The following is a 55,294-nucleotide window of genomic DNA, read 5'->3' as shown; positions in this document are numbered from 1 at the left end:
CCGAGCGTGACGGCTCGACACGATGAACTTGTCGGTCCGCTTGTTCGAACGGGTTTTCTTGCCCTTGGTCGGAACGCCCCATGGGGACACCGGGTGACGACCGCCGGAGGTGCGACCCTCACCACCACCGTGCGGGTGGTCGATCGGGTTCATGGAGACGCCGCGGTTGTGCGGACGCTTGCCAAGCCAGCGATTGCGACCGGCCTTACCGATCGAGGTGTTCATGTGGTCCGGGTTCGACACCGCACCGACGCTGGCGAAGCACAGGCCATGGACCATGCGCTGCTCGCCGGAGTTCAGGCGGACCGTCACATAGCCCTGGTCACGACCCACGATCTGAGCGTAGGTGCCGGCCGAACGGGCCAAAGCGCCGCCCTTGCCGATCTTGAGCTCGACATTGTGGATGATCGTTCCCACCGGCATGTTGCCGATCGGCATCGCGTTGCCCGGCTTAATGTCGACCTGCTCGCCGGCCGACACCTGATCGCCGACAGCCAGACGCTGCGGAGCCAGGATGTAGGACTGCTCGCCGTCGGCGTAACCGATGAGTGCGATAAAGGCGGTGCGGTTCGGATCGTACTCGATCCGCTCCACGGTCGCCACATCGCCCAGACGGGCGCGACGCTTGAAGTCGACCAGGCGCAGGGTGCGCTTGTGCCCGCCGCCACGGAAGCGGACGGTCACGCGACCCAGGTTGTTGCGGCCGCCGGAGGAGCTCTTGCCCTCCGTCAGCTTCTTGACCGGCTTGCCCTTGTAGAGCTCGCTGCGGTCGACGATCACCAGCTGGCGCAGGCCGGGGGTGATTGGTTTGAATGTTTTCAAAGCCATCGGATCACTCTCTCAACCGATCAGAGGCCCGTCGTGACGTCGATGGTCTGGCCCTCAGCGAGGGTTACAACCGCCTTCTTCACGTCCGACCGCTGGCCGCGGGTGCCGCGGAACATCTTCACTTTGCCCTTGGTGACGAGCGTGTTGACGCTCTTCACCTTGACATCGAACAGCTTCTCAACCGCTTCTTTGATCTGCGGCTTCGTCGCATCCAGTCGAACCTTGAAGACGACCTTGTTCTGTTCGGACAGGGCCGTGGCCTTCTCGGTGATGACCGGGCTCACGATCACATCGTAATGGCGCGGATCCAGGCTCATTTGAAGCGCGCCTCCAGCGCATCGACAGCCGACTTCGTGAGAACGAGCTTCTCGCGACGCAGGATGTCATAGACGTTGATGCCCTGCACCGGCAGGACGTCGATGTTCGGGATGTTGCGAGCAGCCCGCTGGAAGTTCGTCTCGATCTCGGCGCCGCCGATGATCAGGGCGTTGCCGAGGCCGAGCTTGCCGAAGCGCTCGATAAGAGCCTTCGTCTTCGGCTCGGAGAGCTTCACGTCGTCGATCACGACGAGCGAAGAATCCTTGGCCTTGGACGAGAGCGCATGCTTCAGAGCGAGAGCACGAACCTTCTTGGGCAGGTCGTGAGCATGGCTGCGGACCTGCGGACCGAAGGCACGACCGCCGCCCCGGAACTGGGGAGCGCTCGCGGCGCCGTGACGGGCGCTGCCGGTGCCCTTCTGCTTGTAGACCTTCTTCGTTGTCCGGTCGATATCCGAACGATTCTTGACGGCGTGCGTGCCGGCCTGGCGCTTCGCAAGCTGCCAGCGGACGCAACGGGCAAGCAGATCGGCGCGCGGCTCGAGACCGAAGATGGCCTCGTTTAGATCGACCGAACCGGCCGTTGCGCCTTCAAGCGTGGTGATATCGAGTTTCATCACGCATTCTCCTCTTGGGCCTGCTCAGCCTGGGCGGCCGGCGCAGCGTCGTTGCCGGTGCGGAACGAACCGGGCATCGGCACTTCCTTCGGCAGCTTGCGCTTCACCGCGTCGCGGACGAAGATCCAGCCGCCGGCGACGCCGGGAACGGCGCCTTCGACGAGGATCAGACCGCGCTCGACGTCGGTCGACACGACGCGCAGGTTCTGCGTCGTCACGCGCTCGACACCCAGGTGACCCGGCATCTTCTTGTTCTTGAACGTCTTGCCCGGATCCTGGCGGCCGCCGGTCGAACCGATCGAGCGGTGGGAAACCGACACGCCGTGCGTGGCGCGCAGTCCGCCGAAGTTCCAGCGCTTCATGCCGCCGGCGAAGCCCTTACCGGTCGTGATGCCCGTGACATCCACGAACTGACCGGCAATGAAGTGATCAGCGGTGATCTCGGCGCCGACCGGGATGAAGGCATCCTCGGAGACGCGGAACTCCGCGAGCTTGCGCTTCGGCTCGACCTGAGCAATGGCGAAACTGCCCCGCTCGGCCTTTGAAACGTTCTTCACCTTGGCCTTGCCGACGCCGACCTGCAGCGCGGTGTAGCCGTTCTTCTCTTTGGTCCGGTGGGCCACAACCTGACAGCTGTCGACCTTCAAAACCGTGACCGGGACATGTTCACCGGCATCCGTGAAGATGCGGGTCATCCCGACTTTCTGTGCAATGACGCCTGAGCGCATGTGCGTATCCTCTCGGCGTGTCTACCGAAAGCTCCAAGCCCGACGGCTTAGAGCTTGATTTCCACGTCCACACCAGCAGCGAGATCGAGCTTCATCAGAGCGTCAACCGTCTGCGGGGTGGGGTCCACGATATCGAGAACACGCTTGTGAGTGCGCATCTCGAACTGCTCGCGCGACTTCTTGTCGATGTGCGGCGAGCGAAGCACCGTAAAGCGCTCGATGCGCGTCGGCAGCGGGATGGGCCCGCGAACCTGAGCGCCGGTCCGCTTCGCGGTCGACACGATTTCCCGTGTCGAAGCGTCGAGGATCCTGTGATCGAACGCCTTAAGGCGAATACGAATGTTTTGACCGTTCATGGCTTATCCATTCAACGATGGAAGCGGCCGAGCCGAAACGCGGCCGCTATCCAAAGATCCTCAGAATTAATCGATGACGGCGGCGACGACGCCGGCGCCGACGGTGCGGCCGCCTTCACGGATGGCGAAGCGCAGCTTCTCCTCCATGGCGATCGGCGCAATCAGCGTCACTTCCATCGTGATGTTGTCGCCCGGCATCACCATCTCGGTGCCCTCGGGCAGCGTCACCACGCCCGTCACGTCCGTCGTGCGGAAGTAGAACTGCGGACGGTAGTTGCCGAAGAACGGCGTATGACGACCGCCCTCTTCCTTCGTCAGGATGTACGCCTCGGCCTTGAACTTCGTGTGCGGCTTGATCGAGCCCGGCTTGCACAGCACCTGGCCGCGCTCCACGTCCTCGCGCTTCGTGCCGCGCAGCAGCACGCCCACGTTGTCGCCCGCCTGGCCCTGGTCGAGCAGCTTGCGGAACATCTCCACGCCCGTCACCGTCGTCTTCTGCGTGTCGCGAAGACCCACGATCTCCACTTCCTCGCCGACCTTCACGATGCCGCGCTCGACGCGGCCCGTCACCACCGTGCCGCGGCCCGAGATCGAGAACACGTCCTCGATCGGCATCAGGAACGGCTGGTCAACCGGACGCTCCGGCTGCGGGATGTAGCGGTCGACCTCGGCCATCAGCTCGAGCACGCGCTCACGGCCGATCTCCGGCGAACGGTCCTCCAGAGCGCACAGGGCCGAGCCCTTCACGATCGGGATGTCGTCGCCCGGGAAGTCGTACTTCGACAGAAGCTCGCGCACCTCGAGCTCGACCAGGTCGAGCAGCTCGGCGTCGTCGACCATGTCGACCTTGTTCATGAACACCACCAGCGCCGGAACGCCGACCTGGCGCGCCAGAAGGATGTGCTCGCGCGTCTGCGGCATCGGCCCGTCGGCGGAGGACACCACCAGGATCGCGCCGTCCATCTGCGCCGCACCCGTGATCATGTTCTTCACGTAGTCGGCGTGACCGGGGCAGTCCACGTGGGCATAGTGCCGGTTCTTGGTCTCGTACTCGACATGCGCCGTCGAGATCGTGATCCCGCGCGCCTTCTCCTCCGGAGCCTTGTCGATCTGGTCGTACGCCGTAAACGTCGCCCCGCCCGACTCCGCCAGAACCTTCGTGATCGCCGCCGTCAGAGACGTCTTGCCATGGTCAACATGGCCAATCGTCCCAATGTTGCAGTGCGGCTTATTCCGCTCAAACTTTTCCTTCGCCATCGTGGCACCCGTTCCTTTGATCGTTCAATTTTCGCTTAGTGGGCTCAGGCGTATTTCGCCTGAACCTCGGCAGCCACGTTCGACGGCACCTGCTCGTAGTGGTCGAACTGCATCGTGTAGTTGGCCCGGCCCTGGCTCATGGAGCGCAGGGTGTTCACGTAGCCGAACATGTTGGCGAGCGGGACCATCGCATTGATGACCACGGCATTGCCGCGCATGTCCTGACCCTGGATCTGACCGCGACGGGAGTTCAGGTCGCCGATGACCGAACCCGTGTAGTCCTCGGGGGTCACGACCTCGACCTTCATCACCGGCTCGAGCAGAACCGATCCGCCCTTCTGGAGGGCCTCACGGAGAGCGGCGCGAGAAGCGATTTCGAAGGCCAGGGCCGACGAGTCGACTTCGTGGAAGGCACCGTCGATGAGCTCGACCTTGAGGTCGACCACCGGGAAGCCGGCAATGACGCCAGCGCCCACCACCGACTGAAGGCCCTTTTCGACGCCGGGGATGTATTCCTTCGGAACCGCACCGCCGACGATCTTCGAGTCGAAGGAGAAGCCGGCGCCCTGCTCGTTCGGCTGGACGACGATCTTCACGCGAGCGAACTGGCCGGTACCGCCGGTCTGCTTCTTGTGGGTGTAGTCGATCTCGGCCTTCTTCGTGATCGTCTCGCGATAGGCAACCTGCGGAGCGCCGATATTCGCATCGACCTTGTAGGTGCGACGGAGAATGTCGACCTTGATGTCGAGGTGAAGCTCGCCCATGCCCTTCAGGATCGTCTGGCCCGACTCCTGGTCGGTCGAGACGCGGAAGGACGGATCCTCGGCAGCCAGCTTCGAGAGAGCCAGACCAAGCTTTTCCTGGTCGGCCTTCGACTTCGGCTCGATCGCGATCTCGATGACGGGCTCGGGGAACTCCATCTTCTCGAGGATCACAGCCTTGATCGGATCGCAGAGCGTGTCGCCGGTGCGGACGTCCTTGAGGCCGGCCAGAGCGACGATGTCGCCGGCATGGGCTTCCTTGATGTCCTCGCGGTTGTTCGCATGCATGAGAAGCATGCGGCCGACGCGCTCCTTCTTGTCGCGGGTCGAGTTCAGGATCGAGGAACCGGCCTCGACCTTGCCCGAATAGACGCGGCAGAAGGTGATCGTGCCAACGAAGGGGTCGTCCATGATCTTGAAGGCGAGCATGGAGAACGCATCGTCGTCGGTCGGCTTGCGAACGGTCGGCTCCTCGGTCTTGAAGTCGATGCCTTCCACAGCGCCGCGGTCAACCGGGGACGGCAGGAAGTCGACGACGGCGTCGAGGAGCGGCTGAACGCCCTTGTTCTTGAACGCCGAGCCGCAGAGAACCGGGTGGAACGCGCGACGCTGCACGGCGGTACGAACGAGCCGGCGCAGGGTAGCATCGTCCGGCTCAGTGCCGTCCAGGTAAGCCACCATGGCATCGTCGTCCATCTCGACCGCAGCTTCGATCAGCTTGCCGCGATACTCGACAGCCTGATCCTTCAGCTCGGCCGGGATCTCTTCTTCGCTGTAGGAAGCGCCGAGAGCCTCGCCATTCCAGACGATCGCCTTCATCTTGATGAGGTCGATCACGCCCTGGAAGTTGCTCTCAGAGCCGATCGGCAGCTGAAGGCAGACGGGCTTGCCGGCCACGCGGTCGATGATGTCGGCCACGCACTTGAAGAAGTCGGCGCCGGTCTTGTCCATCTTGTTGACGAACACGATACGCGGAACGTCGTACTTGTCGGCCTGGCGCCAGACGGTCTCGGTCTGGGGCTCGACACCCTGGTTGCCGTCGAGAACGCAGACGGCGCCGTCGAGCACGCGCAGCGAACGCTCGACTTCGATGGTGAAGTCGACGTGGCCGGGGGTGTCGATGATGTTCAGGCGCTTGTCGTTCCAGAAGCAGGTGGTCGCAGCGGACGTGATCGTGATGCCACGCTCCTGCTCCTGCTCCATCCAGTCCATGGTGGCGGCACCCTCGTGCACTTCACCGATCTTGTGGGACTTTCCGGTGTAGTAAAGGATGCGCTCGGTCGTGGTGGTCTTGCCGGCATCAATGTGGGCCATGATGCCGAAATTCCGGTAGTCCTCAATCGCGTGCGTGCGGGGCATCGCTCAGCTCCTCAGGCCTTTACCAGCGGTAATGCGAGAACGCACGGTTGGCTTCCGCCATACGGTGGGTGTCTTCGCGCTTCTTGACGGCATTGCCGCGGTTGTTCGATGCATCGAGCAGCTCGGCGGAGAGGCGCTCGACCATGGTCTTGTCGTTGCGGCCGCGGGCGGCCTGGATGATCCAGCGGATCGCGAGAGCCTGACGGCGCTCCGTACGAACCTCGACCGGGACCTGATACGTGGCACCGCCGACGCGGCGGGAACGCACCTCGATCGCCGGAGCGACGTTGTCGAGGGCCTGCTTGAAGACCTCAAGCGGGTTCGCCTTGGCGCGGCTCTCGATGCTGTCGAATGCACCGTAGACGATGCTCTCGGCAGCAGACTTCTTACCGTCGTACATGATGGAGTTCATGAACTTCGTAACGACGATATCCCCGAACTTCGGATCCGGGATGATCTCACGCTTTTCGGCGCTATGGCGGCGGGACATGAGCTAGCTCCGACCTCAATGACTGTTGACGGCTTACTTCGGCCGCTTCGCGCCGTACTTCGAACGACGCTGCTTACGATTCTTCACGCCCTGGGTGTCGAGGACACCGCGGAGGATGTGATAACGGACACCCGGAAGATCCTTCACGCGGCCGCCGCGGATCATGACCACGGAGTGCTCCTGAAGGTTGTGGCCTTCGCCCGGGATGTACCCGATGACTTCGAACCCGTTCGTCAGACGAACCTTTGCGACCTTACGCAGAGCCGAGTTCGGCTTCTTCGGGGTCGTCGTATAAACGCGCGTGCACACGCCACGCTTCTGCGGGCAGGCCTCAAGCGCGGGAACCTTATTCCGGCTCTTTTGCGCCGTCCGCGGCTTGCGGATCAGCTGAGAGATCGTTGGCATCCTGTGCCCTCTTTCACCAGCCACCGACCCGGTGGCCTTTGAGTGTGTCTTCAACGGTTGAACGCTGCCTTCGCTTCTGCGGACCTTTTCAGGTTGCACAAAACGAAGCCACGCCATTGACTTGGGTAAGCCCCTGGCGCGGTGCGATTGCAGAGGACCACGATGATTTGACCGCGGTCGTGCCCTAAATCTGACATTCGTCAGTCAAGGTTGAGTTCGGCAGCGTTTAGGTGGCATGGGTCGAAGCTAGGCGCTTCAACTCGCGGAAACCTACGGCCAGCCGGAAAGTTCGGTCTCTCTAGCCTCCGAGTCGCCGAAAGTCAACACTTTTCGGTAACGATCCCGTAAGGCGCCGCCAGCCGGTCAAAAGCTGTGCCGATCCCCGCCCCAGATGGGTTCCCTAGAGCCGAAAGCAAAGTTATGGAATAACGATCCACTCAAGGCCGCCGACGTGACCGCAGCGATCCATTTCGAGACCGAAGCTTATCAAGTGGCCCATGGTAAGCCTATGGGTCGCCATTTTGCCGGTTACGGCTTCCTTTCGGCATTCGCCCGCCATGCTTCCGGACAAACCGTTACAGGATATGTGAAGAATCCGAAATTGGGCGACGAATTCTGTCGGTTCATCAAGGACTTCCGCCCCGACAGCTCGCCCGATTACATCGTTGCGGCCAAGGCGGGAGCATTGAAAGGGGTCGGATGTCTCTTCACACCGAGTCCCATCAACGCGGCGCAGGCCTGGCAGCGCGAGCTTCACGGTTCCCGAGCCTGGAGCCTGTGCGGCGTGAACCACACCCTCTCCTCCGCCCGGGCGATGGACGGTCTTACCGGCCTGCTGACGGCTCCGGTTCAGCCCTGGGATGCCATCATCTGCACCTCCAACGCGTCCCTGGAGGTGATCGAGACCCTGTTCTCGCGGCAGGAGGAATACCTGACTCGACAGCTCGGGGCGAGCCGCTTCGTCAGGCCGCAGCTGCCCGTGTTCCTCTGGGCGTCGATTGTGGCTCCCAGGCCGGTCATTCAGGGCATCGGGACGCGGCACGCGCCGCGCTCGGGGTCGGCGCTAGCGACTTCGTGGTTCTGTTTCTCGGCCGGCTGTCCTTTCATGCCAAGGCCAATCCGGCCCCGATGTACCTCGCGCTCGAACGCCTCGCCGCCCACCACCGGGTGGTTCTGGTCGAGTGCGGCTGGGCCGCCAACGACCAGATCGTCCAGGCCTTCGCCGACGCCCGCGCCAAGCTTTGCCCTTCCGTGCGGTCCATCATCCTGGACGGACGCGAACCCGACTTGCGAACCAGGGCCTGGGCTTCGGCCGACGTGTTCTGCTCCCTGTCTGACAATATTCAGGAGACCTTCGGCCTGACCCCTATCGAAGCTATGGCTGCAGGCCTGCCGGTGGTGGTGACCGACTGGGACGGTTACAAGGATACGGTCCGAGACGGCATCGACGGCTTTGCCGTCCCGACCATGACCCCGCCTCCCGGAGCTGGGCAGCGCCTTGCGATCCGCCACGCGCTGGAGCTCGACAGTTACGATTCCTATATCGGCCAGGCTTCGACGGCCGTCGTCGTCGATATCGACGCGACGACCACTGCATTTGAGCGCCTGGCCTCCGATCCCGACCTGCGCCGACGCATGGGGACGAACGGCGCTGCCCGGGCGAAGGCACTGTTCGACTGGAAGGTCATCGTGAAGGCTTACGAGGAGCTGTGGGACGAGCTCGCGCGCATGAGAGCGGCCGGAGACACGTCCCCGCCCTCCCCTCGGGACAAAGCCGCCCTCTGGCCTGCCCGTCCCGACCCGTTCGAACTCTTTGCCGGTTTTCCGACGGCCAGGTTTTCAGGCCACCATAAGATCGTGCCGGTGGCCGGTGTGCATGAAGACGAGGTCTCGCAGCGGCTCGCGCTGAAGATCGCATTGGTGAATGCGACCCCTGACCTCTCGTCGGCCCTGCTCCTCGATGTGTGGAAGCAGGTCGGCCCTCAGGGCGCCGCAGCCAGGGACATTCTCGCCGCGAAGCAGGGCATGCCGGCTGCCATTCTCATCCAAAGTCTGCTTCTGCTGGCCAAGCTCGGCCTCGTCAAAATCGTCGACCCGGCATGAAAAAGGCCGCCCGGAGGCGGCCTTTTCGTTCTTGTAAAGCCTGGCAGGTTACTCGGCTGCAGGCGGCAGCTCGCTGACCTGAGCCTGGGACTCGGAGCGCTTCTGCTGCAGGATCAGTTCGTCGCGATGGGTCGCCACGGCCTTGATCTGAGACGTCAGGGCACCGGTGCCGGCGGGGATCAGGCTGCCGACGATCACGTTCTCCTTCAGGCCCTCTAGCGTATCGACCTTGCCGTTGACCGCCGCCTCCGTGAGGACGCGGGTGGTCTCCTGGAACGACGCTGCCGAGATGAAGGAGCGGGTCTGCAGCGAGGCCTTGGTGATACCGAGCAGAACCGGCACGCCGTCGGCGGGCTTCTTCTTCTCGGACACCAGACGCTCGTTGATCTCCTCGAGCTCGAGGCGGTCCACCTGCTCGCCGGCGAGCAGCTCGGAATCGCCGCCGTCGGTGATCTCGACCTTCTGCAGCATCTGGCGAACGATCACCTCGATGTGCTTGTCGTTGATGAGCACGCCCTGGAGGCGGTAGACCTCCTGGATCTCGTTCACGAGGTAAGCTGCGAGCTCCTCGACGCCCTTGATCGCCAGGATGTCGTGCGGTGCCGGGTTGCCGTCGACGATGAAGTCGCCGACCTCGACCACGTCACCGTCCTGCAGGTGGATGTGCTTGCCCTTCGGGATCAGGTACTCCACCGGCTCCGAACCATCGTGCGGGTTCAGCGTCAGACGACGCTTGCTCTTGTAGTCACGGCCGAACTGGATCGTGCCGGACTTCTCCGCGATGATGGCCGCATCCTTCGGACGACGGGCCTCGAACAGCTCCGCCACGCGCGGCAGACCGCCCGTGATGTCGCGGGTCTTGGCGCTCTCGGTCGAGACACGGGCGAGGATATCGCCGGCCTTGACCTTCGAGCCTGGATCCGACGCGAGAATCGCATCCACGGGCAGAAGGTAGCGGGCGTCGCCGCCGCGGGCGACCTTGGCCACCTTGCCGCCGGAGCCCTGGATGACCACCGCCGGACGCAGGTCCGCCGTACGGGGAGAACCGCGCCAGTCGATGACCACGCGCTTGGCGATGCCGGTCGACTCGTCCATCGACTCGATCATCGATCCGCCGTCGACGAGATCCTCGTAGCCCACCGTACCGTCGATCTCCGTGAGGATCGGACGGGAGTAAGGGTCCCACTCGGCAATGCGCTGACCGCGCTTGATCGTGTCGCCCTCGTCCACCTTCAGGCGGGAGCCGTATTGCAGGCGGTGAACCGCCCGCTCGGCGCCGTCCGCACCGGTGATCACAACAGCCACGTTGCGGCCCATGACGACGAGATCCCCGTCCGAGTTGCGCGCGATGTTCTTGTTGCGGAAGCCGATCTTGCCTTCGAAGCTCGACTCGATGAAGGACGAATCCGCGATCTGAGCCGCACCGCCGATGTGGAAGGTACGCATGGTGAGCTGCGTGCCCGGCTCGCCGATGGACTGCGCAGCGATGACGCCGACAGCCTCGCCGTGGTTGACCGGGGTTCCCCGGGCCAGGTCGCGGCCGTAGCAGGTGGCGCAGACGCCGTTCTTCGACTCGCAGACGAGCACGGAGCGGATCTTCACCTCCTGGATGCCGGCAGCGCCGATCGCCTCGAGGTGCTGCTCTTCGATCATCGTGCCCTGCGGAACGATGACGGTGCCGTCCTGGGCAACCAGATCCTCAGCCGTCGAGCGGCCGAGGATGCGCGAAGCCAGCGACGCGACCACTTGGCCGGCGTCGATGATGGCGCGCATCTTGATGCCCCTCTCGGTGCCGCAATCCGGCTCACGGATGACCGCGTCCTGCGCCACGTCGACGAGGCGGCGGGTCAGGTAGCCTGAGTTCGCCGTCTTGAGCGCGGTGTCGGCCAGGCCCTTACGGGCGCCGTGGGTCGAGTTGAAGTACTCGAGAACGTCGAGGCCTTCCTTGAAGTTCGAGATGATCGGCGTCTCGATGATCTCGCCGGACGGCTTGGCCATGAGGCCGCGCATCGCCGCGAGCTGCTTCATCTGCGCCGGCGAACCACGAGCGCCCGAGTGGGACATCATGTAGATCGAGTTGACCGGCTTGTCGCGGCCGTTCTCGTCCTTCTGCACCGTGGAGATGCGGTTCATCATCTCGGCCGCGAGGCGGTCCGAGCACTTCGCCCAGGCGTCGACAACCTTGTTGTACTTCTCGCCCTGGGTGATGAGGCCGTCCTGGTACTGCTGCTCGTAGTCCTTCGCGAGGGAACGGGTCTCCTCGACGATCTCCCACTTGTTCTCCGGGATCACCATGTCGTCCTTGCCGAACGAGATGCCGGCCTTGAACGCGTTGTAGAACCCGAGGCCCATGATGCGATCGCAGAAGATCACCGACTCCTTCTGACCGCAATGCCGATAGACGGCATCGATCATGTTGGAGATCTCCTTCTTCGTCATGAGCTTGTTCACGACGTCGAAGGGAAGCATCGGGTGCTTCGGCAGCAGGCGCGAGAGCATGACGCGGCCGGCCGTGGTGTCGACGATCTTCGACACCGGCTTGCCGTCCTCGTCCAGGCCTTCCCAGCGGTAGCGGATCTTGGTGTGGAGCGTGATGACCTTCTCGTTCAGGGCATGCTCGATCTCGCCCATGTCGGCGAAGGCCTTGCCCTGGCCGGGCTGACCGTCGGAGACGATGGAGAGATAGTAAAGGCCGAGAACGATGTCCTGCGACGGCACGATGATCGGCTGCCCGTTGGCCGGGTGCAGGATGTTGTTGGTCGACATCATCAGCACGCGGGCTTCGAGCTGCGCCTCGAGCGAGAGCGGCACGTGGACGGCCATCTGGTCGCCGTCGAAGTCCGCGTTGAACGCGGCGCAGACGAGCGGGTGCAGCTGGATCGCCTTGCCCTCGATGAGGGTGGGCTCGAAGGCCTGGATGCCGAGACGGTGCAGGGTCGGAGCGCGGTTCAGGAGAACCGGATGCTCGCGGATGACCTCGTCCAGGATATCCCAGACTTCCGGCTTCTCCTTCTCGACGAGCTTCTTCGCCTGCTTGACGGTGGCGGACAGGCCGCGTGCGTCGAGCTTGGCGTAGATGAACGGCTTGAACAGCTCGAGCGCCATCTTCTTCGGCAGGCCGCACTGGTGCAGCTTGAGCTCCGGACCGACCACGATGACCGAACGGCCCGAGTAGTCGACGCGCTTGCCGAGCAGGTTCTGGCGGAAGCGGCCCTGCTTGCCCTTCAGCATGTCGGCGAGCGACTTCAGCGGACGCTTGTTGGCGCCGGTGATGACGCGGCCGCGGCGGCCGTTGTCGAACAGGGCGTCGACCGCCTCCTGCAGCATGCGCTTCTCGTTGCGGACGATGATGTCCGGAGCGCGCAGCTCCATGAGCCGCTTCAGGCGGTTGTTGCGGTTGATGACGCGGCGATAGAGGTCGTTCAGGTCCGAGGTCGCGAAGCGGCCGCCGTCGAGCGGCACGAGCGGACGCAGGTCCGGCGGGATCACCGGAACGACGGTCATGATCATCCACTCGGGCTTGTTGCCCGACTGGACGAAGGCCTCGATGATCTTGAGGCGCTTCATGAGCTTCTTGGGCTTCAGCTCGGACGTGGTGACCGCGATCTCCTCGCGGATGTCCTGCGCGGTCTTCTCGAGGTCGAGCTCCTGCAGGATCCGGCGGATCGCTTCCGCGCCGATCATGGCCGTAAAGGAATCTTCACCGTACTCGTCCTGAGCGCGGATATATTCCTCCTCGGTGAGGAGCTGACGGTCCTTGAGCGGCGTCAGGCCCGCATCGACGACGATGTAGGACTCGAAATAGAGGATGCGCTCCAGATCCTTCAGGGTCATGTCGAGCAGCAGACCGATGCGGCTCGGCAGGGACTTCAGGAACCAGATGTGAGCGACGGGGGCGGCGAGCTCGATGTGACCCATGCGATCGCGACGGACGCGGGCCAGCGTCACCTCGACGCCGCACTTCTCGCAGATGACGCCCTTGTACTTCATGCGCTTATACTTGCCGCACAGGCACTCGTAGTCCTTGATGGGACCGAAGATGCGCGCGCAGAACAAGCCGTCGCGCTCGGGCTTGAACGTACGGTAGTTGATGGTCTCCGGCTTCTTGATCTCGCCGTAGGACCAGGACAGAATCTTCTCAGGGCTCGCGATCGAGATCTTGATCTGATCGAAGCTCTGCGGCTGGGCCGTCTGGTTGAAGAGATTCATGACCTCTTGATTCATCGCCGTCTCCTGGGCTGAAGGGCGCGTAGATAAGCACCCTCACCGGCAATTGCATTGTGGCCGCGGCATCATCGCCGCGGCCGAACGTCAAACTCGAACCGCCGAGCGCTTATTCCGCGGCTTCGGAGGGTGGCAGCTGCCCTTGCTCGTTGGCAGCCTTCTTGGAGTTGGTCAGCTCCACGTTCAGGCCGAGCGAGCGCATTTCCTTCACGAGAACGTTGAAGCTCTCCGGAATGCCCGACTCGAAGGTGTCGTCGCCGCGAACGATGGCCTCGTAGACCTTCGTACGGCCGGCCACGTCGTCCGACTTGACGGTGAGCATTTCCTGCAGGGTGTAGGCGGCGCCGTAAGCCTCCAGAGCCCACACCTCCATCTCGCCGAAGCGCTGGCCGCCGAACTGGGCCTTGCCGCCCAGCGGCTGCTGGGTGACGAGGCTGTAGGGGCCGATGGAGCGGGCGTGGATCTTGTCGTCCACGAGGTGGTGGAGCTTCAGCATGTAGATGTAGCCCACGGTCACCTTGCGGTCGAACGCCTCGCCGGTCTTGCCGTCGTAGAGCGTCACCTGACCCGACGGGTTCAGCCCGGCCTTCTCCAGCATGGCCTCGATGTCCGACTCCTTCGCGCCGTCGAAGACGGGCGTGGCGAACGGAACGCCGCGACGCAGCTTGTTGCCGAGATCGACCAGCTCCTCGTCCGAAGCCTGCTCGATCTCAGGCAGCTTGCCGTAGATCGACACGAGCTGCTCGCGCAGCGCATTGGACTTGCCCGACTTCATGTAGGCATCGACCGCCTGCGCGACCTGCTTGCCGAGACCGGCAGCGGCCCAGCCCAGATGCGTCTCGAGGATCTGACCGACATTCATGCGGCTCGGCACGCCGAGCGGGTTGAGCACGATATCGGCATGGGTGCCGTCCTCAAGGAAAGGCATGTCCTCGATCGGCACGATGCGCGACACGACACCCTTGTTGCCGTGACGGCCAGCCATCTTGTCGCCCGGCTGGATCTTACGCTTCACGGCCACGAAGACCTTGACCATCTTCATGACGCCGGGAGGAAGCTCGTCGCCACGCTGCAGCTTCTCGACCTTGTCGAGGAAGCGCTGTTCGAGGCGCTTCTTCGACTCGTCGTACTGCTTCTGCATGGCCTCGATCTCGGTCATCAGAGCATCGTCTTCGACCGCGAACTGCCACCACTGCGACCGCGGATACTCGTTGAGGAGCTCGCGGGTGATCTTCGCGTCCTTCTTGTAGCCCTTCGGGCCCGCAACGCCGCTCTTGCCGGTGAGGATCTCAGCCAGGCGCGCATAGGTGTTGCGGTCGAGGATCGCCTGCTCGTCGTCGCGATCCTTCGCGAGACGCTCGATTTCCTCGCGCTCGATGGCCTGGGCGCGCTCGTCCTTGTCGACGCCGTGACGGTTGAAGACACGGACTTCGACGATCGTGCCGGTCACGCCCGGGGGCACGCGCAGCGAGGTGTCGCGGACGTCGGAGGCCTTCTCGCCGAAGATGGCGCGCAGAAGCTTCTCTTCCGGCGTCATCGGGCTTTCGCCCTTCGGCGTGATCTTGCCGACGAGGATGTCGCCCGCATGGACCTCGGCGCCGATATACACGATGCCGGCCTCGTCGAGGTTCTTAAGCGCCTCTTCCGACACGTTCGGAATGTCGCGCGTAATTTCCTCAGGACCCAGCTTCGTGTCGCGGGCCATCACCTCGAACTCTTCGATATGGATCGAGGTGAAGACGTCTTCCTTCACGATCCGCTCGGAGAGCAGGATCGAGTCTTCGAAGTTGTAGCCGTTCCACGGCATGAACGCGACGAGCACGTTCCGGCCGAGCGCCAGCTCGCCGTATTCGGTCGACGGACCGTCGGCGATGATGTCGCCCTTGCGCACGATGTCGCCGGCGCGAACCAGCGGCTTCTGCGTGATGCAGGTCGACTGGTTGGAGCGCTGGAACTTCTGCAGCCGGTAGATGTCGACGCCGGGACGGGTCGGATCCGTGTTCTCCGTCGCGCGGATAACGATACGGGTCGCGTCCACCTGGTCGACCACGCCGGTGCGGCGGGCAGCAATCGCGGCGCCCGAGTCACGGGCGACGACCGCTTCCATGCCGGTGCCGACGAACGGAGCGTCCGCCTGAACCAGAGGCACGGCCTGACGCTGCATGTTCGAGCCCATGAGAGCGCGGTTCGCGTCGTCGTTCTCGAGGAACGGGATGAGCGCGGCGGCGACCGACACGAGCTGCTTCGGCGACACTTCCATCAGGTCGACGCGATCGGGAGCCGCGACGATGTTTTCACCGGCGCGACGGCAGATCACGAGCTCTTCCGTCAGGGTGCCCTTCGTATCCAGCGGCGAGTTGGCCTGGGCGATGTTGTACTTCGCCTCTTCCATGGCGGAGAGATAGATCACCTCGTCCGTCACGCGGCTGTCGCGCACGCGGCGGAACGGCGTCTCGATGAAGCCGTACTTGTTGACGCGCGCGAAGGTGGCCAGCGAGTTGATCAGACCGATGTTTGGGCCTTCCGGCGTCTCGATCGGGCAGATGCGGCCGTAATGGGTCGGGTGCACGTCGCGCACCTCGAAGCCGGCGCGCTCGCGGGTCAGACCGCCCGGGCCAAGCGCCGAGAGACGACGCTTGTGCGTGACCTCGGAGAGCGGGTTGGTCTGGTCCATGAACTGCGACAGCTGCGACGAGCCGAAGAACTCGCGCACCGCGGCAGCCGCGGGCTTCGCGTTGATCAGGTCCTGCGGCATGACGGTGTCGATATCGACCGACGACATGCGCTCCTTGATCGCACGCTCCATGCGGAGCAGGCCGAGGCGGTACTGGTTTTCCATGAGCTCGCCGACCGAGCGCACGCGGCGGTTGCCGAGGTGGTCGATGTCGTCGATCTCGCCCTTGCCGTCGCGCAGGTCCACGAGCGCCTTCGTCACCGCGAGGATGTCCTCGCGGCGAAGCGTGCGCACGGTGTCCTCGGCGTCGAGGTCGAGGCGCATGTTCATCTTCACGCGGCCGACGGCCGAGAGGTCGTAGCGCTCGGCGTCGAAGAACAGCGAGTTGAACATCGCTTCCGCCGTCTCGAGGATCGGCGGCTCGCCCGGACGCATGACGCGGTAGATGTCGAACAGGGCGTCCTCACGGGAGGAGGCCTTGTCGACGGCGAGCGTGTTGCGGATGTACGGGCCGACCGTGACGTGGTCGATGTCGAGCACCGGAATCTCGGTGAAGCCGGCATCTTCCAGGCCCTTCAGCAGCTTCTCGGTGATCTCGTCGCCCGCCTCGGCATAGATCTCGCCGGTGGAGGGGTTCACGAGATCTTCCGCGATGTACTGGCCGTAGAGGTCCTCGTCCGTCGCGCGAAGGTTCTTGAGGCCCTTCTCGGCCAGCTGGCGGGCGGTGCGGGCGGTCAGTTTCTTGCCAGCCTCGAGCACAACCTCGCCGCTCTTGGCGTCGATCAGGTCCGCGGAAGCCTTGAAGCCCTTCATGCGCTCGGCATCGAACGGCACGGACCAGGCATCGCCGTCCCGCTTGTAGGCGATGTGGTTGTAGAACGTATCGAGGATCTCCTCGCCGTCGAGGCCCAGAGCGTAGAGCAGAGACGTGACCGGGAGCTTACGCTTGCGGTCGATACGTGCGTAGACGATGTCCTTGGCGTCGAACTCGATGTCGAGCCAGGAACCGCGATACGGGATGATGCGGGCAGCGAACAGCAGCTTGCCCGAGGAATGCGTCTTGCCCTTGTCGTGGTCGAAGAACACGCCCGGCGAGCGGTGCATCTGCGAGACGATCACGCGCTCGGTGCCGTTCACGATGAAGGTGCCGTTGTCGGTCATGAGCGGCATGTCGCCCATGTAGACGTCCTGCTCCTTGATGTCCTTCACGGAGCGGGCGCCGGTATCCGGGTCCACATCGAACACGATCAGGCGCAGCGTGACCTTGAGCGGCGCAGCAAAGGTCATGCCCCGCTGGCGGCACTCGTCGACGTCGTATTTCGGAGGCTCGAACGTGTACTTCACGAATTCGAGCAGGGCAGTATTCGAAAAGTCCGAAATCGGGAAAACCGATTTGAAGACGGCTTGCAAGCCCTCTTCCGGCCGGCCACCCTTTGGCTCTTCGACCATCAGGAACTGGTCGTAGGATGCCTTCTGAACCTCGATGAGGTTCGGCATCTCCGCCACTTCCTTGATTTTTCCGAAGAACTTGCGAATGCGCTTCCGGCCGATCAGTGTGTTGGCCATCTGGACCTCGTTCCTCATACACAGCTAATCGAGAACCCCGAAGGTCAGGCTTCTCGATTAGCCGCCCGGCGGCTCAAACCGCCCGCTAACCGCAAGAATTCAGGTCCGTTTCCAGACCTTCTGAAGCGTCGCCAAGAAGCTGGACCTCTCTTTGACGACACAACGGCCCCAGGCAAAAACGCCTGGGACCGTGTGTTTTTGAGCCCCGATTCCTCGGGGGCAATCCTGCAGCCCTTAGGGCCGCAAAATTACTTAAGCTCGACCTTGGCGCCGACCTTCTCGAGGGTCGCCTTGATCTTCTCGGCTTCGTCCTTGGAAACGCCTTCCTTGACAGGCTTCGGCGCGCCCTCGACGAGGTCCTTAGCTTCCTTCAGGCCCAGGCCGGTGATGGCACGGACTTCCTTGATGACCTCGATCTTCTTGTCGCCGGCGCCAGCCAGGACGACCGTGAACTCGGTCTGCTCTTCAACAGCGGCGGCAGCGCCGCCAGCACCGGGAGCGGCAGCGACGGCAACAGCCGCGGCAGCGGAAACGCCCCACTTCTCTTCGAGCATCTTCGAGAGCTCGGCGGCCTCGAGAACGGTCAGCGACGAAAGATCGTCAACGAGCTTGGCAAGATCAGCCATTTCTTAGTTCCTTAAGTTCAGTTCGAACGGTTTGATGGTTGAGGTTACGGCCTCACGCCGCTTCGCCTGTCTTGGCATAGGCCCCGAATACGCGGGCGAGCTTCGCTGCCGGCGCAGTGCTGAGCTGAGCGATCTTGGTAGCCGGGGCCTGGATGAGGCCGACCAGCTTGCCGCGCAGTTCGTCGAGGGACGGCAGAGTGGCAAGCGCCTTCACTCCGTCCACGTTCAGGGCGGTCGTGCCCATTGCCCCGCCGAGGATCACGAGCTTGTCGTTACCCTTGGCGAAATCGACAGCGACCTTGGGAGCCGCGACCGGATCGCTCGAATAAGCGATCAGGGTCGGACCTTTCATAAGGCCCGAGATGGACGCGACGTCCTTGCCTTCGAGAGCGATTTTGGCGAGGCTGTTTTTTGCGACCTTCACGGTGGCACCGGCCTGCTTCATCTGCGCGCGCAGCTTCTGCATGTCGGCGACCGTGAGGCCAGCATAGTGGGCGACGACGACAACGCTCGTGGTGTTAAACACGTCGTTGAGAGTCGAGACGAGCTCGCGCTTTGCTGCTCTTTCCACTGGGCTCTCTCCGGTTGGCGGAAGTATCCGCCGGTTGCATTTGCCGCTCAAGGCCCGGACTTGCATCCGAGGCATCCTGAACGACGCTCTCGCAAGCCCTGTCCCCCAAATGACGCCTGGCGGCGCACCGGGTGAGATGGTTCGAACCGATCCTTTTCACCTGCGTTGAACAGGTGTTAAACTCGGCTTCCCCGTCTATGCAGGCCCTTTCGAATTAAACTGGCAAGCCAGCACCTGCAGTCTCGGACAGGACATAGCCGGAACGCGCCAAAGGTTGCCCTTTGGCTCGCCGGCTTGTCACCGCCCCGTCTCCGGGACGGATTTGCAGCCAGAAGCCCGCGCAAAAGCGGAGCCTCGGCATATGTTGGAAACTCAACGCGTTCTATTAAGCCTTTCTGAAGCATTTGCCAAGAGGCATTTGCCGGTCCAGGCCTGCTTATTTGCGCTACATTGTTTCGATTAGACCGTCACAGGCGGAGGCCCGCCGGAGCAGAAAGGCCCTCTCGCGCTCATTGCGGTTGAGCGCTGCGGCATGCTCGAACTGAATCTTGGCTTCAGCGGAGCGGCCCGCTCGGAAAAGGAAATCCCCTCTCGCTGCCGGCAGAGGGGCGTAGTTCCTTAGATCTGCATCCCGGTCGATTTCGTCAAGGAGCGCGAGGCCGGCCTCTGGTCCGAAGGCCATGCTGTGGGCCACGGCCCGGTTGAGATCGACCACCGGTGAGGGCATGACCACCCGAAGCGCATCGTAGAGCCCCGCGATCCTTCGCCAATCGGTCTCCTCCGGCCGGTTAGCCCGCGCGTGACAGGCGGCGAGCGCGGCCTGCAGGGCATAGGGACCGTACGCCCCGCCCAGGGCCGTGGCGCGCTCCAGGGCGGAAAGGCCCCGATGGATCAGCAGCCGGTCCCACCGGGCCCGGTTCTGCTCGGTCAGGGGAATCGGCATCCCATCCGGATCGAGGCGGCCCGCCAGGCGCGACGCCTGAAGTTCCATCAGGGCGAGGAGACCGAAGACCTCCGGCTCGTCGGGAGCCAGACCCGCAAGGATGCGCCCCAGGCGCTGGGCCTCGGCGCACAGGGCCGGACGGGTCAGATCCCCGCCGGCAGTCGCCGAGTAACCCTCGTTGAAGATCAGATAGACGACCTCCAGCACCGAGGAGAGGCGGTCCCGCCGGTCCAATCCCCGTGGCACCTCGAAGGACAGGCCGGCCTTGCCGAGCACCCGCTTCGCCCGGACGATGCGCTGGGCGACGGTCGCCTCGCTGACGAGGTAGGCCCGGGCGATCTCGTCCGTCGTCAGCCCGCCGATCAGGCGCAGGGTCAGAGCCACCCGTGCATCGGGAGACAGGACCGGGTGACAGGCGGCGAAGATCAGGCCCAGCAACTCGTCGCCGACATCGTCGTCCATGGCCGCCTCGATCGCCGCGATGCCGGCCTCGTCCTCTTTCGAAAGGTCGCGGCCGATCTCGGCGTGCTTGCGCGCGCGCATCCTGTCGCGCCTCAGTCGGTCGATGGCCCGGCGCTTGGCCGCAGCGTTCAGCCAGGCGCCGGGATTGGCCGGAACCCCGGTTCTCGGCCAATCCGACAGGGCCGTGACGAAGGCATCCTGCGCCAGCTCCTCGGCCAGGCCCACGTCGCGCACCATCCGCGCCAGGCGGGCGATGAGCCCTGCCCGCTCGATCCGGAAGATCGCCTCGATCGCTCGGAGAGGCTCGGTTGCCGTCACAGTCTCGCTCAAGAGGGCGTCGGACGCCCGGGCACGCGAAAGGCGAGGCTCATTGGCCCGAGGTCCTCTCGCGACGCTGCTTTTCCCGCTCGGCGATTTCCGGTGTCACGACATCGCCGAAATCCGCCATCTCGTAAAACGGGCGGATCTCGATCTCGCTCGGGCCGAACATCGGGTTGGGACAGCGCTTCACCCACTCGACCGCCTCGTCCATGTCCTTGACCTCCCAGAGCCAGAAGCCGGCAACGAGTTCGCGGGTCTCGGCGAAGGGCCCGTCTATGACGGTGCGGCTTGGGCCGTCGAAGGCGACCCGCTTGCCCTGCGACGACGGCTTGAGTCCGTCCGCAGTCAGGAGAATGCCGGCCTTGATCAGTTCGTCGTTAAACCGGCCCATGGCCTCGAAAAGCTCGGTCGTGGGCATGACGCCCGCTTCGCTGTCCTCGGTCGCCTTCACCAACACCATCACGCGCATCGTCTCATCTCCTTGTGATCCAGGGAGGCCGCATGGGCTCTCCTGTTCCTACGACGAACGGACATCGGCCGGATCGACATCCCGTCGAAACTTTTTTTGCACCAGGACGGTCAGAAATGGGACTCGGAAAAGAAAAAGCCCGGCACGAAGGCCGGGCTTTCTCGATTGTCTGGAAACGGGCTTCGTTAGCCGCCGATCACCGAGGAGGGATCGACCTTCACACCCGGGCCCATCGTCGAGGAGATCGCGACGCGCTGGATGTAGGTGCCCTTGGCGCCGGTGGGCTTCGCCTTGGCGACCGCATCGGCGAACGCCTTGATGTTCTCCACCAGCTTGCCCTCGTCGAAGGAGGCCTTGCCGATGCCGGCATGGACGATGCCGGCCTTCTCGACGCGGAACTCGACTGCGCCGCCCTTGGCAGCCTCGACCGCGCCCTTCACGTCCATGGTGACCGTTCCGACCTTCGGGTTCGGCATCAGGCCGCGCGGGCCGAGTACCTTACCGAGACGGCCGACGAGCGGCATCAGGTCCGGGGTGGCGATGCAGCGGTCGAAGTCGATCGTGCCGCCGTTGACGGCCTCGAAGAGCTCCTCGGCGCCGACGATGTCGGCACCGGCAGCCTTGGCCTCGTCGGCCTTGGCGCCGCGGGCGAATACGGCAACGCGCACCGTACGGCCGGAGCCGTTCGGCAGGTTGCAGACGCCGCGGACCATCTGGTCGGCGTGGCGGGGATCGACGCCGAGGTTCATGGAGACCTCGATGGTCTCGTCGAACTTCGCCTTGGCGCGTTCCTTGATCAGCTTCACCGCGTCCTGGATCGGGTAGAGCTTGGTGACTTCTATGCCCTCGCGGGCGGCGCGGACGCGCTTACCTTCTTTAACAGCCATCATGCCCTCCTTACGCCACTTCCATGCCCATCGAGCGCGCGGAGCCCTCGATCATGGCCATGGCGGATTCAACGGTGTCGCAGTTGAGATCGACCATCTTCTTCTCGGCGATCTCGCGGATCTGGTCGCGGGTCACGCGGCCGACATTGCCGCCCTTGCCGGGGGTCTGCGAACCCTTGTCGATCTTCGCGGCCTTCTTGAGCCAGTACGAGACCGGGGGCTGCTTCATCTCGAAGGTGAAGGAACGATCCTGATACGCGGTGATGATCACCGGGATCGGGGTGCCCTTCTCCATCTGCGCGGTCTTCGCGTTGAAGGCCTTGCAGAATTCCATGATATTCAGGCCGCGCTGACCGAGCGCCGGACCGATCGGCGGCGACGGGTTGGCTGCGCCTGCGGGCACTTGAAGCTTAACGTAGCCCGAGATTTTCTTTGCCATAGGACTGCTCCCAATGGACCACCCGCCCGGCGCCAACCGAGCGGCATGGCAGTTGCAGATCGCGGTGCGGCCTGAAGCTCCCGGTTGGCGACCGGGCAGACCTCCCGCGGATGAAAGCTCCCCTGTCGGGGAACCTGGGAAGTGTCACCATACAGGTGCCACTTCCCGAGACGATCAGACCTTCTCGACCTGAGCGTATTCGAGTTCGACCGGCGTGGCGCGGCCGAAGATGGACACCGCCACCTTGAGGCGGGCCCGGGCGTGGTCGACTTCCTCGACGACGCCGTTGAACGATGCGAAGGGCCCGTCGGAGACGCGGACCTGCTCGCCGACCTCGAAGCTGACGGAGGGCTTCGGATGGTCGACACCCTCGGCCACCTGCCCCTTGATCCGCTCGGCCTCGCGATCCGGGATCGGAACCGGCTTGGACTTGTCGGCGCCCAGGAAGCCCGTCACCTTCGGCGTATTCTTGATGAGGTGGTAAACCTCGTCGGTCAGGTCGCACTTCACCAGGACGTAGCCCGGGAAGAACTTGCGCTCGGTGTCGACCTTGCGGCCGCGGCGCACCTCGACGACCTTCTCGGTCGGCACCATGACCTCGTCGAACTTGTCCTCAAGGCCGCGCTGTGCCGCCTGATCCTTGATCGACTGGGCGACCTTGTTCTCGAAGTTCGAATAGGCGTGGACGATATACCAACGCTTCGTCATTGCATCCGCCCCTTAACCGCCAAGCCCGAGAAGGACCGAGCGGACGCCCCAGCCGATCACCTGGTCTACGACCAGGAAGAAGAGGCTCGCCACCACGACCATCACGAACACCATAGCGGTCGTGATCATGGTCTCTTTGCGCGTCGGCCATGTCACCTTCGCGGCTTCCGAGCGGACCTGCTGTATGAAATCGAACGGGTTCGTCTTCGCCATTTTCCTGCGCCCGCGCCACCGCAAGAGCGGCTGCGAACGTCCTCTAGGGCACGCTTGAGCCCAAATTGAAGGGGCGCGAGGCTGCTTTTTCAAGCCTCGCGCCACCTAATAAACCATCTGCGGGGCGCTCTCTAACGCAAAACGCCCGCTTTGTCGACCGCTGGCAGGAGTGGAGGGACTCGAACCCCCAACCCCCGGTTTTGGAGACCGGTGCTCTAGCCGATTGAGCTACACTCCTCCGGCGGTCAACAGGTGGCGGCGGACCGCCACCTGGATCGATCAGTCGATGACGGCGGCGACGACGCCGGCGCCGACGGTGCGGCCGCCTTCACGGATGGCGAAGCGCAGCTTCTCCTCCATGGCGATCGGCGCAATCAGCGTCACTTCCATCGTGATGTTGTCGCCCGGCATCACCATCTCGGTGCCCTCGGGCAGCGTCACCACGCCCGTCACGTCCGTCGTGCGGAAGTAGAACTGCGGACGGTAGTTGCCGAAGAACGGCGTATGACGACCGCCCTCTTCCTTCGTCAGGATGTACGCCTCGGCCTTGAACTTCGTGTGCGGCTTGATCGAGCCCGGCTTGCACAGCACCTGGCCGCGCTCCACGTCCTCGCGCTTCGTGCCGCGCAGCAGCACGCCCACGTTGTCGCCCGCCTGGCCCTGGTCGAGCAGCTTGCGGAACATCTCCACGCCCGTCACCGTCGTCTTCTGCGTGTCGCGAAGACCCACGATCTCCACTTCCTCGCCGACCTTCACGATGCCGCGCTCGACGCGGCCCGTCACCACCGTGCCGCGGCCCGAGATCGAGAACACGTCCTCGATCGGCATCAGGAACGGCTGGTCAACCGGACGCTCCGGCTGCGGGATGTAGCGGTCGACCTCGGCCATCAGCTCGAGCACGCGCTCACGGCCGATCTCCGGCGAACGGTCCTCCAGAGCGCACAGGGCCGAGCCCTTCACGATCGGGATGTCGTCGCCCGGGAAGTCGTACTTCGACAGAAGCTCGCGCACCTCGAGCTCGACCAGGTCGAGCAGCTCGGCGTCGTCGACCATGTCGACCTTGTTCATGAACACCACCAGCGCCGGAACGCCGACCTGGCGCGCCAGAAGGATGTGCTCGCGCGTCTGCGGCATCGGCCCGTCGGCGGAGGACACCACCAGGATCGCGCCGTCCATCTGCGCCGCACCCGTGATCATGTTCTTCACGTAGTCGGCGTGACCGGGGCAGTCCACGTGGGCATAGTGCCGGTTCTTGGTCTCGTACTCGACATGCGCCGTCGAGATCGTGATCCCGCGCGCCTTCTCCTCCGGAGCCTTGTCGATCTGGTCGTACGCCGTAAACGTCGCCCCGCCCGACTCCGCCAGAACCTTCGTGATCGCCGCCGTCAGAGACGTCTTGCCATGGTCAACATGGCCAATCGTCCCAATGTTGCAGTGCGGCTTATTCCGCTCAAACTTTTCCTTCGCCATCGATCTCTACCTTCACAGAGGCCAGGAACAAAAAACCCAGGGGCGTCCGATATTGCGGTTAGGCTCTTTGTGCAAGAGCCAATTTCGACATTGCAGAACGGAATGCCTCGGACCCCTCCCCGCGGGCCATGCCGGGAAACGGTTCGGCGAACACCTCGTCACCGGGACCTTTCGGCCTGTATAAAGGCATTGAGGGCCGAAATTACAAGCTAAGCTGAAAGCGTCGAAGATGGTGGAGCGGGTGAAGGGAATCGAACCCTCGTATTCAGCTTGGAAGGCTGCTGCTCTACCATTGAGCTACACCCGCATGCCCATCTGATTGGGTGGTGGGGGAAGTAGGACTCGAACCTACGAAGGCATAGCCAGCGGATTTACAGTCCGCCCCCTTTGCCGCTCGGGACATTCCCCCTTAGAACCCAACCCGAACGCAAAACGCCGAGGCCGTTCTGCGGACCGCCTGCCGCGAGGCCGGCGTTCCGTGGCGCTCTTATGGTGAGGCGGATGACCGGTGTCAACCTCAAAGCGTTATGAAATGGATGGGTCGTGAACGGGCCGGCTCTGTGCTATTGCCCGTTCCGTTTCAACCGAGATCCAACCGCTATGAGCGATCGCCCTTTCCCGTCCCGCAAGCCGAAATTCCAGCGTCCTCACGGGAAATCCGGCCGCCGCGATCCATACGCCCGGCGCCCGAACTTCGAGATCGACACCACGATCCTGTACGGCTGGCACCCGGTCGCCGAAGCATTACGGAACGGAAAGCGAACGATTCGCCGGATCCTGGCGACGGAGAACTCCGCCCGACGTCTGAGCGAGGAGCTGGGCACCCTGCCTATCGAACCTGAGATCGTCCGGCCGGACGAGATCAACCGGCTTCTCGAGCCCGATGCGGTCCACCAGGGGCTCTACGCCGAGGCCGATCCCCTGCCCTCGCCCTCAGTCGACACCCTGAGCGGCACCCGCGTGGTTCTGGCTCTCGACCAGATCACCGACCCGCACAATGTGGGCGCCATCGTCCGCACGGCTGCGGCCTTCGATGTGGAGGCCATCATCACGACGGCCCGGCACAGCCCGGCGGCGACAGGCGTCCTGGCGAAATCCGCCTCCGGAGGCCTCGAGCACGTGCCTTTCATGATCGTGCGCAATCTCGGCGACGCGCTCACGGCCCTGGGAGAGCGCGGCTTCCAGCGAATCGGCCTCGATTCCACCGGCGAGACGAATCTGGACGAGGTGCCGATCACCCTGCCCGTCGTCCTGGTGCTGGGATCGGAGGGCAAGGGCCTGCGCCAGAGGACCCGTGATTGCTGCGACGTGATCGGCCGGCTCGACATGCCCGGGGCCATCAAGAGCCTGAACGTTTCCAATGCCGCCGCGATCAGCCTTTATGCTGTGGTTAAGGGCGCTGCCAGGACAACTGCGAAGTAGCGTGAATGCGACTCCAACCAATTGATTTTTCTAGGTTTTTGCCTAAAATCTACCTCTTCTTAGACTGAAGTCGCAAATACCAATTGTGAATTGTGGAAAGAAAGGCCGGAGTTAGCCTCCCGTTCGATGGAATTCTTGACTGCCCTGCGCAGTCACGATGCCTCAGCCCAAAGTCGGCCAAGCTGGCTTTCGGGCTCAGAACCCGGATCACCGGGCATGAATGGAAGGGAACCTTATGGCAACAGCAGCAACAACGCCTCATTCGGCCGCCGCGGCGCGGCCGATGACGCGGGAGGAGAAGAAGGTCATCCTGGCCTCTTCGCTCGGTACCGTCTTCGAATGGTACGATTTCTATCTTTACGGCTCTCTCGCCACGATCATCGGCGCGCAGTTCTTCTCCGCGTTCGACGTGACGACCCGCAACGTCTTCGCGCTCCTGGCCTTCGCGGCCGGCTTCCTGGTGCGCCCCTTCGGCGCCATCTTCTTCGGCCGCATCGGCGATCTCGTCGGCCGGAAATACACCTTCCTCGTCACGATCCTGATCATGGGTTTCTCGACCTTCCTGGTCGGCCTTCTGCCGAGCTACGCTCAGATCGGCTGGGTCGCACCGGTGGTCCTGATCGCGCTCCGCATGCTCCAGGGCCTCGCGCTCGGCGGCGAGTACGGCGGTGCAGCGGTCTACGTGGCCGAGCACGCTCCCGTGGGTCGTCGCGGCTTCTACACCAGCTTCATCCAGATCACGGCGACCGTCGGCCTGCTGCTCTCCCTCGTCGTCATCCTCGTGCTCCGCACCTGGATGGGCGAACAGGGCTTCCAGACCGGTGAAGGCTGGCCGATCGCCGGCTGGCGCATTCCGTTCCTTCTCTCGGTAGTCCTGCTCGCCATCTCGGTCTGGATTCGTCTCCAGATGCACGAATCCCCGGCCTTCAAGAAGATGAAGGACGAGGGCACGCAGTCGAAGGCGCCGCTGAAGGAAGCTTTCGGCCAATGGAGCAACCTCAAGATGGTGCTCATCGCCCTGATCGGTCTTGCCATCGGTCAGGCCGTGGTGTGGTACACGGGCCAGTTCTACGCCCTGTTCTTCATCCAGAGCATCCTGAAGGTCGACCTGCTCACCTCAAACGTGCTGATTGCCTGGTCGCTGATCATCGGTACCGGCGGCTTCGTCTTCTTCGGCGCGCTGTCGGACAAGATCGGCCGCAAGCCGGTGATCCTCGGCGGCTGTCTGATCGCAGCCATCACCTACTTCCCGCTCTTCGGCGCCCTCACGAGCGTGGTCAGCCCGCGCCTCAACCAGGCTCTTGAGACGGCGAAGGTTCAGGTCGTGGCCGATCCGGCCACCTGTGGCTCGGTGTTCGACCCGGTGGGTATTCGTACCTTCACCGCGCCTTGCGATATCGCTCGCGTGTCGCTCGCCCGTTCAGCGGTCAAGTATGAACTCGTTCCCGCTGCCCCCGGCACCGCCCCGAAGGTGACCTTCAACGGCAAGGAAGTCCCGATCGCTGCGGCGATCCCGGCCAACATCACGGCGTTCACGAATGCTGCGGCGGAAGCGGGTTATCCGAAGGCAGGCGATCCGACCATCCTGAAGGTCGGCGGCTTCTTCGACGCCCTCGGCAACGCTCAGGCCCTCAAGGCCATCGGCATCCTGACGATCCTCGTGATCTACGTCACGATGGTCTACGGCCCGATCGCGGCGGCTCTGGTGGAGTTCTTCCCCACCCGCATCCGCTACACCGCGATGTCCCTGCCCTACCACATCGCCAACGGCTGGTTCGGTGGACTCCTGCCTCCGACGGCCTTCGCGATGGTGGCAGCCACCGGCGACATCTACTACGGCCTCTGGTACCCGATCGTGATCGCCCTGGTGACCTTCGTGGTCGGCCTTCTCTTCGTGCCGGAGACCAAGGACCGGGATATCCTGACCTTCGACGGGCTCGACGCCAGGCGCTAAGCCTCTCGGGTCCATACCCAACAAAGGAAAGCCCCGCCGCGAGGCGGGGCTTTTCATTTTCCACTCTGCGTAAACTTGCGCTCAGTAGCAGGTCGTGACGCGACGGACGATCCAGCCCTCGCCTTCCACGAAAAGACGCTTCCGAGAGACATTGCAGTATGGATCGCCCGCGACATTCATCCCGATCGAGGACGTGGTCTCGACATCCTTCGCCGCGACAGGAGTTGTCGCCTCCTTGACCGGCTTGGCCGCTTCGCCGTGGCCGGGATGAGCTGCGACGGCGCTCTCCGAAGCCAGGCCGCAGGCCACGGCAACAGCCAGCACAGCGAGAACCTTAAAACTTCCGCCAAACGCAGATTTTCTTGCCTTATACGAAGCCCCTGAGGCCTTCATCACACCAACTCCTCGATCAGTCGACGTAACAATTCCAGATTCGAGAGTTGGTTTCGGTGTGCTGGAACACTTAATATTTCCATTTGTACGGAACTTGCGTCCCGCTTCGCAGACTGCTACCTGACCACGCGTAGCGTCAGCCGGTGTAGCACAGCGGTAGTGCAGCGGTTTTGTAAACCGAAGGTCGGGAGTTCGATCCTCTCCACCGGCACCATTCCCCACCATTTGTGGATTGGCCCGCAAGGCGGAACGCATCCGAGGCGCACGTTCCCTTCAGAAACGACATGCACGGCGCGGCCGCCGTCTTTCCGAACAGCCTGTGAGGTTTCCGGCACTTCAAAGAGAGCGGAATGGCTTCGGGCGGCAGGACGATCCCTACGGAGCGACCATAGCCGCAACGACGATCGTCGCCGCGTAAGCCGACAAGGTCAGGAAGGGCGCGAGCACGCTGGCGGCGACGACGAGGCCGAGGCAGGTCTTGAGATGACGCATAGCGAGGCTCCTCCGAAATCCAGCCTCCAACCTGCTCCGAGAAAGCTAATCTGCGGTTAACCTTGGCAGCAATTTCCGGAGCAGTCGCGCTTTAACAAATGATAATGAAATAAAACTACGTTTAATCTTGGAAATAGCCAAGCTTGGGCTGTAACGAGCGAATACTCATGAAGTATTAATCGCAGAATTCGGGATTGCGAACCCTCAGGCCTCATGCCCTCATGCTTCCCCCACGGCCCAGGCTGGCCATGCGAGCTTCTAACAACAGGGGAATGGCATGGAATATAAGCTCAAGTCCCAGACGGACCTTGTCGCGGATACTTTCCCGGCGGTACCGACTTCAGACATTGAAGCAAAGCTGCACTATCTTCTCAACGCTCTGGAATGCATGGACAAAAGGACTGCGATTGAGCTGGAGCGGCTGGATGGCAGCGGCGCCGAGGAGGATCTCAAGGACTTCGTGAAGCAGGACATTCTATCCCGCTCCCAAGAGCTGAGACTCCCTCTTCAGGAAGCCGCAGAGGAACTGCGCTTGCGGTATCGCGCCTCTTTTCCAGGCGAAGGCGGCTGAACTCTGCCGGTCGAATCAATCGGCCCGATTTTCCTCAACGCTTTGACCAATGCAGCACCTCAACCGGAGGACGTCTCGGCTGGGGTATTTCTGTGGAATCAGCGTGCGTTTCCCTTCGCTCCCCTCCCCCACCAAAGGTGCCATCCGCCGAGGTAGCCCACCTGCCCAAGACGCTTTCCTGCCGATGAAGCATACGCTCCGCCTCAGGGGTCATGGAGGCGCATATGGACATCGTGCTGCTGAACATCATGGGCTCGGCCGCCTTGGCTTCCGCCATCATCGCGGGGATCATGTCACAGCGGCTTTCGCGGGAAATCGCGGGATTGGCCACCATCAGGTCCGATCCGCTGCCAGACGGGCGCAGACGGTCACGCCTTACGGCTTGGTGGCGATAGGCGCCTCTGCCCGATAGAGGTTTCGGAACCCCTCGGCATTTTCAGTGCACCTGTTCCTCGCCCCGGTTCTCGTGCGTAGCCCGATCGATTGCTTTCTGCTCGCTCTGTGTCAGCCTGCGGGGACGCGCGCTGAAAACGGCCATGAAAATGCCGATGAGCAAAGGCCCGCCGGAGATCACGGGGCCCAAACCCGACCTTTGGCGATATCCCAATCCAATGTCTTCTCCCTGCGGCGGACCGCACCGGCGACCTCGACTGTCCGTGACGGCCGACCGGAATGGAAAGTCGTTGTTCCCCTCGGGCTCCGCATAGGCAAAGCCGGGAACGCGCATTAGACAGGCAACTGGCAGGTGATGCCGGAACCTCGAAGGAATTCGATGCCAATTGCCGTTTCAGATCCCGACGATCCGCGGATCGAGGATTACCGCGCCATCCGCGAGCGCGATCTCGTCGGGCGCCAGCATCGTTTCGTTGCGGAAGGCGAGGTGGTTCTCCGGGTCCTGTTGCAGCAATCCCGGTTCAGGATCGAGTCGCTTCTGCTGGCGGAAGGCAGGCTGAACGGCTTGAGCGATGCATTGGCCCTGCTTCCTCCGGAGGTTCCGGTATATGTTGCGAACCGGGCGGTCATGGATGCCATCGTGGGCTTTCCGATCCACCGAGGGGTCCTCGCCGTCGCCAGGCGCGCCCCGCTGCCGCCGGCCGAGGAACTACTCTCCAGGATGCCGGGAAGCGCCCTCGTAGTCGGGCTGATCGGCTTGGCCAATCACGACAATGTCGGCGGGATCTTCCGCAATGCGGCGGCCTTTGGTGCGAGCGCGGTTCTGCTCGATCCGGAAACCTGCGACCCCCTCTATCGCAAGGCCATCCGCGTCTCCGTCGGCGGGGCGCTTGTCGTGCCCTTCACGCGGGTTCCATCAGTGGATGCCATGGTCGAAGCGCTTCAGGCGGCCTCCTTCGAGATCATCGCGCTGTCCCCCTCGGGCGAGGAGATTCTCTCACAGATCAGGCCAGCCCGGCGGACCGCCGTGCTCCTCGGAGCAGAAGGACCCGGCCTGCCGCCCGGCCTGCTCGCCCGGACCAGGACCGTGTCCATTCCCATGAGCGGCGGCTTCGATTCCCTGAATGTCGCAACCACCAGCGGGATCGTCCTGCACCACCTGTCGCAGAAGGGTTGAAAACGGGTTCACTCGCTGACTTGTGAGAATCCAGTCCCTTGTCTCCAAACGTAGCCGTTCTAGGCTCCCATTCCCATGCCTGGAGACGCTCATGACGATCACACGCCGCACCGTACTTGCCAGCACCGCTCTCGCCGCCGCGCCCATCGCCGAGCCTGCGCTCGCCCAAACCGCTTCCTCCCCCGCTCCGGTACAGGGCGCCGCGTCGCGCCAAGCCCCCGGCTTCTACCGCTACAAGGTCGGCGATATCGAAGTGACGGCCGTCAATGACGGCTCCGCGCCCCGTCCGCTCGAAGGCTTCATCCGCAATGCGGAGCTTTCCGCCGTCCAGCAGGCCGCGCGCGATGCGTTCCTGCCGCAGAACACGATCCAGAACAGCTTCACCGCGCTCGTTCTGAACAATGGCGGCCGCCTGACCCTGATCGATACGGGCAACGGCGATTCCGGCGCCCCCACGACCGGACGCTGGATGGAGAATTTCCGCGCCGCCGGCTTCGACCCGTCTCAGGTCAACACAATCGTCATCAGCCACTTCCACGGCGATCACATCAATGGCATGCGCCGCAAGGACGGCACAGCCGTCTTCCCGAACGCCGAAGTGCTGGTTCCGGCCACCGAATGGGCGTTCTGGATGGACGATGCCCGCATGAACCAGGCTCCCGAGAACATGAGAGGCGGCTTCCTCGGCGCCCGCCGCGTCTTCAGCCCCATCGCCAAGGATGTGAAGCAATATGAAATGGACAAGGAGATTGTGCCTGGGCTCACCTCGGTTGCCGCGCCGGGCCATACTCCAGGGCACACGGCGTATATGCTCTCCTCCGGCTCGGGCAAGCTGCTGATCCTGTCGGACACGGCCAATCACCCGGCCCTGTTCGTGCGCAATCCGGACTGGTCGGCCGTGTTCGACATGGATGCCGATGTCGCGCGGGCCACCCGCCGCAAGATGCTGGACCTAGCCGCCTCGGAGCGGGCGCAGGTCGCGTTCTACCATGCGCCCTTCCCGGCGACGGGCCATATCACCAAAGACGGCGACGGCTTCCGCTTCGTACCGGTGCAGTGGAGCCCGGCCGTCTAAGGCTGGCTCGCGGACGTTTCTGTCAAAATCCACTCCAGGGTGGCTGAATCCGCGCCGGTCGGCTCGATGAAGAGGATGACCGGCGTCTCGTAAGGATGCTTCTCCTTGAGCGCCTGATGCACCCGATCCTGAAGGCCCTTGCGGGTCTTCAGGATCGCCACAACCTCCTGCCCGCGCTCGATGCTGCCCTTCCAGGCATAGACCGAATGCATGCCCGGCAGCACGTTGATGCAGGCGATCAGCCTGTCCCGAACGAGCCCCTCCCCGACCGAGAGTGCGATGTCCATATCGGGAAAGGTCGTATAGACGAGAAGTGGGCGATCCATGCTATGCCTGTCCTCCGCATCCGATGGGACGCCACGAGGGTAACTGGGCATGGCCCGCCGTTTCAACAGCATCGCATTCGTCGCCAGCGCCGCGCCTGACGCCCAGGGCGCCTTGAAGATCCTGCAGGACCGCTATGCGAACGCTGTTCCCGAGCAGGCAGACGTGATCGTGGCGCTCGGCGGCGACGGCCTCATGCTGCAGAGCCTGCACCGGTTCATGGGCACGGCCAAGCCGATCTACGGCATGAACAAGGGCACGGTCGGCTTCCTGATGAACGACTACCGGGAAGAGGAATTGTTCGAACGACTGGAGGCGGCCGAACGAAGCATAGTGCATCCGCTGCTGATGGTGGCCTGGGACGTGCACGGCGTCGCCCATACCGCCCGCGCCATCAACGAAGTCGCCATGTTTCGGCAGACCTACCAGGCGGGCAAGCTGCGCGTGAGCGTCGATTCGCAGGTTCGGATCCCGGAGCTGATCGCGGATGGTATCCTGGTTTCGACCCCTGCCGGATCGACCGCCTACAACCTCTCGGTCGGCGGAACGATCCTGCCCCTCAACGCACCCCTTCTGGCCCTGACGCCGATCTCCGCCTTTCGCCCGCGCCGCTGGCGCGGAGCGCTTCTGCCGGATCATGCCAAGATCCAGATCGAGGTTCGGGAGGCGGAGAACCGTCCGGTCAGCGCGGTTGCCGACCACACCGAGTTCCGCAACGTCTCGCATGTGCATGTCTCGATGGATCGCACCGTCGATCTGGTGATGCTGCACGATCCGGGCCACAGCCTGGACGAGCGCATCCTGCGCGAGCAATTCGGCTATTGACGCCATCGAAGGCATGGGAACCAACATGCCGATCACAACGAAGAGGTTACGTCATGCACGATGAGAACAGGCACCCCAGAGGCGGCCTCTATTTCGAGGATTTCGTCGTCGGCACCACCATCCGTCACCGCCTGACCCGGACGGTGACGCAGATGGACAACATGCTGTTCTCCAACATGACCTTGAACCCGCAGCCGCTGCACATCGATGCGCATTTTTGCGCAACGGAAACGGAATGGGGCAAGCCGCTGATGAATTCCCTGTTCACCCTGGGCCTGATGATCGGCATCTCGGTCAACGACACGACGGTCGGCACCACCATCGCCAATCTCGGCATGACGGACGTGAAATTTCCCGGGCCCCTGTTCGAGGGCGACACGGTGAATGCGACGACGGAGATCGTCGCCAAGCGCGAATCCAAGTCGCGTCCCGATGCGGGCATCGTCGACTTCGTCCACCGCGCCTACAAGCAGGATGGCACCCTCATTGCCGAATGCCGCCGCCAAGCCTTCATGCGCAAGAGGAGCGTGTGATGCGCTCGCTGCTCTTCGTGCCGGGCGACAGCCCGAAGAAGCTCGAGAAGGGCCTGAGCTCGGGCGCCGATATCCTCCTCATCGATCTGGAAGACTCGGTTGCGCTCTCCGCCAAACCGGAGGCCCGGCGTGTCACGGCTGCGTTTCTGGCTGAGCAGCGCGCTACGGCGGTAAGGCCGCGCCTGTTCGTGCGCGTGAACGGCCTGACCACCGGGCTGATCGACGCGGATCTCGATGGGGTCATGAACGCAGCACCAGACGGCATCATGCTGCCCAAGGCGGTCGGCGGGGCGGACGTATCCCATCTCGGGGCAAAGCTCGCCGTCCGCGAGGCGGAATTCGGCCTCGACGACGGCGCAACCCGCATTCTCGCAATCGCGACCGAAAATGCCGCCGGCATCTTCGCCCTCGGCACCTTTGCCGGTGCAAGCCACCGGCTCACGGGGCTGACATGGGGCGGCGAGGATTTGTCGGCCGATCTCGGAGCCGAGGCGAACCGCGACGAGGCCGGAGCCTACACGGAGCCCTACCGCCTCGCGCGGTCCCTCACGCTCTTCGGCGCGACCGCAGCCGGCGTCGATGCCATCGATTCCGTCTATACCAATTTCCGCGACATGACCGGCCTCGAAGCCGAATGCCGCATGGCGCGCCGCGACGGCTTTGTTGCGAAGATGGCGATCCACCCGGCCCAGGTGCCCGTCATCAACGACGCCTTCACCCCCTCCTCCGAGGCCATCGAGCGCGCGCGTGCCGTCGTCGAGACCTTTCGGGCCAATCCGGAGGCGGGCGTCGTCGGAATCGAGGGCGAGATGGTGGACCGTCCGCACCTGCTGCGGGCCGAACGGCTTCTGCGCCGGGCCGGCCAATTCTGAGAATCCGGCTCATCAGGCGCTGCTTCACCTCTCCCCGGATCTCGGGTGTTCCCGAGATCCGTTCTTGCTGTGCAAGTCGGGAACACCCGACTTGCATGGGGAGAGGTCGAGCGCAGCGAGGGTGAGGGGGCACAGGTCTATCCGAATAAGGCGTAACCCCTCACCCGCGCCTCCGGCGCGACCTCTCCCTCAAGGAGAGGTGGGCCAGAGCCTCACTTCCACAGATTATCGCTCTGGCAAACTGCCAGTGAATTATAAGCCAGATTTTGAGCTTCAGCCCCGCTCCACGAAGCGCGACAGCAGGCTCACGAGCTGCGCCTGATGGCTTGTTCCCGTCTTCGCGAAGACGGACTTGAGGTGGTAGCGCACGGTCTCCGCGCCGATCCGATGATCGTCTGCGATCTTCCTGGTATCGAATCCCTCGAGAAGCGCCGACGATACGCGCAGCTCCGCCGGCGTGAGCCGAAAGATCTCCTGGAGGGCATTCAGCGCAAGCGAGCGGCTCTCCGTGGGATCGCTGATCAGCAGGAGGCCACGCGCTCCCTGGAACACGTCACAGACCGAGAGCGCGACCGGATAGGCTTGCAGCAGAAGCGGAAGACCTTGGGATCATTGCAGCAGGACGGATCCCGGACCAGGTTCGTGACGTGACGTCAGCGGACGGATGCTGGCGTCGATAAGGTCCTGCAGTGCCTTGTTGGTTTCGCGTTGCGGCGAACGCAGGCGCGACGCGACGATCTGCAGATGGTCGCCGAGTGCCGCCTCCGCCCGCCCGTTGAGGCGAATGACGCGGCCAAGCCAATCGACCAGGATGGCTCCGCAGGTGAAACGCTCCAGGCTGTCGACGAGCCCGTCCGCGTAGGACATGCGAACTTTTGAGGCGAGCCGCGCCGCCCGCCGCACATGCGTCAGGTCATGGCGCAGCCGGGCGAGATCGTCTTTCGAAAAAGGCTCCCGATGAGCCTTACGATGAAGGGAGAGAGCGATCTTGGCACCGCCCGTTTCCGCCAGGATCGTCCCTGCGAACGCGCCGAAGCCGACCGAAGGCAGGAAGTCGGCATAGAGAGGCAGCTGCCTCCGTTCGTCCGAGGTGACGAAGTCGGCATCGGTGACGATGTCCTTCGCCTTGCGGGCCAGGGGAATGCCTCGCCGCGAGCGGACGTCCTGAGCCTCCCATCCGCCCTCGAGAAACCGGGCGCAGAACTCCTCGACGCCCTCGGACGGGATGAAGGCGCCTAGCCGGTCCACATAGGATGAGAGCACGCCCCCGTCGGCCCCCCAGGTGGAACACGCCAGGTCGAGGGCCCGCCCCCATAATTCGGGGACGATCGCAGCCTCATAGAACGCTTCGGTCGCCGGCATTTTAGACTCACGCTGCGGCAGAGTGTATCAGTGTTGCAGAAAAGCAACCTGCCCCTGCCAACCTGCCCATTAGGAATGCAAACGTTATAAAATACCCAATTGGGTAGTGTACAACCCCGACTGTGTGGTCTTATCCGATATAACACCACAAATCGTCCTATCTCCGCGTGGTTGGAAGTGGCAGGACAAACGAAAACTCACGAATCGCCGAACCCGCCCAAGCGGTTCCTCGGCGCCACAAATCTCGCCCAAAACGGGCGATTGGGGGAATTTATGTCTCAGGCTCTACTCGACGCGTTTAATGCCGCCACCACTTGGCAAGAGGCCCTGGCTGCCATCAAGAACGAAGACTATGCAGCCCTCCTGCTTGAGAATGGTCATCGCGCCAAACTCAACGACCTTCCCGACGATCAGGGACGGGAGCAGGCCATCGGTCTGGGCGTAATCGAGATCAAGACCCTTTTCGGCGACTTCACCACTGTGGATCAGATCAAGGCTGCGGTGCAAAAACAGATCGAGGTCGAGCACGCAAAGTTCCAGATTATCCAGGCCGTCATGAACGCTGGCAGCGTCAGCGAGATGAGGGCAGCGCTCGAAATTATCGATACCCTGAACGATCACCGACAGGCTCTTATCGCAGAATGGTCCGCGAGTTCCGATCCTGAGGCCCAAGCTCGCGCCGATGCGCTCGAGATCGAGGGTTACTCCGTCGTCCTGAAGCGGATCGCGTCCGACCTCAGTGATGGAAATTACCTCGATTTTCTGGCCGAAAAGATGATGGAAGTTCGCGAGCAGAGCGGTCCCTTCTTCGGCGTCGGCACTCTCATCACGGCTCTCGATACGGCAGATCAAGCTGTCGACGCGGAGATTCTGGCGGCATTCAACGAAGCGGATACATGGCAGGAAGCTCTGGAAGCGATCAATACATATGATTCGCTCCTGCTCGACGAGGCTCGTCTTGACAAGCTTGATGACCTGCCCGACGGCCAAGGCCGCGAGCAGGCTATCGGCCTAGGCTTGAATCAAACCAAGGTTCTGTTCGGAAACTTTCAGTCCATCGCCGACCTTAAGGAGGCTCTCGATCATCAAATCGATACAGAGCACGCCAAGTTCGAGTTCATTACAGCACTCGACGCTGCCACGACGGCGGCGGAAATGACGGACGCCATCAAGGCGACGATCGAACTCGTCAATACCCATCGGCAGGATCTGATCGCCGGTCTGTTGGCCAGCGAAGACCCGGATGCGATTGCACTTGCCGGAGTTCTTCAACAGGCTGACTACACCACCACCCTGGCAGAGATTGTAACCCATCTAGACGATGACGCTTACATGGCACAGCTCGGCGCACGGATGCTGTCGGCGCGCAACGCCCTGGAGGGCAGCCAGTTCTTCGGCGATAGCAGGATCATCCCAGCGCTCGACGAAGCCGATGGAGCTATCGATGCAGTGGTGGCCGCGTTCAATGAGGCCGATACATGGCAGGAGGCGCTGGCTGCCATCAAGGACAATGCCTCGGTTCTTCTCGACGCAGGACACGTCGACAAGCTCGATGATCTTCCCGACGATCAGGGTCGCGAGCAAGCAATCGGCCTGGGGGTGCTTGAGGTCAAGACCCTATTTGGCGATTTCGCATCGCTTGATACCATCATCCTTGAAGTGCGGTATCAGATCGACGTCGAACACGCCAAGTTCGATGCTCTTAATGCAATCAATGCGGCCACCGAGGAGAACGTGGTTGCCGCCCTGAAGGAGCACATCGGCAAACTCCATGATCATCGTCAAGAACTGATCGAGAAGTGGTCGGCTTCGACGGACCCTGACGCACAAGAGCGCGCGGAAGAACTGTCTCACGAAGATTATACGCTCGTTCTGGCTGAGATCGTATCGCACTTCGACGATGCCGCCTATATGGCCGGGCTTGCCGAGGCTATGCTGGACGCAGAGCAGTTCTTTGGCGTGGGCGCCCTCATCACTGCCCTGAGGGCCGCCGATGTCGAACTCGACTCGCCGGTAGCCGACGCTACCCAGAATGTGACCACTGACGAGGATGTTGCTATCGTCAAGGATATCGGAGCGACGGATCCGAACGGCGATACGCTCACTTATTCCGTGAAGAGCGGAGCAAGACCGCAGAAGGGCACAGTCACCTTCTCCGGCGGCAAGTTCACCTATACGCCTGCCAAGGATGTGAACGGCAGCGACACCTTTATCATCGTGATCTCGGACGGCGAGCACTCGATCGAGCAGACGGTCACGATCGCGATCAAGGCGGTGAACGATGCACCGGCCGACATCACCCTGTCGAACAGCAAGGTGCCGGAGAACGCAGTCGCTGGAACGTCGGTGGGCAGACTCACCGCCACCGATCTGGAAGGCGGCGCGATGAAGTTCGCTCTGCTCGACGATGCGGGCGGTCGCTTCAAGCTCGAGACGAAGGATGGTGTCACATCAATCGTGGTCGCGGATGGCCTCAAGCTCGATTACGAGCAGGCGACCTTCCACACAATCCGAGTTCAGGTGACGGATTCGGATAACAAGACCTATGAGGAAACCCTCACCGTCGACCTCACGGATGTCGCAAGCGAAAACGTCACCGGCACAACCGGCACGGATGTTCTCGTCGGCGGCGTCGGCAAGGACGTGTTCAACGGCGGCCTCGGCAACGACAAGCTTTCGGGCGGTCTCGGCAACGATCTGCTGACCGGCGGCAAGGGTAAGGACGTGTTCGTCTTCGACACCAAGCTCGGCACGTCGAGCACGGACCGGAAGGTGAACTTCGACACGATCAAGGACTTCTCGGTCAAGGACGACAGCCTGTATCTCGACAACGCCATCTTCAAGAAGCTGGGTTCGGGAACGGCCACCAGCCCGAAGCAGCTCAGCAAGTCGTTCTTCACCATCCGCGACAAGGCCAAGGATAAGAACGACTACATCATCTACAACGACAAGACCGGCGTGCTGTCCTACGACGCCGACGGTTCAGGCAAGGGCAAGGCGGTGGAATTCGCTCAGCTCTCGAAGAAGCTGACGACGCTGTCCTACAAGGACTTCTTCGTCATCTAACCGGTCCTGGCGACGCGCCGGACCTTCATGAACGGAAGCGGCCCGCGAGGATCCTCGCGGGCCGCTTTTTTTTATCGTCGATGCCTGGATGCTCGAGAGAGCAAGGGAGACTTATCCTCCCGGCCGGGTGATCGAGAACTTGGTTTCCGGCGTCGCCACGAAATAATCGCGGTAGCCGGCGCGGGCGATGGGCCGCATGGCGGCGGTGTCGACGAGGCCGTTCACGACGTAGCGGTCGTCGACATGGATGCCGATGACCTGCCCGATCACGAGATAATAGGACGGCTCGCCTCCCCCCAAGGGTTCGAGCGGTACGGTCTGGAGCCACTTGCATTCGAGGGCTGCCAGCGCGTCCGCCACCCGCGGCGGCTTCACCAGGCGGGAGGGAGCCGGCGTCAGGCCCGCATGCTCCATCTCGTTCACGCCACGCGGCAGAACCGCGGAGGTGGCGTTCATCTTCTCCCGCAGGTCGTAGGTGGCGAGGTTGCAGACGAATTCGCCCGTCTCCTCGATGAAGGTGAGAGCGTCCTTCTTGCCGGCGGAGGAGAACGCCACCATGGGCGGGCGCTCGGAGACGGCGTTGAAGAACGAATAGGGCGAGAGGTTCACCTCCCCCTTCGCGCTCATGGCGGTGATCCAGCCGATGGGACGGGGCGTGACGATAGCCTTGAAGGGATCGTGCGGCAGGCCGTGGGCGTTGGTCGCGGTTTCGTAGAACATGGGTTGCCTTTTGCGGCGAAGATTCAGAACCGTGTCACGATGTCGCCGAGGCTCGGCCGGTCGCGGTCGGGCGGCGTCTCCTGTGCGGTACCGATATGGACGAAGCCGGCGATCCGCTCGTCCGCCTTGAGCCCCAGGGTATCCAGCACGCGCCGGTCGAAGGAAGCCCAGCCGGAGAGCCAGGACGCGCCGTAGCCAAGGGCAGTAGCACCATTGAGCAGGTTCATGCACACGGCTCCGGCTGATAAAACTTGTTCCCAGTCCGGGATCTTCACATGGGGCACGACACGGGACACGACGGCGACCACGAGAGGGGCATGCGTGAAGCGCTGCCGCTCGGCAGCGAGCTGCTCCGCGCCGGCGTCGGGATTGTCGGTCTGGAAGGCGGTTGCGAGCACCTCGCCAAGGCGGCCGCGCGCCTCGCCCTGGATCAGGATGAAGCGCCAGGGCACGAGCTTGCCGTGGTCCGGCACCCGGGAGGCGACCTTCAGGAGGGTCTCGATCTCCGGCTCGCTCGGCCCGGGCCCGCCCAGCCAGCGCGGGGGGACGGAACGGCGCTGCAGGAGGCGGGAAAGGCTATCATTCATGGGATCTTCATCCGGCTTGAATAATGTGGAACAATGGGATCGGACGTTCACGAAGGCGTCGGGCAAGGCAGGCGGTACTCTGCCATCGTCTCGCCGTCTTGCTGCGCTTGAGGAAGCGCGGACGTCCCAAGGGCGGGCCGCTGCCACAGAAGAAACAGCAGCGGATGTATAGGGGGAGTGCGGTCAGACGCCAAGCAGGTTTCACCCAGAGTGGACCCGGCGGCATGCTTCGGCAGGTCGAGGGTGCCCTTCGGGAAGGCGTGAGTAGGCGGGGGCACCGCTAAAGAGCAATGCAGACATCCTTTTCAGGGGCCGACGGCCCATCCTCCCAGCCCCTCTGGTCGCAGCGCCAGACGCTGACGGCCTTTGCCCTCATCCTGGCGGCCTGGGCGATCGCGGTTGCCATCTGGCCCCTGACCGGGTCCGTGGTGCCCTGGGATTCCAAGAACCAGTTCTATCCCACCCTGCGCTATCTCGGCACGGCGCTTGCCAGCGGCGAGCTCCCGCTCTGGAACCCCTACCATTTCGGCGGCCACCCCTCCGCTGCGGATCCGCAATCCCTGCTGTTCACCCCCACCATGCTGCTGTTCGGCTGGCTCGTCCCCGAGCCGTCGATGCAGGCTTTCGACGTGGTCGTCTTCGCCCATTTCCTGCCCGGCGCGCTGGCCTTCATACCCCTGTTCCGCCGGCGGGGCTGGCATCCGGCGGGCGCGGTCGCCGCCGCCCTCGTCTTCATGCTCGGCGGGTCCGCTACGGCCCGGCTTCAGCACACGGGCATGATCTTCAGCTACGGCTTCTTCCCGCTCGCCTTCTGGCTGCTGGAAGAGGCCATGGACCGCCGCTCCTATCGCTACGGCGTGCTGTTCGCGCTGAGCGCCGCGATGATGGTCATCGGGCGCGATCAGGTCGCCTTCCTCTGCGCGCTGACGCTCATCGCGCTCGCAGCGCAACGGGTCTGGTGCGCACCGCGGCCCCTCGCCTATCTCAAGTCGCGCCTCGGCCTGCTGCTGTCCATGGGCCTGCTCGGCGGGGCTCTTCTGGCCGTGCCGGTCGTCCTGACGATGCAGTTCCTCGCCACCTCGACCCGGCCCTCCTTCGGCTTCGGGGTGGCGGCCATGGGGTCCCTGCCGCCGGAGAGCCTGGCGACGATCCTCTTCGGCAACGTCTTCGGCTCCCTGCGCTGGACCTACGATTACTGGGGTCCCGACTGGCACAGCCTGGCGGAGGGAACCTGGACCGACCGGGCGACGAACTACCTGTTCGTCGGCACGATCCCGGCGCTCCTTTTCCTCTGGCACGGCGTGGCCGGCGGGCGCCTCTTCGCCCGCGAGTTCCGGTTCTTCCTCGTCCTCGGCCTCGTCGCCCTGTTCTACGCCCTCGGCCGCTACACCCCGGGCTTCGAGGTGATCTTCGACCATCTCCCGGGCGTCAATCTCTACCGCAGGCCGGCGGATGCCACCTTCGTGATCAACATCGCCCTCGCCTTCGCAGCTGGCTATCTCGTCCATCGCTACGCGACCGACGGGCTGCCGAAATGGAGCCGGGCTTCGCTCGGCCCCTTGGATGCGATGCTGCCGCTCCTGGCTTTCGGCCTGCTGGTGGCAGCCGTCGCCAGCGCCCTGGTCTTCGCCATCCGGGGCGGGCATGTTTCGTCCGCTCTGACCGAGATCGGCATGGGACTCGCGGCTGCAGCCGTCGCCATCGGCGTGATCGCAAAGACGAGCGGATCGGCCCGCTGGCGTGGGGTCATGGCCCTGGTGCTGGTCACGCTCACCGGCGCGGAGCTGATCGGCCGCCATGCGGCCTCCGCGCTGAACGCGGAGCCGGCGGAGCGCTACACGGTCTACACCAAGCTGCCGCCCGAGCAGCTCCAGGGCCTGCAGATCCTCAAGCGGGAGCTTGCGGAGCGCAACGCCCGCGGCGAGTATCCGCGCGTCGAGATTCTCGGCCTCAAGGGCGCCTGGCAGAACGCGTCCATGGTGCTCGGGATCGAGGACATCATAGGCTATAACCCCCTGCGCCTCGCCGATTACGAGCGCGCGATCGGCCCCGGCGAGAACGCCGAAGACCCCAACCTGCGCCGGTTCCCGACCAGCTTCCGGGGCTATGAATGTGAGCTCGCGAGCCTTCTCGGGCTCGACTACATCGTTCTCGACCGCCCTGCCCGCCAGCTGCCGCGCCATTTCCCGCGCCTGACCGACGCCGAGGTCGTCTACGGCACTGGGCGGATGTGGATCTATCGCCTCAACACCTCCGTGCCCCGCGCCTATGTGGCGCATCACGTGACCCCGGTCGATTCCGAGGCCGTGCTCGGCCAGGACGAGGTCCCTGAGTTCAACCGCGAGACGGAAGCGCTCATCGACGATGAAAGCATGCACTCGCTCAAGGCCGCCTATGCGCCGGCCGGGGCCGACCGGAGCAAGGCCAAGGGGACGGCGCGCATCGTCGGCTACCAGCGCAACTCCGTCGCGCTCGAGGTCGAGACCAGCGAAAACGGGGTGCTCGTCCTGCACGACATCAACTATCCGGGCTGGGAAGCCTGGGTCGACGGCGAGCGGCGCCCGATCCTGCGCGCCAACCTTCTCTTCCGGGGCGTCGAAGTAGGACCGGGCAAGCACAGGGTTGAATTTCATTTCCGCCCGATGTCTTTAGAGAATCTGGTCGCCGCCGCCTCCAATCTCGTGAAGAGCGAGGACAAGCCTATTCGGACGGCCATCGCCTCCCCGCTCCAATGAGGAGCCTTTCTTTCGACCGATGATTGTTTTCGTGAAAAAGTCATTTTCCATTACCGGCCTCTGGATGCTCGCGGCCCTCTCCGCGGCCTCGGCCCAGTCCCCCGCAGTGCCCTCCATGTCGCAGAGCCTGCCGCCGATCACCCTCGGACAGGTGATGCTGAATGCTGGTGCGACCTTTGCCGGCAGCAACGAGCCGATCCGCTCCGGCCTCGTCTGGCGGATCTATGAGGATCGCGGCGACGCCTCCCAGCCTAGTATCGTTGCCCGCTCCACCGGTTCGATGCCGAGCTTCACCCTGTCGCCCGGCAACTACATCATCCACGTAGCCTATGGCTTCGCGAGCGCCTCGAAGCGCATCAGCGTCCAGCGCGGCAATCTGAACGAGAGGCTCGCCATCAATGCGGGCGCCCTCCAGCTGAAGGGCGCCGTAGGCGGCAGCCCGATCCCGGCCAACCGCCTCACCTTCTCCGTCTATGTGCCGGAAGTGCAGAATTCCGAAGGCCGGCTCGTCATTGCCGACGCCAAGGCCAACGACATGATCCGGCTGCCGGAAGGCACCTATCACGTGGTCTCCACCTATGGTGACGCCAACGCCATCATGCGCAGCGACCTGAAGGTGGAATCGGGTCGGGTGACCGAGGCCACCCTCAATCACCGCGCCGCAACCGTGATCCTCAAGCTGGTGGCATCGGCGGGCGGCGAGGCCTTCGCCGGCACCGCCTTCAGCGTGCTCACCCCCGGCGGCGACGTGATTCGCGAGGCTATCGGCGCATTTCCCTCGGTCACGCTGGCCGAAGGCGAATATGTCCTGATCGCGCGCCACGAGGGCAAGGTCTATACCCGCGAATTCAAGATCGAGAGCGGGCTCGACCGCGACGTCGAGATCATCACCACCCCCTGAAACGGGCTGAACCTTTCAGCCCGAGAGGCATTGACCGATGGCCAGCGCATCGTGCGGAAAAGTGGGTCCCGGTTTTCCGCCACGAACGATGCGCCTGTATAAAAAAGAAACATCGGATGGGTCCCAAAAGTGGTGTCCACTTTTGGGTCCGAGGTTTCGTAACCGGTCGCGCCGCGCATGAGACCTGCTCCCAAGGCGTGACCTTGCTGGAGAGGAAGCTCATGAAAATCGCAGAGATCATGACCCGCAACGTGCGCGTGGTCGGTCCGGACCGGACGATCCAGGAGGCGGCGCGTCTCATGGACGAGATGAATGTCGGCTCGCTTCCCGTCTGTGACGGACGACGTCTGCGCGGCGTGGTGACCGACCGCGACATCACCGTCCGGGCCACGGCCGCCGGCCTCCCGCCCGACACCACGCGCGTGCAGGACATCATGTCGGACAATGTGTGGTGGTGCTTCGACGACGATGACGTCGACCACATCGTCGAGCTGATGAGCGATCATCAGATTCGCCGCCTGCCGGTGGTCGACCGTGACAAGCATCTCGTCGGCGTCGTCGCGCTCGGCGATCTGGCGACGGACCGCGAGGGCGATGCGTCCCGCGCGCTGCATCGGATCTCCACACCGTCGGAGCCAGACCGGACCGGCACGCCGTCGACGGCCCGCGCCGACCGGACGCGCGGCGGCGGACAGGCCCGGCTGAGCGACGACGAGCGCCGCGAGCTCGACCGGCGGCTGAGGAACGAGGACGACGACTGGCGCCATCGTCCCTACGACTATCGCGAGCACGGGCGTGGCAGGCAAGATCGCTCGACCTCACGCGGGCGCGGTGAGTTCCGCTTCCGCGACGAGGACGATGTGCGCGCTGCCTTCGGCAGCTTCGGCCATCCGGGCGAAGAGAGCACGCGCAATGCCCGCATGCGCGGCGGCTTCGGCGGCGACGGTTATCGCAGCTATGGCGACGAATATGCCGGCCGCGGCTCCGCCGGCAGAGGCTATCGTCCGAAGCGCTATGGCGCTTCCACGATTACGGGCGAACGCGCCCGTCCCGGCGACGACAGCAGCGAGAACGACCGCCTCATGCAGGATCGCGAGCGCACCTGGAGCCTCGTGAACGAGCGGCGTGACCACAGCAATTACGGCGCAGGTCCCGGCAACACCCGCTTCGGCAACGATGCGACGGCGAGCCGCGGCGAGGTGCGGCGGGGCGAACATCAGGGCCGCGGGCCGAAAGGCTACCAGCGCTCCGACGAGCGGATTCGTGAGGACATCAACGAGCGTCTCACCGACGATGCGAGAATTGATGCCTCGGAAATCGAGGTGCAGGTCCAGAACCGGGAGGTGACCCTCACCGGAACCGTGCGCGACCGCAACGAGAAGCGCCGTGCCGAAGACCTCGCCGAATCGGTCTCGGGCGTGAGCCACGTGCAGAACAATCTGCGCATCGGTGAGCGCCAGGGCACGCGCGCGGCGGGAACGGAGGCCGGCGATGCGGCTACGGCTACAGGCAATCCCGGAAGCGGGACGACGGGTACCGGCACCGGTGCTACGCCTGACGGGCGCACGACAGGCCGTCAGCGGCAGACGACCTGAGACCTCGCCGTTCCCCTCCCGCTTGCGGAATGCATGACGTTTCTCCCTCTCCCGGTTGGGAGAGGGTTGGGGTGAGGGAAGGCCAGCGCAGAATGAGGTGCTGAGGCGGACGCGGCGCCGGCGCCTACGGTGCTTGGCGGGTCGAGCGTCCCGCCCTCACCCCTGCCCCTCTCCCACCCGGGAGAGGGGGACGCTCTGTATCGACGTGGTGCCTACTGGATCAGCTGCACAGCTCCGACTCTCCCTAACGCCACCTCTAACTCCTCCCCGCCACGAGTCGGGTGTTCCCGACTTGTGAAAGAGAAAACCCATCTCGAGCAGGCCCGAGATGGGTGGGTAGGGAAAACCAGCATCAAGCAAGCGTCCGCTCGACCACGTGATGCCCATCGAGCGTCACGTGGCCTTCCGGCTCGGATACGGCCTTCGCGGCACGTCGGAGATCCGGCGTGACCGCCTCCGCGGCGAGCGCCTTCAGGGCGTCGTCGAGCGTCATGGTCTGCTGGTTCGGGCTTCCCAGACGCCGGATGGACACCGTCCGCTCGGCGGCTTCCTTCCGGCCCACCACGAGAAGCACCGGCACCTTCACGAGCGAATGCTCGCGGACCTTGTAGTTGATCTTCTCGTTGCGCAGATCCGCCTCGACGCGAAGGCCTGCGGCTTCCGCGGCGCGTATCACCTCCCTGGCGTAGTCGTCGCCTTCCGAGGTGATGGTGGCGACCACCACCTGGACCGGCGCGAGCCAGAGCGGGAAGTGACCCGCGAAGTGCTCGATCAGGATGCCGGTGAAGCGCTCCATGGAACCGCAGATCGCGCGATGGACCATGACCGGGGTCTTCTTCTGGCCGTCATGGTCGACGTAGAAAGCGCCGAACCGCTCAGGCAGGTTGAAGTCGACCTGCGTGGTGCCGCATTGCCAGTCGCGGCCGATGGCGTCGCGCAGCACGTATTCGAACTTCGGCCCGTAGAACGCGCCCTCGCCCGGGTTGATCGAGGTCTTGATGCGTCCGCCGGACTGGCTCTCGATCTGCTTCAGGACGCGGGTCATCACGTCTTCCGCGTGATCCCACATCTCGTCCGTGCCGACGCGCTTGTCCGGGCGGGTCGAGAGCTTCACGATGATCTCGTCGAAACCGAAATCGGCATAGGTCGAGAGGATCAGGTCGTTGATCTTCAGGCACTCCTCGGCCATCTGATCTTCCGTGCAGAAGATATGCGCATCGTCCTGCGTGAAGCCGCGCACGCGCATCAGGCCATGCATCGCGCCCGACGGCTCGTAACGATGCACGGCGCCGAACTCGGCAAGGCGCAGCGGCAGGTCGCGATAGGATTTCAGCCCGTGCTTGAAGATCTGCACGTGGCCGGGGCAGTTCATCGGCTTGAGAGCGAAGACGCGCTTGTCCTCCGCCTCGTCGCCGGCCGACTGCACCGCGAACATGTTCTCGCGATACCAGCCCCAATGGCCGGAGGTCTCCCACAACGAGGCGTCGAGCACCTGAGGCGCGTTGACCTCCTTGTAGTCCGCCTTCAGGCGGCGGCGCATATAAGCGATCAGCTCCTGGAAGATCGTCCAGCCCTTGGAATGCCAGAAGACGACGCCCGGTCCCTCCTCCTGGAAATGGAACAGGTCCATCTCGCGGCCGAGGCGTCGGTGATCGCGCTTCTCGGCCTCCTCGAGCTGCTTCAGGTAGCTGTCGAGCTCTTCCTGGGATGCCCATGCGGTCGCATAGATGCGGGTCAGCATCGCGTTTTTGGAATCGCCGCGCCAATAGGCGCCCGCCACCTTCATGAGCTTGAAGGCGTTGCCGATCTTGCCGGTCGAGGTCATGTGCGGACCGCGGCACAGATCGAACCAGTCGCCCTGGGAAAAGATCTTGAGATCCTGGCCTTCGGGAATCGCGTCAACCAGCTCGACCTTGTAGGTCTCGCCTTTCTCCTTGAAGACTTGGCGAGCCTTGTCGCGGCTCCACACTTCCTTGGAGAAGGGTTTGTCGCGCGCGATGATCTCCCGCATCTTCGCCTCGATGGCGGGGAAATCCTCCGGGGTGAAGGGCTCGTTGCGGGCGAAGTCGTAATAGAAGCCGTTCTCGATCACCGGACCGATGGTCACCTGCGTTCCCGGGAAAAGCTCTTGCACCGCTTCTGCGAGCACGTGCGCGGCATCGTGCCGGATCAGCTCCAGCGCGCGCGGGTCCTCGCGGTTGAGGAACTCGATCCTGGCATCCTGGGTGATCGGATCGGCCAGATCCGTCACGGTGTCGTCGAGGGCCATGGCGATCGTGCGCTTGGCAAGGGACTTGGCAATGCCGTCCACGATCTCCCGGCCGGTGATGCCGGAATCGTACTGGCGCTGGGCGCCATCGGGAAATGTCAGGGTAATCATCAAATCTTTCTCCTGGCTCACTCCTGCCAACGGAGCAGGTAAGCGGGGGCCGACGGTTTGTTGGATCGAAAGGTGAGTTCAGTCGCCGTCAGGTTCGACTGTCTCGCAGGTGATCGCAGAGGCGTTTTGCGGCGCGTTCACGCCCCGCCAGCGACCATAAGCCCAGGGCTTATACCAGGCCGCGCTTCCGGGCAACGTGTCCGGAACCAGGTCGAGGCCGGAGGTGCCGAAGGGACCGCAGCGGCAGATGCGGGCGAGGCCGATCCAGCCGCCGGGCCAGAAGCCGTGCCGCTGGATCGCCTCGTCCGTGTATTCCGAGCAGGAGGGCAGATGCCGGCACTGGCGCCCGACGAGGCCGGACAGGCTCAGCTGATAGCCTCGAATCGCCCAATGCGCGGCATGCTGGACAGGACTAGGCATTTATCCCACGCGCAGTCCGCCGGGCCTCGACCTGGTCGAGCGCATCCACGACGGCGTCGAAGGTCAGGAGGATGGAAGCGTGGCGTGCCTTGTAATCCCGCAGGGGCTCCAACAGCTTGAGGTCTTCCCATTTGCCCTCGGGAGCCGCTCCGTTGGCCTTGAGCAGACGACTTGCCACATCGCGAACGTCACGAAGCTCGTCTATGGTCGCGCCGATTATATTCCGCGCCATGATGGACGACGAAGCCTGGCCGAGTGCGCAGGCCCTGACATCGTGAGCGAAAGCTGTCACCACATTGCCGGCAAGCTTCACGTCGACCGTCACGGTCGAGCCGCAGAGCTTGGACCGGGCTGTAGCTGACGCGTCGGGCTCGGCCAGCCGTCCAAGACATGGAATATCGGCTGCGAGTTCGAGAATGCGTCTGCTGTAAATGTCGTTTAGCATAATGGTCTATGACATAACGTTTGGGAATGTGCTCATATGTCTATATAAGCACCATGTTAGAGTTCGGCGACGGCCCTCGCAGACGTCGTCTGGAAAGAAAATAGAAACTGCCGGGCGGCCAAGCTTCCTCGGTTTACAAGTTTAGAAAGAGGCTCCACGTGAGTGAAGTGGTTAAGTCCCTGCCTACGCGTCTGACGACAGCTGTCGATATGTCCGCCGCACCTTCCCGGGAAGAAGCTGAAGCCGCCGTTCGAACCCTGATCCGCTGGACCGGAGACGATCCGACCCGCGAGGGCCTGCAGGACACGCCCCGGCGCGTGGCCAAGGCCTTCAAGGAGTTCTACTCCGGTTACAGTGAAGACCCGTCGGAAATCCTGGACAAGATTTTCCGCGAAGTCGAAGGGTACGATAACATCGTGCTGGTGCGCGATATCCCCTTCTACTCCCATTGCGAGCACCACATGGTGCCGTTCTACGGCGTGGCGCATGTGGCCTATTACCCTACAAAGGGTGTGGTCGGGCTCTCCAAGCTGGCCCGTCTCGTCGACGCCTATGCCCGCCGGCTTCAGACGCAGGAGACGATGACGTCCCAGATCGCCAAGGCGATGGTCGAGGCGCTCGATCCGCGCGGCGTGGCGGTGATGCTCGAGGCCGAGCACATGTGCATGTCCATGCGCGGCATCCAGAAGGCCGGTGCGCTCACGCTGACCACCCAGTTCACCGGGGTGTTCAAGGAGGACCCGGCCGAGCAGGTGCGCTTCCTCACCCTGGTGCGGAACAGGAACTGACGCCTTTCATGAGCTTGCGTGCCTCCAGTCCCTTCCCCATTCCCGGCTCGAAGACCGAGCTGGAGGAAGGAAGCGTGCTCACGCCCCGATTCGGCTCCGACGGGCTGATCACCTGCGTCACGACCGATGCCGCAAGCGGCGAGATCCTCATGGTCGCCCATATGAACGCCGAGGCTCTCGCTCGGACCATCGAGACGGGAGAAGCCTGGTACTGGTCCCGCTCGCGCGGCGAGCTCTGGCACAAGGGCGCCACGAGCGGGCAGATCCAGACGGTCCGGGAGATCCGGACCGATTGCGACCAGGACGCCCTCCTGCTGAAGGTGCAGGTCGCCGGGGATGGAGGCTGCTGCCATACGGGGCGGCGCTCCTGCTTCTACCGCAAGGTGGAAAGCGCGAACGGCGAAATCCGTCTGGTCATCGATTGATGTTCCAACAGCCCTCCCGACATGGTGGGCTGCCCTTGTCGCGTAAACGGGTGCACATTCCGGACTTTCCGCGCTAGGAAGGCCGGATGACACGACGCGATCTTCTTCTGGCGCGGGTGGCGGCGAGCGCCGTCTTCTTCGGCAACGGATTCGGCATCGGCACCTGGGCCGCCCAGCTTCCCCGCTTCAAGGTCTCGCTCGGCCTCTCGGATGGCCAGCTCAGCCTCGGGCTGCTCGCCTTTTCTCTCGGCGCCGTGGCGCTCATGCCGGTCATCGGCTGGGCCGTCGCCGTGGTCGGCAGTCGCACCATGACCATTGTTGCGGCCTTCGCCTTTGCGGGCGCCCTGCTGCTTCCGGGCCTTGCCCCGAACCTGAGCCTGTTCGTCGCCGCCGCCCTCCTGGCCGGTGCCTGCAACGGCACCATGGACATCGCCATGAACACCAATGCCACGGTGGTCGAGCGGGCCTGGGGCGCCGCGATCATGTCGTCGTTCCATGCCTTCTTCAGCCTGGGCGGCCTTGCCGGAGCCGGCGTATCGGGCCTGCTCATCGCGCTCGATGTCGGGATCGTGCCGACGCTTGCGATCTCCTGCCTGGGAATGGCCCTCGTCTTCCTGCTCGCAGCCTTCTGGACCCTCGGCGAACGGGAGCGGATGGGCGAAGGTCAAGGCTTCGCCTGGCCGCGCGGCGCCGTCATTCTCCTGGCCGTGCTCGCCATGTTCTGCTTCATGGTCGAGGGCGCGATCGTCGATTGGTCGGCGATCTATCTCCAGACCGTCACGGGAGCGAGCCTCGAGGCCGCCGTCACGGGCTTCGCCGCCTTCTCGCTGACCATGACGGTATGCCGATTCATGGGGGATTTCGTCGTACGCCATCTGGGCCGCGTCCGAACCCTGCAGCTCGGCGGGCTGCTCTCGGCCTTCGGCCTCGCCCTTGCGATGCTCGTGCCGTATCCCCTGCCCAGCGCCATCGGCTTCGCCATCGTCGGCATTGGGCTTGCCAATGCGGTGCCCGTCCTGTTCAGCACCGCAGGGCAGATGAAGGACGTTCCGCCCAGCGTGGGCGTGGCGATGGTGGCGACGCTCGGCTATGGCGGCCTGCTGCTCGGCCCGCCGCTGATCGGGTTCGGCGGCGAACTCTTCGGCCTGCGCGCCATGCTGGGCCTGCTGATCGTCTTCGCCTTCATCATCATCATTTTGTCGCAGAGAGCTTTGCAGCGCTCCACTGTTCAGTTTTCCTGAACCCTTCCTACTTGAATCTTGAGGGCACCGTTCATGCGGCTTTCACGGGAGATCGGCATGAATGGAGAGCAATGCCTTGGAGTTAGCCAATGTTGTGGGACGGGATTGCCCGGCGCAGCGCCGGGTCGGGGGGCGGAGGCGGTGTGACGGAGACCAAGGCGCCAGTCGAGCGCCCCTCCGGGGCGAAAGCACGGATCGGCCTGGCTCTGGGCGGCGGCGCCGCACGGGGCTGGTCGCATATCGGTGTCGTCAGAGTTCTCGCGGAGGCCGGGATCGTCCCCGACGTCATTGCGGGCAGCTCCATCGGCGCGGTGGTCGGCGGCTGCTATGCGGCAGGCAAGCTCGACGAGCTGGAGACCTTCGCCTTGTCCCTGACCAAGCGGCGCGTGATGGGGCTCCTCGACTTCCACTTCAGCGGCGCAGGCCTGATCGCCGGCGGGCGGCTGCAGCGCCTGCTCGATCAGGATCTGACGGACAGACGGGTGGAGACACTGCCCGTCAAGTTCTGCACCATCGCCACGGAGCTCGTGAGCGGCCATGAGATCTGGTTGACGCGCGGTCCCCTGGTCCAGGCCATGCGGGCCTCCTACGCTCTTCCCGGCGTCTTCGACCCGGTGATGATCGGCGGGCGCTGGCTCATGGACGGCGCCCTCGTCAATCCGATCCCGATCACGGCGGCCCGCGCTCTCGGCGCCGACATCGTGATCTGCGTCAACCTCAACGGCGAGGTGCGCGTGCGCGGAACGGTCATCCAGTCCTACGACGCGGAGACCAGCGATCAGAAGGAGATCGAGGAGGTCATCGAGGAGGCGCCCCGGCGGTGGGGCTTCTTTCCCGGCGGGCGGGCCGAGAAAGCGCGCAAGCCGAATGCGCCGGGCCTCGCGACGGTCATGGTCGACGCCTTCAACATCACCCAGGACCGGATCGCCCGCTCGCGTCTCGCCGGCGATCCGCCCGACATCATGATCGCCCCCAAGCTTGCCAAGATGGGGCTGTTCGAGTTCCACAGGGCGCAGGAATGCATCGCGCTCGGCCGGCAGGCCACGGAGCGCGCCCTGCCGGACATTCTCGAATTGCTTCAGGAGACGCAGATCGAATGATCAGGCGGTCGCGATATATTCCTTGATGGCCTGCGTCTCCGCCTCGACCTCCTCAAGACGCAGCTTCACCACGTCGCCGATCGAGATGATGCCGGACAGGCGTCCAGCCTCGACGACGGGCACATGTCGGAATTTCTGCTGGGTCATGAGCTCCATCACGTGATTGATGGAGGTTTCGCCGGTGCAGGTAAGCACCTTCTCGGTCATGAAACGGGAGACCGGCTCCTCCAGTGCCTTGGCGCCGTGCATGGCAATCGCCCGCACGATATCCCGCTCCGTAATGATGCCGGCAACGGGCCGGTGGCCATCCACGATGAGAAGGGCACCTATTCTGCGTTCCGCGAGAACCCTGGCTGCCTCGCTCAAGGTCTGCCCCGGCTCGATGGTGGCGACGTCGCGGCCTTTGAGCGAAAGGATTCGATTGACGATCATTTATTCCTCCCGTTGTGCGAACGCGAGGACCGTCAGGCCCCGCACCCGCAAGGCTGAAGCCGGATCCCTAAACCCATGACCGAGGGTAAGGACCCTACGTCAGTCTGAGGATGATTGGGGCAAACGGTGTCGGTTTCAAGCCGAGATGCGTTTCGGCCGGGCCGGAAGCGGGTCCAGGAACGGAAAAATGGCCAGGCCGACGAGGAAGCCGCCGATATGGGCCTCCCAGGCGATGCTGGCATCCGTGAGCCCGAGCGGCTCGACGAAGGCGAAGACGTAGTTCGTGGCGAACCAGATCGCGAGAAAAATCAGAACCTGCCGGTTGCGCACCATGTGCCACAGGGTCTCCCGCGGCTTCTCGTGCGGCTGTGTCAGGCGCCCTTCCCAATGCCAGGCGGCAGGGGCGAACATGAACCACGAAGCCGCTGCCATCAATCCGGAGACAGCGCCGGACGCGCCGATCATCGGCAGGATCTGCAAGGGATTCATGGCGGCGTAGAAGATCGCGCCGCCGATGGCGGACGCCGCGCACAGGATGAAGAACCGCCCGGCTCCGCAGCGCCGGACGATGGGTGTGCCGAAGGCGGCAAGCCAGACGCTGTTGATGAGCACATGGGCCCAGGAGCCGTGAAGGAAGGCGTAGGTCAGGGCGGTCCAGGGACGCGCTTCGTCGTTCCCCAGCACGTATTGCGCCAGCCCCATGAGCGGCGTCACGGTGTCGTCCGGCGCGCCTTCCCGGAGCGCGCTCATCACCTCGCTCGCCTGTACGCCGCCGAAGGCCACGGCCCAGCGGGCGGGAATGACCGACCAGTCGATGATCAGCGCGAAATCCGATTCGTCGGACAGAAGCAGCCGGGCGGCGTGAATGCCGATCAGGACGACCAGGCAAAGCGTGATGACGGCCGGAAGATTGAGGATCGGCTCGCGGGTGCGGGGCGGTTGTGGGGGCATGAATTGCTTTTGTATGGCTGCCAGCTCGTGTCCCGGTGCCGGCGGCATTTGAGGGACTGCAGTCACCTAGCCCCTAAACGGGCTCCCAGTCGAGCAAAACCAACGGGTTAGCGACGGTCAAGCTTCTCTTAGAGGAAAGGATTTCGGTCCACCGTGGTGTAGCTCGAACTTTTTATTAACCATAACGGAACCCGGCGAAGCGCGACGCGTTAACTCACCTTTTACTTTCCGCTTGAGCGGAAAATGCAACCATGTCAGTTTGGTTAAAAGAACGTTAACCGGCTGGTGGGGCATGCGGAAGGTTTCTTTCAATAACGGCCTTTTCTGTGGCGTAAATGAGAAGTTGGCCGTTTCCGGCGGGTTCGTCAAAACAGCCATCCTCGGATTGTCCCTCATGTTCTTCGGCGCAGCTGCGCAGGCCCAGACCCTTGCCGCTCTGCCCGTCTCCAGCGCCCCCATTTCCGCTGTCGGAACAGCCAAGCCCCTGCAGGGCTGGTCCCAGTTCTGCGACACCTTCCGATCGGAATGCAGCGTCGATGTGTCGGAAGCGAACTCGATCGATCTGACGCCGCAGGTCTGGAAGACCATCGTCTCCGTGAACCAGCGCGTGAATTCCAGCATCAAGGCCGTGACGGATGCGGATCACTGGGGCGTCGTCGATATCTGGGGTTTCCCCGATGACGGCCGCGGCGACTGCGAGGATTTTCAGCTCCTCAAGCGCCGCCTTCTCGCCGAAGCCGGCCTGCCCCGCCGCGCCATGCGCATGACCGTGGTGATCGACGAGCTCGGCGAAGGCCATGCGGTGCTGATGGTGCGCACCAATCGCGGCGACTTCGTCCTCGACAACAAGACCTCGTCGATCCTGCCTTGGCACCGCACGGGCTATGTCTACATCAAGCGCGAGAGCCAGGACACGATCGGCTGGGTGTCGCTCGGCGGCATCGTGTCGTCGCCGACCACGACCGCGAACCGCTGAAACAAAACCGGCGCCGAGGCGCCGGTTAATCCATCAACCCACAAAGTCAGGCGGGTCAGTCGATCCGCCTTAATTTTTGGGCGAAGTGCTTCCAGTTCTCCACATAACTGATCGCGGACAGGCGAAGCTGTTCGGCAGCCTGCTCGTCGAGCACCCGAATCGCCTTGGCCGGCGCGCCGACGATCAGCGAATTGTCCGGGAACTCCTTGCCCTCGGTGACGAGCGCATTGGCGCCGACGAGGCAGTTCGCACCGATGCGCGCATGATTCAGGATCGTGGCACCCATCCCGACCAGGGAATTTTCGCCAATCGTGCAGCCGTGCAGGATCGCCTTATGGCCGATGG

52 protein-coding genes and 4 tRNA genes (2 of these 56 only partly in view) are annotated in these 55,294 nt (G+C 63.6%); 20 read left to right on the top strand and 36 right to left on the bottom strand.

Annotation, left to right across the window (positions count from 1 at the left end; genetic code table 11):
* The 9 genes from rplB to rpsL form a co-directional block, all read right to left on the bottom strand.
* Positions 1-828, bottom strand: the 5' portion of a protein-coding gene (gene rplB / locus BB934_RS21155) for a 50S ribosomal protein L2 (RefSeq protein WP_099511390.1). It extends 9 nt beyond the left edge of the window; 828 of the gene's 837 nt are visible here — the first part of the coding sequence; it begins with the start codon at positions 826-828; the stop codon falls past the left edge of the window.
* A gap of 20 nt (positions 829-848) precedes the next feature.
* Positions 849-1,145 carry a 50S ribosomal protein L23 gene (locus tag BB934_RS21150; RefSeq protein ID WP_099511389.1) on the bottom strand — a complete coding sequence of 99 codons (297 nt, stop codon included), beginning with the start codon at positions 1,143-1,145 and terminating at the stop codon, positions 849-851.
* Positions 1,142-1,762 (bottom strand): 50S ribosomal protein L4, encoded by a 621-nt coding sequence (gene rplD, locus BB934_RS21145; RefSeq protein ID WP_099511388.1) that lies wholly within the window; start codon positions 1,760-1,762, stop codon positions 1,142-1,144. Before rplD ends, BB934_RS21150 begins: the two co-directional genes overlap by 4 nt.
* Positions 1,762-2,490, bottom strand: a complete 729-nt coding sequence (gene rplC / locus BB934_RS21140) for a 50S ribosomal protein L3 (protein WP_099511387.1) — start codon at positions 2,488-2,490, stop codon at positions 1,762-1,764. The genes rplD and rplC overlap by 1 nt, the downstream gene beginning before the upstream one ends.
* A gap of 47 nt (positions 2,491-2,537) precedes the next feature.
* Entirely contained in the window at positions 2,538-2,846 is a 309-nt protein-coding gene (gene rpsJ, locus BB934_RS21135; protein WP_009764298.1) for a 30S ribosomal protein S10, read from the bottom strand.
* 66 nt (positions 2,847-2,912) lie between these two features.
* Positions 2,913-4,103 (bottom strand): elongation factor Tu, encoded by a 1,191-nt coding sequence (tuf, locus tag BB934_RS21130; protein ID WP_099511374.1) that lies wholly within the window; start codon positions 4,101-4,103, stop codon positions 2,913-2,915.
* Positions 4,104-4,147: 44 nt separating this feature from the next.
* Complete coding sequence (fusA, locus tag BB934_RS21125) at positions 4,148-6,223, bottom strand: elongation factor G (protein ID WP_099511386.1); 2,076 nt, start codon at positions 6,221-6,223, stop codon at positions 4,148-4,150.
* Between the two features lie 19 nt (positions 6,224-6,242).
* Complete coding sequence (gene rpsG / locus BB934_RS21120) at positions 6,243-6,713, bottom strand: 30S ribosomal protein S7 (RefSeq protein ID WP_009764295.1); 471 nt, start codon at positions 6,711-6,713, stop codon at positions 6,243-6,245.
* A gap of 33 nt (positions 6,714-6,746) precedes the next feature.
* Positions 6,747-7,118, bottom strand: a complete 372-nt coding sequence (rpsL, locus tag BB934_RS21115; protein ID WP_009764294.1) for a 30S ribosomal protein S12 — start codon at positions 7,116-7,118, stop codon at positions 6,747-6,749.
* Between the two features lie 1,074 nt (positions 7,119-8,192).
* Between rpsL and BB934_RS21110 the strand changes: the two genes are divergently transcribed.
* Entirely contained in the window at positions 8,193-9,221 is a 1,029-nt protein-coding gene (locus BB934_RS21110; RefSeq protein ID WP_237050038.1) for a glycosyltransferase family 4 protein, read from the top strand.
* A 48-nt stretch (positions 9,222-9,269) separates the two neighbouring features.
* On the opposite strand, the gene rpoC is transcribed toward BB934_RS21110, so the two are convergent.
* The 14 genes from rpoC to BB934_RS21040 all read right to left on the bottom strand — a co-directional run bounded on the left by rpoC (position 9,270) and on the right by BB934_RS21040 (position 25,203).
* Positions 9,270-13,445: a DNA-directed RNA polymerase subunit beta' gene (gene rpoC / locus BB934_RS21105; protein ID WP_099511384.1), complete on the bottom strand. Its 4,176-nt coding sequence runs from the start codon at positions 13,443-13,445 to the stop codon at positions 9,270-9,272.
* Between the two features lie 109 nt (positions 13,446-13,554).
* Complete coding sequence (rpoB, locus tag BB934_RS21100) at positions 13,555-17,685, bottom strand: DNA-directed RNA polymerase subunit beta (protein ID WP_099511383.1); 4,131 nt, start codon at positions 17,683-17,685, stop codon at positions 13,555-13,557.
* 248 nt (positions 17,686-17,933) lie between these two features.
* Complete coding sequence (gene rplL, locus BB934_RS21095; protein WP_099511382.1) at positions 17,934-18,311, bottom strand: 50S ribosomal protein L7/L12; 378 nt, start codon at positions 18,309-18,311, stop codon at positions 17,934-17,936.
* Positions 18,312-18,363: 52 nt separating this feature from the next.
* Positions 18,364-18,882 (bottom strand): 50S ribosomal protein L10, encoded by a 519-nt coding sequence (rplJ, locus tag BB934_RS21090; RefSeq protein ID WP_099511381.1) that lies wholly within the window; start codon positions 18,880-18,882, stop codon positions 18,364-18,366.
* Between the two features lie 445 nt (positions 18,883-19,327).
* Positions 19,328-20,617 (bottom strand): RNA polymerase sigma factor, encoded by a 1,290-nt coding sequence (locus tag BB934_RS21085; protein ID WP_418294713.1) that lies wholly within the window; start codon positions 20,615-20,617, stop codon positions 19,328-19,330.
* Between the two features lie 37 nt (positions 20,618-20,654).
* Positions 20,655-21,077, bottom strand: a complete 423-nt coding sequence (locus BB934_RS21080) for a YciI family protein (protein WP_099511379.1) — start codon at positions 21,075-21,077, stop codon at positions 20,655-20,657.
* A 185-nt stretch (positions 21,078-21,262) separates the two neighbouring features.
* A complete protein-coding gene (gene rplA / locus BB934_RS21075; RefSeq protein WP_099511378.1) occupies positions 21,263-21,964 on the bottom strand; it encodes a 50S ribosomal protein L1 in 702 nt (233 codons plus the stop codon).
* A gap of 10 nt (positions 21,965-21,974) precedes the next feature.
* A complete protein-coding gene (rplK, locus tag BB934_RS21070; protein WP_099511377.1) occupies positions 21,975-22,403 on the bottom strand; it encodes a 50S ribosomal protein L11 in 429 nt (142 codons plus the stop codon).
* Between the two features lie 174 nt (positions 22,404-22,577).
* Positions 22,578-23,111: a transcription termination/antitermination protein NusG gene (gene nusG, locus BB934_RS21065; protein ID WP_099511376.1), complete on the bottom strand. Its 534-nt coding sequence runs from the start codon at positions 23,109-23,111 to the stop codon at positions 22,578-22,580.
* A 12-nt stretch (positions 23,112-23,123) separates the two neighbouring features.
* On the bottom strand, positions 23,124-23,324 hold the full coding sequence (gene secE / locus BB934_RS21060) for a preprotein translocase subunit SecE (protein WP_099511375.1): 201 nt from the start codon (positions 23,322-23,324) through the stop codon (positions 23,124-23,126).
* 161 nt (positions 23,325-23,485) lie between these two features.
* Positions 23,486-23,562, bottom strand: a tRNA-Trp gene (locus tag BB934_RS21055).
* A gap of 41 nt (positions 23,563-23,603) precedes the next feature.
* On the bottom strand, positions 23,604-24,794 hold the full coding sequence (tuf, locus tag BB934_RS21050) for an elongation factor Tu (RefSeq protein ID WP_099511374.1): 1,191 nt from the start codon (positions 24,792-24,794) through the stop codon (positions 23,604-23,606).
* Positions 24,795-25,027: 233 nt separating this feature from the next.
* Positions 25,028-25,101, bottom strand: a tRNA-Gly gene (locus BB934_RS21045).
* Positions 25,102-25,118: 17 nt separating this feature from the next.
* Positions 25,119-25,203, bottom strand: a tRNA-Tyr gene (locus tag BB934_RS21040).
* Between the two features lie 191 nt (positions 25,204-25,394).
* On the opposite strand from BB934_RS21040, the gene BB934_RS21035 reads away from it, so the two are divergent.
* Entirely contained in the window at positions 25,395-26,216 is an 822-nt protein-coding gene (locus BB934_RS21035) for a TrmH family RNA methyltransferase (RefSeq protein ID WP_099511373.1), read from the top strand.
* Between the two features lie 235 nt (positions 26,217-26,451).
* Positions 26,452-28,170 (top strand): MFS transporter, encoded by a 1,719-nt coding sequence (locus tag BB934_RS21030; protein ID WP_237050037.1) that lies wholly within the window; start codon positions 26,452-26,454, stop codon positions 28,168-28,170.
* Positions 28,171-28,251: 81 nt separating this feature from the next.
* Here the strand turns inward: BB934_RS21030 and BB934_RS21025 are convergent, their stop codons facing one another.
* Entirely contained in the window at positions 28,252-28,494 is a 243-nt protein-coding gene (locus tag BB934_RS21025) for a hypothetical protein (RefSeq protein ID WP_099511372.1), read from the bottom strand.
* A gap of 208 nt (positions 28,495-28,702) precedes the next feature.
* Between BB934_RS21025 and BB934_RS21020 the strand changes: the two genes are divergently transcribed.
* The 5 genes from BB934_RS21020 (at position 28,703) to BB934_RS21000 (ending at position 32,271) form a co-directional block, all read left to right on the top strand.
* Positions 28,703-28,777: transfer RNA gene (locus BB934_RS21020), tRNA-Thr, on the top strand.
* 555 nt (positions 28,778-29,332) lie between these two features.
* Positions 29,333-29,626: a hypothetical protein gene (locus BB934_RS21015; RefSeq protein ID WP_099511371.1), complete on the top strand. Its 294-nt coding sequence runs from the start codon at positions 29,333-29,335 to the stop codon at positions 29,624-29,626.
* Positions 29,627-29,850: 224 nt separating this feature from the next.
* Positions 29,851-30,021: a hypothetical protein gene (locus tag BB934_RS47190; protein WP_157934249.1), complete on the top strand. Its 171-nt coding sequence runs from the start codon at positions 29,851-29,853 to the stop codon at positions 30,019-30,021.
* Between the two features lie 377 nt (positions 30,022-30,398).
* Positions 30,399-31,196, top strand: a complete 798-nt coding sequence (locus BB934_RS21005) for a TrmH family RNA methyltransferase (RefSeq protein WP_099511369.1) — start codon at positions 30,399-30,401, stop codon at positions 31,194-31,196.
* A gap of 91 nt (positions 31,197-31,287) precedes the next feature.
* The gene (locus BB934_RS21000) at positions 31,288-32,271 is read left to right on the top strand and encodes an MBL fold metallo-hydrolase (RefSeq protein ID WP_099511368.1); all 984 of its coding nucleotides are present in this window, start codon (positions 31,288-31,290) and stop codon (positions 32,269-32,271) included.
* Here the strand turns inward: BB934_RS21000 and cutA are convergent.
* Positions 32,268-32,597: a divalent-cation tolerance protein CutA gene (gene cutA / locus BB934_RS20995; protein WP_099511367.1), complete on the bottom strand. Its 330-nt coding sequence runs from the start codon at positions 32,595-32,597 to the stop codon at positions 32,268-32,270. The genes BB934_RS21000 and cutA overlap by 4 nt on opposite strands.
* Positions 32,598-32,646: 49 nt before the next feature.
* Here cutA and BB934_RS20990 point away from each other — a divergent pair, with 49 nt between their 5' ends.
* The 3 genes from BB934_RS20990 to BB934_RS20980 are packed head-to-tail and all read left to right on the top strand — an operon-like array spanning position 32,647 to position 34,825.
* Complete coding sequence (locus BB934_RS20990) at positions 32,647-33,420, top strand: NAD kinase (RefSeq protein ID WP_099511366.1); 774 nt, start codon at positions 32,647-32,649, stop codon at positions 33,418-33,420.
* A gap of 53 nt (positions 33,421-33,473) precedes the next feature.
* Positions 33,474-33,953, top strand: coding sequence for a MaoC family dehydratase (locus BB934_RS20985; protein WP_099511365.1), 480 nt, complete (start codon positions 33,474-33,476; stop codon positions 33,951-33,953).
* Positions 33,953-34,825 carry an HpcH/HpaI aldolase/citrate lyase family protein gene (locus BB934_RS20980; protein WP_099511364.1) on the top strand — a complete coding sequence of 291 codons (873 nt, stop codon included), beginning with the start codon at positions 33,953-33,955 and terminating at the stop codon, positions 34,823-34,825. Before BB934_RS20985 ends, BB934_RS20980 begins: the two co-directional genes overlap by 1 nt.
* A 273-nt stretch (positions 34,826-35,098) precedes the next feature.
* Here BB934_RS20980 and BB934_RS20975 read toward each other — a convergent pair whose 3' ends face one another.
* Both BB934_RS20975 and BB934_RS20970 read right to left on the bottom strand, forming a co-directional pair.
* Positions 35,099-35,377 carry a helix-turn-helix transcriptional regulator gene (locus BB934_RS20975; protein WP_157934248.1) on the bottom strand — a complete coding sequence of 93 codons (279 nt, stop codon included), beginning with the start codon at positions 35,375-35,377 and terminating at the stop codon, positions 35,099-35,101.
* A 57-nt stretch (positions 35,378-35,434) separates the two neighbouring features.
* Positions 35,435-36,187, bottom strand: a complete 753-nt coding sequence (locus BB934_RS20970; RefSeq protein ID WP_099511362.1) for a hypothetical protein — start codon at positions 36,185-36,187, stop codon at positions 35,435-35,437.
* Between the two features lie 273 nt (positions 36,188-36,460).
* Here BB934_RS20970 and BB934_RS20965 point away from each other — a divergent pair, with 273 nt between their 5' ends.
* Positions 36,461-39,253, top strand: a complete 2,793-nt coding sequence (locus tag BB934_RS20965; protein WP_099511361.1) for an Ig-like domain-containing protein — start codon at positions 36,461-36,463, stop codon at positions 39,251-39,253.
* 111 nt (positions 39,254-39,364) lie between these two features.
* Here the strand turns inward: BB934_RS20965 and BB934_RS20960 are convergent, their stop codons facing one another.
* The gene (locus BB934_RS20960; RefSeq protein ID WP_099511360.1) at positions 39,365-39,973 is read right to left on the bottom strand and encodes a flavin reductase family protein; all 609 of its coding nucleotides are present in this window, start codon (positions 39,971-39,973) and stop codon (positions 39,365-39,367) included.
* Positions 39,974-39,996: 23 nt separating this feature from the next.
* Positions 39,997-40,560 carry a nitroreductase family protein gene (locus tag BB934_RS20955; RefSeq protein ID WP_099511359.1) on the bottom strand — a complete coding sequence of 188 codons (564 nt, stop codon included), beginning with the start codon at positions 40,558-40,560 and terminating at the stop codon, positions 39,997-39,999.
* Positions 40,561-40,850: 290 nt separating this feature from the next.
* Between BB934_RS20955 and BB934_RS20950 the strand changes: the two genes are divergently transcribed.
* From BB934_RS20950 to BB934_RS49210, 3 genes are all read left to right on the top strand, one after another.
* Positions 40,851-43,295, top strand: a complete 2,445-nt coding sequence (locus BB934_RS20950; protein ID WP_157934247.1) for a glycosyltransferase family protein — start codon at positions 40,851-40,853, stop codon at positions 43,293-43,295.
* A gap of 64 nt (positions 43,296-43,359) precedes the next feature.
* On the top strand, positions 43,360-44,196 hold the full coding sequence (locus BB934_RS20945; protein WP_418294761.1) for a hypothetical protein: 837 nt from the start codon (positions 43,360-43,362) through the stop codon (positions 44,194-44,196).
* A 221-nt stretch (positions 44,197-44,417) separates the two neighbouring features.
* The gene (locus BB934_RS49210) at positions 44,418-45,791 is read left to right on the top strand and encodes a CBS domain-containing protein (protein ID WP_237050036.1); all 1,374 of its coding nucleotides are present in this window, start codon (positions 44,418-44,420) and stop codon (positions 45,789-45,791) included.
* A 352-nt stretch (positions 45,792-46,143) separates the two neighbouring features.
* Here the strand turns inward: BB934_RS49210 and thrS are convergent, their stop codons facing one another.
* From thrS to BB934_RS20920, 3 genes are all read right to left on the bottom strand, one after another.
* Positions 46,144-48,171, bottom strand: a complete 2,028-nt coding sequence (thrS, locus tag BB934_RS20930) for a threonine--tRNA ligase (RefSeq protein WP_099511357.1) — start codon at positions 48,169-48,171, stop codon at positions 46,144-46,146.
* Positions 48,172-48,249: 78 nt separating this feature from the next.
* Positions 48,250-48,591 carry a membrane protein insertion efficiency factor YidD gene (gene yidD / locus BB934_RS20925; protein ID WP_099511356.1) on the bottom strand — a complete coding sequence of 114 codons (342 nt, stop codon included), beginning with the start codon at positions 48,589-48,591 and terminating at the stop codon, positions 48,250-48,252.
* Positions 48,584-49,036, bottom strand: coding sequence for an iron-sulfur cluster assembly scaffold protein (locus tag BB934_RS20920; RefSeq protein WP_099511355.1), 453 nt, complete (start codon positions 49,034-49,036; stop codon positions 48,584-48,586). The genes yidD and BB934_RS20920 overlap by 8 nt, the downstream gene beginning before the upstream one ends.
* Before the next feature lie 158 nt (positions 49,037-49,194).
* Between BB934_RS20920 and folE the strand changes: the two genes are divergently transcribed.
* The 4 genes from folE to BB934_RS20900 all read left to right on the top strand — a co-directional run bounded on the left by folE (position 49,195) and on the right by BB934_RS20900 (position 52,590).
* Positions 49,195-49,824 (top strand): GTP cyclohydrolase I FolE, encoded by a 630-nt coding sequence (folE, locus tag BB934_RS20915; protein ID WP_418294712.1) that lies wholly within the window; start codon positions 49,195-49,197, stop codon positions 49,822-49,824.
* 8 nt (positions 49,825-49,832) lie between these two features.
* Positions 49,833-50,249 (top strand): phosphoribosyl-AMP cyclohydrolase, encoded by a 417-nt coding sequence (hisI, locus tag BB934_RS20910; RefSeq protein ID WP_099511353.1) that lies wholly within the window; start codon positions 49,833-49,835, stop codon positions 50,247-50,249.
* A gap of 86 nt (positions 50,250-50,335) precedes the next feature.
* Positions 50,336-51,490: an MFS transporter gene (locus BB934_RS20905; RefSeq protein WP_099511352.1), complete on the top strand. Its 1,155-nt coding sequence runs from the start codon at positions 50,336-50,338 to the stop codon at positions 51,488-51,490.
* Between the two features lie 89 nt (positions 51,491-51,579).
* Positions 51,580-52,590, top strand: a complete 1,011-nt coding sequence (locus BB934_RS20900) for a patatin-like phospholipase family protein (RefSeq protein WP_099511351.1) — start codon at positions 51,580-51,582, stop codon at positions 52,588-52,590.
* Here the strand turns inward: BB934_RS20900 and BB934_RS20895 are convergent, their stop codons facing one another.
* From BB934_RS20895 to BB934_RS48410, 3 genes are all read right to left on the bottom strand, one after another.
* The gene (locus BB934_RS20895; protein WP_099511350.1) at positions 52,591-53,022 is read right to left on the bottom strand and encodes a CBS domain-containing protein; all 432 of its coding nucleotides are present in this window, start codon (positions 53,020-53,022) and stop codon (positions 52,591-52,593) included. It lies immediately after the preceding gene.
* Between the two features lie 135 nt (positions 53,023-53,157).
* A complete protein-coding gene (locus BB934_RS20890) occupies positions 53,158-53,973 on the bottom strand; it encodes a rhomboid family intramembrane serine protease (RefSeq protein ID WP_157934246.1) in 816 nt (271 codons plus the stop codon).
* Positions 53,974-54,090: 117 nt separating this feature from the next.
* Positions 54,091-54,351 carry a hypothetical protein gene (locus BB934_RS48410; RefSeq protein WP_162299124.1) on the bottom strand — a complete coding sequence of 87 codons (261 nt, stop codon included), beginning with the start codon at positions 54,349-54,351 and terminating at the stop codon, positions 54,091-54,093.
* Here BB934_RS48410 and BB934_RS20885 point away from each other — a divergent pair.
* The gene (locus BB934_RS20885) at positions 54,266-54,949 is read left to right on the top strand and encodes a transglutaminase-like cysteine peptidase (protein WP_099511348.1); all 684 of its coding nucleotides are present in this window, start codon (positions 54,266-54,268) and stop codon (positions 54,947-54,949) included. The genes BB934_RS48410 and BB934_RS20885 overlap by 86 nt on opposite strands.
* Positions 54,950-55,004: 55 nt before the next feature.
* Here BB934_RS20885 and BB934_RS20880 read toward each other — a convergent pair whose 3' ends face one another.
* A protein-coding gene (locus BB934_RS20880; protein WP_099511347.1) for a gamma carbonic anhydrase family protein crosses the window boundary here: on the bottom strand, positions 55,005-55,294 show its 3' portion. 241 nt of this gene lie beyond the right edge of the window; 290 of the gene's 531 nt are visible here — the last part of the coding sequence; the start codon falls outside the window, past its right edge; its stop codon occupies positions 55,005-55,007.

It is taken from the genome of Microvirga ossetica (assembly GCF_002741015.1).
In the GTDB taxonomy this organism is placed as follows: domain Bacteria; phylum Pseudomonadota; class Alphaproteobacteria; order Rhizobiales; family Beijerinckiaceae; genus Microvirga; species Microvirga ossetica.
The sequence above is the reverse complement of the archived record's forward strand: the minus strand, read 5'-3'. Positions and strand labels throughout refer to the sequence as shown.

What these genes read in the sequence shown, in the direction of transcription:
- BB934_RS20900 (WP_099511351.1), top strand. Translation starts at nt 51,580, where the DNA reads ATGTTGTGGGACGGGATTGCCCGGCGCAGCGCCGGGTCGGGGGGCGGA.
- rpsL (WP_009764294.1), bottom strand. Translation starts at nt 7,118, where the DNA reads ATGCCAACGATCTCTCAGCTGATCCGCAAGCCGCGGACGGCGCAAAAG.
- BB934_RS20950 (WP_157934247.1), top strand. Translation starts at nt 40,851, where the DNA reads ATGCAGACATCCTTTTCAGGGGCCGACGGCCCATCCTCCCAGCCCCTC.
- cutA (WP_099511367.1), bottom strand. Translation starts at nt 32,597, where the DNA reads ATGGATCGCCCACTTCTCGTCTATACGACCTTTCCCGATATGGACATC.
- BB934_RS20960 (WP_099511360.1), bottom strand. Translation starts at nt 39,973, where the DNA reads ATGTTCTACGAAACCGCGACCAACGCCCACGGCCTGCCGCACGATCCC.
- BB934_RS20990 (WP_099511366.1), top strand. Translation starts at nt 32,647, where the DNA reads ATGGCCCGCCGTTTCAACAGCATCGCATTCGTCGCCAGCGCCGCGCCT.
- rplK (WP_099511377.1), bottom strand. Translation starts at nt 22,403, where the DNA reads ATGGCAAAGAAAATCTCGGGCTACGTTAAGCTTCAAGTGCCCGCAGGC.
- rplL (WP_099511382.1), bottom strand. Translation starts at nt 18,311, where the DNA reads ATGGCTGATCTTGCCAAGCTCGTTGACGATCTTTCGTCGCTGACCGTT.
- BB934_RS21080 (WP_099511379.1), bottom strand. Translation starts at nt 21,077, where the DNA reads ATGCGCGTGATGGTGTTGGTGAAGGCGACCGAGGACAGCGAAGCGGGC.
- rpsJ (WP_009764298.1), bottom strand. Translation starts at nt 2,846, where the DNA reads ATGAACGGTCAAAACATTCGTATTCGCCTTAAGGCGTTCGATCACAGG.
- BB934_RS20890 (WP_157934246.1), bottom strand. Translation starts at nt 53,973, where the DNA reads ATGCCCCCACAACCGCCCCGCACCCGCGAGCCGATCCTCAATCTTCCG.
- yidD (WP_099511356.1), bottom strand. Translation starts at nt 48,591, where the DNA reads ATGCCTAGTCCTGTCCAGCATGCCGCGCATTGGGCGATTCGAGGCTAT.
- BB934_RS20920 (WP_099511355.1), bottom strand. Translation starts at nt 49,036, where the DNA reads ATGCTAAACGACATTTACAGCAGACGCATTCTCGAACTCGCAGCCGAT.
- secE (WP_099511375.1), bottom strand. Translation starts at nt 23,324, where the DNA reads ATGGCGAAGACGAACCCGTTCGATTTCATACAGCAGGTCCGCTCGGAA.
- rpsG (WP_009764295.1), bottom strand. Translation starts at nt 6,713, where the DNA reads ATGTCCCGCCGCCATAGCGCCGAAAAGCGTGAGATCATCCCGGATCCG.
- hisI (WP_099511353.1), top strand. Translation starts at nt 49,833, where the DNA reads ATGAGCTTGCGTGCCTCCAGTCCCTTCCCCATTCCCGGCTCGAAGACC.
- BB934_RS20980 (WP_099511364.1), top strand. Translation starts at nt 33,953, where the DNA reads ATGCGCTCGCTGCTCTTCGTGCCGGGCGACAGCCCGAAGAAGCTCGAG.
- fusA (WP_099511386.1), bottom strand. Translation starts at nt 6,223, where the DNA reads ATGCCCCGCACGCACGCGATTGAGGACTACCGGAATTTCGGCATCATG.
- thrS (WP_099511357.1), bottom strand. Translation starts at nt 48,171, where the DNA reads ATGATTACCCTGACATTTCCCGATGGCGCCCAGCGCCAGTACGATTCC.
- BB934_RS20895 (WP_099511350.1), bottom strand. Translation starts at nt 53,022, where the DNA reads ATGATCGTCAATCGAATCCTTTCGCTCAAAGGCCGCGACGTCGCCACC.
- BB934_RS49210 (WP_237050036.1), top strand. Translation starts at nt 44,418, where the DNA reads ATGAAAATCGCAGAGATCATGACCCGCAACGTGCGCGTGGTCGGTCCG.
- BB934_RS20905 (WP_099511352.1), top strand. Translation starts at nt 50,336, where the DNA reads ATGACACGACGCGATCTTCTTCTGGCGCGGGTGGCGGCGAGCGCCGTC.
- BB934_RS21035 (WP_099511373.1), top strand. Translation starts at nt 25,395, where the DNA reads ATGAGCGATCGCCCTTTCCCGTCCCGCAAGCCGAAATTCCAGCGTCCT.
- nusG (WP_099511376.1), bottom strand. Translation starts at nt 23,111, where the DNA reads ATGACGAAGCGTTGGTATATCGTCCACGCCTATTCGAACTTCGAGAAC.
- BB934_RS20965 (WP_099511361.1), top strand. Translation starts at nt 36,461, where the DNA reads ATGTCTCAGGCTCTACTCGACGCGTTTAATGCCGCCACCACTTGGCAA.
- BB934_RS20945 (WP_418294761.1), top strand. Translation starts at nt 43,360, where the DNA reads ATGCTCGCGGCCCTCTCCGCGGCCTCGGCCCAGTCCCCCGCAGTGCCC.
- BB934_RS47190 (WP_157934249.1), top strand. Translation starts at nt 29,851, where the DNA reads ATGGACATCGTGCTGCTGAACATCATGGGCTCGGCCGCCTTGGCTTCC.
- rpoB (WP_099511383.1), bottom strand. Translation starts at nt 17,685, where the DNA reads ATGGCCAACACACTGATCGGCCGGAAGCGCATTCGCAAGTTCTTCGGA.
- tuf (WP_099511374.1), bottom strand. Translation starts at nt 4,103, where the DNA reads ATGGCGAAGGAAAAGTTTGAGCGGAATAAGCCGCACTGCAACATTGGG.
- BB934_RS20970 (WP_099511362.1), bottom strand. Translation starts at nt 36,187, where the DNA reads ATGCCGGCGACCGAAGCGTTCTATGAGGCTGCGATCGTCCCCGAATTA.
- BB934_RS21015 (WP_099511371.1), top strand. Translation starts at nt 29,333, where the DNA reads ATGGAATATAAGCTCAAGTCCCAGACGGACCTTGTCGCGGATACTTTC.
- BB934_RS21030 (WP_237050037.1), top strand. Translation starts at nt 26,452, where the DNA reads ATGGCAACAGCAGCAACAACGCCTCATTCGGCCGCCGCGGCGCGGCCG.
- BB934_RS21150 (WP_099511389.1), bottom strand. Translation starts at nt 1,145, where the DNA reads ATGAGCCTGGATCCGCGCCATTACGATGTGATCGTGAGCCCGGTCATC.
- rplA (WP_099511378.1), bottom strand. Translation starts at nt 21,964, where the DNA reads ATGGCTGTTAAAGAAGGTAAGCGCGTCCGCGCCGCCCGCGAGGGCATA.
- BB934_RS20955 (WP_099511359.1), bottom strand. Translation starts at nt 40,560, where the DNA reads ATGAATGATAGCCTTTCCCGCCTCCTGCAGCGCCGTTCCGTCCCCCCG.
- rplD (WP_099511388.1), bottom strand. Translation starts at nt 1,762, where the DNA reads ATGAAACTCGATATCACCACGCTTGAAGGCGCAACGGCCGGTTCGGTC.
- rplC (WP_099511387.1), bottom strand. Translation starts at nt 2,490, where the DNA reads ATGCGCTCAGGCGTCATTGCACAGAAAGTCGGGATGACCCGCATCTTC.
- BB934_RS48410 (WP_162299124.1), bottom strand. Translation starts at nt 54,351, where the DNA reads ATGGCTGTTTTGACGAACCCGCCGGAAACGGCCAACTTCTCATTTACG.
- BB934_RS20985 (WP_099511365.1), top strand. Translation starts at nt 33,474, where the DNA reads ATGCACGATGAGAACAGGCACCCCAGAGGCGGCCTCTATTTCGAGGAT.
- rpoC (WP_099511384.1), bottom strand. Translation starts at nt 13,445, where the DNA reads ATGAATCAAGAGGTCATGAATCTCTTCAACCAGACGGCCCAGCCGCAG.
- BB934_RS21000 (WP_099511368.1), top strand. Translation starts at nt 31,288, where the DNA reads ATGACGATCACACGCCGCACCGTACTTGCCAGCACCGCTCTCGCCGCC.
- BB934_RS20885 (WP_099511348.1), top strand. Translation starts at nt 54,266, where the DNA reads ATGCGGAAGGTTTCTTTCAATAACGGCCTTTTCTGTGGCGTAAATGAG.
- BB934_RS21005 (WP_099511369.1), top strand. Translation starts at nt 30,399, where the DNA reads ATGCCAATTGCCGTTTCAGATCCCGACGATCCGCGGATCGAGGATTAC.
- tuf (WP_099511374.1), bottom strand. Translation starts at nt 24,794, where the DNA reads ATGGCGAAGGAAAAGTTTGAGCGGAATAAGCCGCACTGCAACATTGGG.